The 42895-nt window shown below is 48.5% G+C and carries 43 protein-coding genes (1 of these 43 cut by a window edge); 23 read left to right on the top strand and 20 right to left on the bottom strand.

The genetic code is table 11. The features are described 5' to 3' along the window. Window positions 1-593: 593 nt before the first annotated feature. The 10 genes from gspK to ACO0LI_RS12475 all read left to right on the top strand — a co-directional run bounded on the left by gspK (window position 594) and on the right by ACO0LI_RS12475 (window position 14763). Entirely contained in the window at window positions 594-1673 is a 1080-nt protein-coding gene (gene gspK, locus ACO0LI_RS12520; RefSeq protein WP_423032818.1) for a type II secretion system minor pseudopilin GspK, read from the top strand. A 149-nt stretch (window positions 1674-1822) separates the two neighbouring features. Next, on the top strand, window positions 1823-2671 hold the full coding sequence (locus ACO0LI_RS12515) for a hypothetical protein (protein WP_422949937.1): 849 nt from the start codon (window positions 1823-1825) through the stop codon (window positions 2669-2671). Between the two features lie 295 nt (window positions 2672-2966). After that, window positions 2967-3953, top strand: a complete 987-nt coding sequence (locus ACO0LI_RS12510) for a LacI family DNA-binding transcriptional regulator (RefSeq protein ID WP_422949936.1) — start codon at window positions 2967-2969, stop codon at window positions 3951-3953. 54 nt (window positions 3954-4007) lie between these two features. Further along, entirely contained in the window at window positions 4008-6365 is a 2358-nt protein-coding gene (locus ACO0LI_RS12505; protein WP_422949935.1) for a GH92 family glycosyl hydrolase, read from the top strand. 62 nt (window positions 6366-6427) lie between these two features. Continuing rightward, window positions 6428-8755 carry a GH92 family glycosyl hydrolase gene (locus ACO0LI_RS12500; RefSeq protein WP_423032817.1) on the top strand — a complete coding sequence of 776 codons (2328 nt, stop codon included), beginning with the start codon at window positions 6428-6430 and terminating at the stop codon, window positions 8753-8755. Between the two features lie 8 nt (window positions 8756-8763). After that, window positions 8764-10197: an MFS transporter gene (locus ACO0LI_RS12495; protein ID WP_423032816.1), complete on the top strand. Its 1434-nt coding sequence runs from the start codon at window positions 8764-8766 to the stop codon at window positions 10195-10197. Between the two features lie 21 nt (window positions 10198-10218). Next, complete coding sequence (locus ACO0LI_RS12490; RefSeq protein ID WP_423032815.1) at window positions 10219-11451, top strand: AGE family epimerase/isomerase; 1233 nt, start codon at window positions 10219-10221, stop codon at window positions 11449-11451. Beyond that, window positions 11444-12361 (top strand): carbohydrate kinase family protein, encoded by a 918-nt coding sequence (locus ACO0LI_RS12485; protein WP_423032814.1) that lies wholly within the window; start codon window positions 11444-11446, stop codon window positions 12359-12361. The genes ACO0LI_RS12490 and ACO0LI_RS12485 overlap by 8 nt, the downstream gene beginning before the upstream one ends. A 93-nt stretch (window positions 12362-12454) precedes the next feature. Beyond that, window positions 12455-13738 carry a glycoside hydrolase family 47 protein gene (locus ACO0LI_RS12480; RefSeq protein WP_423032813.1) on the top strand — a complete coding sequence of 428 codons (1284 nt, stop codon included), beginning with the start codon at window positions 12455-12457 and terminating at the stop codon, window positions 13736-13738. A 542-nt stretch (window positions 13739-14280) separates the two neighbouring features. Further along, complete coding sequence (locus tag ACO0LI_RS12475; protein ID WP_423032812.1) at window positions 14281-14763, top strand: Fur family transcriptional regulator; 483 nt, start codon at window positions 14281-14283, stop codon at window positions 14761-14763. Between the two features lie 28 nt (window positions 14764-14791). Here the strand turns inward: ACO0LI_RS12475 and ACO0LI_RS12470 are convergent, their stop codons facing one another. Both ACO0LI_RS12470 and ACO0LI_RS12465 read right to left on the bottom strand, forming a co-directional pair. Further along, the gene (locus ACO0LI_RS12470) at window positions 14792-15382 is read right to left on the bottom strand and encodes a DUF2726 domain-containing protein (RefSeq protein ID WP_423032811.1); all 591 of its coding nucleotides are present in this window, start codon (window positions 15380-15382) and stop codon (window positions 14792-14794) included. Window positions 15383-15422: 40 nt separating this feature from the next. Then, window positions 15423-16403, bottom strand: a complete 981-nt coding sequence (locus ACO0LI_RS12465; protein ID WP_423032810.1) for a site-specific integrase — start codon at window positions 16401-16403, stop codon at window positions 15423-15425. A 207-nt stretch (window positions 16404-16610) separates the two neighbouring features. Between ACO0LI_RS12465 and ACO0LI_RS12460 the strand changes: the two genes are divergently transcribed. From ACO0LI_RS12460 to ACO0LI_RS12435, 6 genes are all read left to right on the top strand, one after another. Next, window positions 16611-17657 carry a DNA-binding protein gene (locus ACO0LI_RS12460; protein ID WP_423032809.1) on the top strand — a complete coding sequence of 349 codons (1047 nt, stop codon included), beginning with the start codon at window positions 16611-16613 and terminating at the stop codon, window positions 17655-17657. Between the two features lie 219 nt (window positions 17658-17876). Next, on the top strand, window positions 17877-18269 hold the full coding sequence (locus tag ACO0LI_RS12455; RefSeq protein ID WP_423032808.1) for a hypothetical protein: 393 nt from the start codon (window positions 17877-17879) through the stop codon (window positions 18267-18269). Window positions 18270-18377: 108 nt separating this feature from the next. Next, complete coding sequence (locus ACO0LI_RS12450) at window positions 18378-18740, top strand: hypothetical protein (protein WP_423032807.1); 363 nt, start codon at window positions 18378-18380, stop codon at window positions 18738-18740. A gap of 384 nt (window positions 18741-19124) precedes the next feature. Beyond that, window positions 19125-19472, top strand: a complete 348-nt coding sequence (locus tag ACO0LI_RS12445; protein WP_423032822.1) for a hypothetical protein — start codon at window positions 19125-19127, stop codon at window positions 19470-19472. A 114-nt stretch (window positions 19473-19586) separates the two neighbouring features. Continuing rightward, on the top strand, window positions 19587-19964 hold the full coding sequence (locus ACO0LI_RS12440; RefSeq protein WP_423032806.1) for a hypothetical protein: 378 nt from the start codon (window positions 19587-19589) through the stop codon (window positions 19962-19964). Then, window positions 19961-20275 (top strand): hypothetical protein, encoded by a 315-nt coding sequence (locus ACO0LI_RS12435; protein ID WP_423032805.1) that lies wholly within the window; start codon window positions 19961-19963, stop codon window positions 20273-20275. The genes ACO0LI_RS12440 and ACO0LI_RS12435 overlap by 4 nt, the downstream gene beginning before the upstream one ends. A gap of 168 nt (window positions 20276-20443) precedes the next feature. On the opposite strand, the gene ACO0LI_RS12430 is transcribed toward ACO0LI_RS12435, so the two are convergent. From ACO0LI_RS12430 to ACO0LI_RS12365, 14 genes are all read right to left on the bottom strand, one after another. Then, window positions 20444-20617 carry a hypothetical protein gene (locus tag ACO0LI_RS12430; RefSeq protein WP_423032804.1) on the bottom strand — a complete coding sequence of 58 codons (174 nt, stop codon included), beginning with the start codon at window positions 20615-20617 and terminating at the stop codon, window positions 20444-20446. A gap of 554 nt (window positions 20618-21171) precedes the next feature. Beyond that, on the bottom strand, window positions 21172-21387 hold the full coding sequence (locus ACO0LI_RS12425; protein ID WP_423032803.1) for a hypothetical protein: 216 nt from the start codon (window positions 21385-21387) through the stop codon (window positions 21172-21174). A gap of 180 nt (window positions 21388-21567) precedes the next feature. Beyond that, complete coding sequence (locus ACO0LI_RS12420; protein ID WP_423032802.1) at window positions 21568-22827, bottom strand: type II secretion system protein GspD; 1260 nt, start codon at window positions 22825-22827, stop codon at window positions 21568-21570. Beyond that, the gene (locus ACO0LI_RS12415) at window positions 22824-23870 is read right to left on the bottom strand and encodes a zonular occludens toxin domain-containing protein (protein ID WP_423032801.1); all 1047 of its coding nucleotides are present in this window, start codon (window positions 23868-23870) and stop codon (window positions 22824-22826) included. Before ACO0LI_RS12415 ends, ACO0LI_RS12420 begins: the two co-directional genes overlap by 4 nt. A 2-nt stretch (window positions 23871-23872) precedes the next feature. Beyond that, window positions 23873-24166, bottom strand: a complete 294-nt coding sequence (locus ACO0LI_RS12410; protein ID WP_423032800.1) for a DUF2523 family protein — start codon at window positions 24164-24166, stop codon at window positions 23873-23875. A 202-nt stretch (window positions 24167-24368) separates the two neighbouring features. Continuing rightward, window positions 24369-25520 carry a hypothetical protein gene (locus ACO0LI_RS12405; protein WP_423032799.1) on the bottom strand — a complete coding sequence of 384 codons (1152 nt, stop codon included), beginning with the start codon at window positions 25518-25520 and terminating at the stop codon, window positions 24369-24371. A 162-nt stretch (window positions 25521-25682) separates the two neighbouring features. Next, on the bottom strand, window positions 25683-25910 hold the full coding sequence (locus tag ACO0LI_RS12400) for a hypothetical protein (protein WP_423032798.1): 228 nt from the start codon (window positions 25908-25910) through the stop codon (window positions 25683-25685). Window positions 25911-25960: 50 nt separating this feature from the next. Beyond that, window positions 25961-26158 carry a hypothetical protein gene (locus tag ACO0LI_RS12395; RefSeq protein ID WP_423032797.1) on the bottom strand — a complete coding sequence of 66 codons (198 nt, stop codon included), beginning with the start codon at window positions 26156-26158 and terminating at the stop codon, window positions 25961-25963. A gap of 53 nt (window positions 26159-26211) precedes the next feature. Beyond that, window positions 26212-26334, bottom strand: coding sequence for a hypothetical protein (locus tag ACO0LI_RS12390; protein ID WP_423032796.1), 123 nt, complete (start codon window positions 26332-26334; stop codon window positions 26212-26214). Between the two features lie 125 nt (window positions 26335-26459). After that, the gene (locus ACO0LI_RS12385; protein ID WP_423032795.1) at window positions 26460-26795 is read right to left on the bottom strand and encodes a single-stranded DNA-binding protein; all 336 of its coding nucleotides are present in this window, start codon (window positions 26793-26795) and stop codon (window positions 26460-26462) included. A gap of 10 nt (window positions 26796-26805) precedes the next feature. Continuing rightward, a complete protein-coding gene (locus tag ACO0LI_RS12380) occupies window positions 26806-27996 on the bottom strand; it encodes a phage/plasmid replication protein, II/X family (protein ID WP_423032794.1) in 1191 nt (396 codons plus the stop codon). Beyond that, a complete protein-coding gene (locus ACO0LI_RS12375) occupies window positions 27996-28499 on the bottom strand; it encodes a hypothetical protein (RefSeq protein WP_423032793.1) in 504 nt (167 codons plus the stop codon). Before ACO0LI_RS12375 ends, ACO0LI_RS12380 begins: the two co-directional genes overlap by 1 nt. Then, entirely contained in the window at window positions 28496-28627 is a 132-nt protein-coding gene (locus ACO0LI_RS12370) for a hypothetical protein (RefSeq protein WP_423032792.1), read from the bottom strand. The genes ACO0LI_RS12375 and ACO0LI_RS12370 overlap by 4 nt, the downstream gene beginning before the upstream one ends. 110 nt (window positions 28628-28737) lie before the next feature. Then, the gene (locus tag ACO0LI_RS12365) at window positions 28738-29001 is read right to left on the bottom strand and encodes a hypothetical protein (protein WP_423032791.1); all 264 of its coding nucleotides are present in this window, start codon (window positions 28999-29001) and stop codon (window positions 28738-28740) included. Between the two features lie 86 nt (window positions 29002-29087). Here ACO0LI_RS12365 and ACO0LI_RS12360 point away from each other — a divergent pair, with 86 nt between their 5' ends. Next, on the top strand, window positions 29088-29492 hold the full coding sequence (locus tag ACO0LI_RS12360) for a helix-turn-helix domain-containing protein (protein ID WP_423032790.1): 405 nt from the start codon (window positions 29088-29090) through the stop codon (window positions 29490-29492). Between the two features lie 58 nt (window positions 29493-29550). On the opposite strand, the gene ACO0LI_RS12355 is transcribed toward ACO0LI_RS12360, so the two are convergent. Both ACO0LI_RS12355 and ACO0LI_RS12350 read right to left on the bottom strand, forming a co-directional pair. Continuing rightward, window positions 29551-31176 carry a serine hydrolase gene (locus ACO0LI_RS12355; RefSeq protein ID WP_423032789.1) on the bottom strand — a complete coding sequence of 542 codons (1626 nt, stop codon included), beginning with the start codon at window positions 31174-31176 and terminating at the stop codon, window positions 29551-29553. Window positions 31177-31556: 380 nt separating this feature from the next. Beyond that, window positions 31557-31733: a hypothetical protein gene (locus tag ACO0LI_RS12350; RefSeq protein WP_423032788.1), complete on the bottom strand. Its 177-nt coding sequence runs from the start codon at window positions 31731-31733 to the stop codon at window positions 31557-31559. A gap of 407 nt (window positions 31734-32140) precedes the next feature. Here ACO0LI_RS12350 and ACO0LI_RS12345 point away from each other — a divergent pair, with 407 nt between their 5' ends. Continuing rightward, window positions 32141-36190, top strand: a complete 4050-nt coding sequence (locus ACO0LI_RS12345; protein ID WP_423032787.1) for a Pls/PosA family non-ribosomal peptide synthetase — start codon at window positions 32141-32143, stop codon at window positions 36188-36190. Window positions 36191-36453: 263 nt separating this feature from the next. Then, window positions 36454-37710 carry an AI-2E family transporter gene (locus ACO0LI_RS12340; protein ID WP_423032786.1) on the top strand — a complete coding sequence of 419 codons (1257 nt, stop codon included), beginning with the start codon at window positions 36454-36456 and terminating at the stop codon, window positions 37708-37710. A gap of 45 nt (window positions 37711-37755) precedes the next feature. On the opposite strand, the gene ACO0LI_RS12335 is transcribed toward ACO0LI_RS12340, so the two are convergent. Further along, window positions 37756-38271, bottom strand: a complete 516-nt coding sequence (locus ACO0LI_RS12335) for a winged helix-turn-helix transcriptional regulator (protein ID WP_423032785.1) — start codon at window positions 38269-38271, stop codon at window positions 37756-37758. Between the two features lie 65 nt (window positions 38272-38336). Between ACO0LI_RS12335 and ACO0LI_RS12330 the strand changes: the two genes are divergently transcribed. Next, complete coding sequence (locus ACO0LI_RS12330; protein WP_423032784.1) at window positions 38337-38825, top strand: nuclear transport factor 2 family protein; 489 nt, start codon at window positions 38337-38339, stop codon at window positions 38823-38825. 148 nt (window positions 38826-38973) lie between these two features. Here the strand turns inward: ACO0LI_RS12330 and ACO0LI_RS12325 are convergent, their stop codons facing one another. Further along, entirely contained in the window at window positions 38974-39201 is a 228-nt protein-coding gene (locus ACO0LI_RS12325; protein WP_422949892.1) for a hypothetical protein, read from the bottom strand. Window positions 39202-39439: 238 nt separating this feature from the next. Here ACO0LI_RS12325 and imuA point away from each other — a divergent pair, with 238 nt between their 5' ends. The 3 genes in view from imuA to ACO0LI_RS12310 are tightly spaced (at most 18 nt apart) and all read left to right on the top strand, a layout consistent with a single transcriptional unit that may run on beyond the window. Next, the gene (imuA, locus tag ACO0LI_RS12320; RefSeq protein ID WP_423032783.1) at window positions 39440-40168 is read left to right on the top strand and encodes a translesion DNA synthesis-associated protein ImuA; all 729 of its coding nucleotides are present in this window, start codon (window positions 39440-39442) and stop codon (window positions 40166-40168) included. Continuing rightward, the gene (locus ACO0LI_RS12315; protein WP_423032782.1) at window positions 40101-41624 is read left to right on the top strand and encodes a Y-family DNA polymerase; all 1524 of its coding nucleotides are present in this window, start codon (window positions 40101-40103) and stop codon (window positions 41622-41624) included. Before imuA ends, ACO0LI_RS12315 begins: the two co-directional genes overlap by 68 nt. Before the next feature lie 18 nt (window positions 41625-41642). Beyond that, window positions 41643-42895: the 5' portion of an error-prone DNA polymerase gene (locus ACO0LI_RS12310; RefSeq protein WP_423032781.1), read on the top strand. It continues 1912 nt past the right edge of the window; the window shows 1253 of its 3165 coding nt (coding positions 1-1253); the start codon lies at window positions 41643-41645; its stop codon lies beyond the right edge, outside the window.

Below are 42895 nucleotides of genomic sequence, written 5' to 3'. Positions count from 1 at the left end.
AAACTTTGATACTCTTTCATCTTGAAACTCCTTCTTTTGGTAGAGATAGAAGTTTCAAACCGACCGCCGTATAGGTCAAACCTTGAGGAGTCCCCCGGCAGAGCCGGGGGATTACCTTATTTATTTAAACCAACGAAACGCAATTCAAGGGAATTCATTGGACCTCTCAATACAAGATAGTTTCGGAAATTCTACCTATATTGAGGATGTTTGCAAATAGATAATTTTGAGTATATTGAGGTTATAAGAGAGCGTGGTTAAGGGGGAGATTTGCTACCGCACCTATATGCACCAAAGATACGATTACCCCTTTATCGCCTGCCTTACCTGTTTGCGGCAACAAATGACGTTGTATATTTAATATTATAAATGCAATTCAGATCAAATTAGCAGAATCAAAACTAGCTGGATTGGCCCCGCGAAATGCTTTACCAAGCACTGTTACTTAACTACGGCTTAACTGCTAATTTCGCAATAATGGAAAAGTAGTTGACATAGCCTCAAAGGTAGCGCTACCATTAATTCCATGTTTGGTAGCGCTACCATTGGTTTAAGCGACTACCTGGACAATAAATGAACTCATGAGACCTGGGATGGAAATGCCAACTATGTGTACGCACAAAGAAATCGCAGCCCATACCCGTACGACCATTCACATCAGGTATGGTCTGCACCAGCAAGGAGTTGCCGTCGTACTTGCACTATTGTTTTCGGCGCTTGCAGTTACTGTGGTCAGCGGGATGTTCTGGCCACAACATATTCAGTTCAAGTCGCTTGAAAATCAACTCGAACAACAACGGATGCGTGCGTTGCAAAGAGATGTGCTGGACAAGACCCGCCAGATATTAAGGCTGGATGCGATGGAAAATGATGGCGTCACCAGCCTGGATGGGGCTTGGGCTAAATCTGACGCCACAATAAAGTTAGATGAATTATTACAGCAGGCAGAATCTAGCATTGCCGCACTGACCATCCGGGTTGTGGATGCTCAATCCCGCTACAACCTTATGAATCTGGCGACTGGTGGCAAGATCAATGAGGGCCAGGTGAGCAATTACCGGCGATTGCTTCAGATATTGAAAATAGATACCGCCCTGGCGGAACTGACAGCAACTGCTATCGCCGCTACCCAATCGACGGGGACAGCAGGTGAAAATATATTCGCCCTCGTTCACATTGATGATCTCGTCACTATCCCCGGATATACCTCTCAGATACTGTCCAGGCTCAGGGAGTTTGTCGTGCTGTTGCCTGAACCTACTGCCTTGAATGTCAATACAGCCTCGTTAGTGTTGCTATTCGCCGTTACCGGATCACAGCAAAACACGATGATGCTGTCACAAGCGCGGCAGCAGCAGGTAATACGCAAGCGCGCCGAAATAACGCAACGATCGCAACAACCCCAACAACCCCAACAACCCCAACAACCCCAACAACCCCAACAACCCCAACAACCCCAACAACCCCAACAATCGGACGAAGCATTGCTGGTGAAGGACACTTTCCTGGATGTAAAAAGTGACTATTTTCTAGTGGAACAGCAGATCAGGCTGGGTCGCATGAGCTTGTCTTCAGAAGCCCTTATCCGGCGCAAGACAGGGGGGCGTTTTCCTGACACCCAGGCGCGCGATGACGTTTTACCTACCGCTGTTATCTGGATGCGTAAAAGCTGAGGCGAATTGATTTCAACACTCACGACCAGTCAGCTTTGCTCTGGTGCCAGCGGCGTACGCGGGCCACCGCCGATATTTGCCGTGGAATACCCCATGCATCAAATTCGTGCATTATCAAATTCAATCAGCATAAAAAAATGGAGACAACAATGATTAAGACAAGAAACTCGAATCCCGCAAAAGTTAAACTGCTTATAGCCGGATTGCTGCTGGGGCTTACCTTCTGCCATCAGGCGCAGGCAGCATCCGCCTCGGCCAACCCTGCCGATGCAAGCAACAAGCACATTTATGTAGATCAGTATGATCTCTCTACAAATCTGTGGGGTATCAGCGGGGCAGGTACGAACTGGTCTGAAACCATCTTTACCAATTCAACCAGTACCATGGACGGGGCGGGTTATAAATGGACGGGATTTGGCGGTGATACAAGTACAGTCAAGTCATACCCAAGCATACGCCGGGGTGCCAGCAATAGTCAGAATAATCCGGCCACGTCTGGCTTGCCTTATCAGTTCGGCGCCAATACAAAAAACGTCGATGTGCTATGGAGCTTTGCCACAGCGGGCTACGATGGAACGGGCAATATTGTTGGCACCTACAACCATGCCATCGACGTCTTCTTCCATTCATCCAACATCTGGAATACGAGTTACCTCAAAGGAGAAATCATGGTCATACCTGACTCCTCTGCTAACTCGCAGACCGCAGGCTGGGGTGTTAAAGACGCTGCCAGCTTTGTGCTTGATGGCGAAACCTGGGATGTCTGGCAAGCGACCATGACGTCCAACGGCAATAGCTGGCCTGTCATGCAATTCCGAAAACGGGTGAATGCCCGTTACTTCAATAAAAACCTGAAATATTTTTTTGCAGAAGCAGCGCGAAGGAGGGTCGATGTATTCAAGAGCGCCTACTATGTGATGATGGTAGAGGCAGGAACTGAAGTGAAATCTGGTTCAGGGCACTTCTATAATAAAAATTACCAGGTGAGCGTGTACTGAAAAAACGCTAAAGCATCTGACCAGGCAGCAGGTTTTCCTGCAACCAGACTAAGCGCTTCATGTCGTTGTACACGGCATGAAGCGCTGCAACTACACGACTCCACAGGCTCTTGGTAACAACAAAGCGTTGTTGAAAACCATCATTTTTGTTTAGTAAACTAACTAAACTAAAAGTCGCATTCAGACATTGATTGACCGATTTTTCAAGACAAAGCTACCATCAGATACCGTTTTTACAGCAATTTCTTAAATTTGTTTAGCAGATTATGATGACTTTGTTTTTTTCTCTATCAGCATGGGCATAACCATACGCGACCTGGCCGAAGCCACTGGTTTTTCAGTGGGCACGATTTCCCGTGCGCTCAAAAACCAGACTGGTTTGACAGAAACCACGCGCGCCCTGGTTTTTAATGCTGCGCAAGAAATGGGTTACGACCTGTCAAAGTTAAAGCATGGGCGCATTCGACGTATCGCTTTTCTGTTGCACAGGCAGCACAATAATTTGTCGAGCAGCCCATTTTATTCCATCGTTTTGCACGGGGCAGAAGCTGCCTGCAGGCGAGCCGGCATTGCATTGTCATTTGTCGCCGTGGGCCCGGCTGAGCCAGTGATGGAGCAAATCAGGGTGCATCAGCCGGATGCGATTGTGTGTGCGGGTTTTTTCGAAGCAGAATTATTGCAGGCGATACGCACTTCAGGAAAACCCTTGGTGCTGATTGATATGCATCTGGCCGGTTATACCTCAATTAACCCGAATAATCGTCTGGGCGGTTATTTAGCTACGCAACATTTGATCAACACCGGACGCAAACGCATAGCCATGTTAAGCGGCCCGCATGCGCATTACAGCATACAAGAACGTGTTCATGGTTTTCGCAAGGCCTTGTTTGACGCAAAAATGCTGGCTAATCCAGAATATGAAATTGCGATTCCGCATCAGGCTGAAGAAGAAAAAATAGTCAGGCAGGCAGTGACAGATTTGTTGTCCATGTCTGAGCCACCAGATGCTCTTTTTTGCTACAACGATAATACTGCCCTGACTGCGATGACTGCTTGTCTGGATATGGGATTGAAGGTCCCTGAAGATATCGCCATTGTTGGTTTTGACGATATCCGGGCAGCAGCGAGAGCCCACCCAACTTTAAGCAGTATTGCCGTAGATAAGGAAGGACTGGGCGCAGAAGGCGTGGCTATGCTACTGCGCAATGCACAACCAGAGAGCCTGGAGACCACACTTGCAGTGCAATTGATTGTACGGGGCAGCAGTGTGCAATCTGTTTGAAGATTGAAACTCATCGGACTAAGTCATTAACGCCATATAATTTTTGGAAAAATCATGCGTCGTTCTACCATTTTATTTGCTTCGATTACGTTAATTTGTGTGCCACAACTTTATGCAAAGGCAGGTACTGATCTTGCGGCAGAGGTCAATCCGTTGATAGGGACGACAAATCTGGGCAATACTTTTCCAGGGGCAGTTATGCCTTTTGGTATGTTCAGCTTTAGCCCAGAGACCAGTAGAGGCGAAAAAAACAAGGCAGCGGCTCCGGGGGGCTACTTATACGAAGCCAGAAAAATACGTGGCTTCAGTCTGACGCATTTATCAGGTACAGGTTGTCGTGGTGCCAGTGGTGACATACCTTTCATGCCAGTGACGACAGAGCTCAGTACTTCACCCTCGCTGGACAGCAAGGACGAGCATTATGCCAGTCGCTATTCCCATTTAAATGAAACCGTGCAACCTGGTTACTACAAAGTGCGCATGGAAAATGGCGTACAAAGTGAATTAAGTGCCAGCCTGCGTGCAGGTATTGCGCGCTTTGTCTATCCTTCACAGGGTAAGGCAGCGATTTTGATACGCAATTCTGATTCGCAGTTAGGCAGTTTTGCGGCTAATTTAAAAATTGACACTGCGACGAATACCGTCAGCGGTTCGGTCAGCAGCGGTAACTTTTGCGGATATCTGCACCCTGTGACACGCAGGCCTTATTACACAATTCATTTCGTCGCCCGCTTTAACCAGAAATTCGCGGCAACCGCAACCTGGCAAAACGAGAAAATCATTCCCAATGGTATAGCCGCAGAAGGTGCGACAGAGCTGGATGACAAAGGCTTCCCGCAACTCAACAAAGGTTCCGGTGCCTGGATAGATTTTGGTAATGCCAGAAATGTTGAAGCACGGATTGGTATTTCTTATGTCAGCGTAGCAAATGCCACAGAAAATCTGAATGCAGAAATATCTGCAGAAAAATCTCTGGAGACGGTTGTAAAAGAAACCCGCCAGGCCTGGAATCAGCAATTGGCTAAAATTGATGTGACTGGTGGAGACAAAGACCAGCGCACGATTTTCTATACTGCCTTGTATCACTCCTTGCTGCACCCTAATCTTTTTAGTGACATCAATGGTGAGTATGCAGGTTTTGATCAAAAGACACATAAGGTAAAGGCTCCCCAATTGGCGCAATATGCCAATTTTTCAGGCTGGGATATCTACCGCTCACAAGTGCAATTGATCGCCCTGATCGAACCAAAAATCGCCAGTGATATAGCACAGTCTTTATTGAACCAGGCCCAGCAAAACAATGGTGTGTGGGACCGCTGGACGCATAATAATGGTGCCACTGGCGTCATGAACGGTGATCCTGCTACTGCGTCGGTTGCCAGCATGTACGCATTTGGTGCACGTGATTTTGATGTGGCTACGGCTTTTACCTCGCTCGCTAAAGCGGCGCGCACCCCGACCAAACTGGATTTGTCCAGGGATGGCTGTCCTGTCATGTGTGTAGGGCAAAGACCGGGATTGGATCAATGGATCAAATATGGCTATATGCCACAATCAGCGCCAGGCTGGGGCATGGTATCTGATGCACTGGAATATGCAAGTGCCGACTTTGCGCTGGCCTCATTCGCTGGAAAATTGGGCGATCAGGCTGCGAAGAAAGAATTTCTGGCCCGGGCGCAAAACTGGAAAAATCACTTCAATCCCGCCACTGGTTATCTGCAGGAACGCAAACAGGATGGCCAGTTCGTCGCCGCGTTTGACCCGGCCTCAGACGAGGGCATGGTAGAGGGAAGTGGTGCTCAGTATCTTTGGATGGTGCCATTCAATGCTGATGGCTTGATCAAGACCCTGGGCGGCGTTGAAAAATCCACGCAGCGGCTGGATAAATTTTTCAAAAGTGATTTTGGCGCATGGACACTGACTGTCTCTGGTGCACATCATTCGGAAATGGATAATGAACCCTCGATTGGCGCAGCCTGGCTATATTCTTATGCCGCACAACCCTGGAAAACCCAGGAAGTAGTACGCGAAGTGTTAGGGCAGCTTTGGCACAATCGCCCGGATGGCATACCTGGCAACGATGACCTGGGTCAGATGTCTGCATGGTATGTATGGGCAGCGATGGGCTTGTATCCACAATACCCAGGCCGGGCAGAATTACTGATTGCCAGCCCAACTTTCAAGAAAATCGTGGTTCAACGAAAACAAGGACCATTGACCATCAATACAGATCAGACTGGCACGCAATTTAAATACGTGCAAAGCCTGACCTTGAATGGCAAATCATTGACGAAATCCTGGCTCAATGAAAGTGCTTTGGACGGTAAGCTGAACCTGGATTTTAAACTTGGCAGGGAAGCCAATAAAAAATGGGCGATAAAACCAGGTGAGTTACCACCATCATTTGAATAAATTTAATTCAGGCAGTTGTTGTATTCGTCGCTTTAAAAGAATCCACTGAAAAGGTACATATGATGTTTCGTATTTGCGGGCTAATTTTCCTTGGCGCGGTCATCGCCAACAGTGTTGATGCTGCGCCAGCCAGTAGTTCACGTCCGGTTGATGCCGTCAATGTATTCATAGGCACCGGCGGTGATGGTCATACATTCCCTGGCGCGACACGTCCTTTTGGCATGGTGCAATTAAGTCCCGATACGCAGGTACGACATTTCCGCCAGAGTTATCCCTGGGCGGCTGGCTATCGTTATGAAGATGATTCCATACTTGGCTTCTCGCATACACATTTTTCAGGTACTGGCCATTCTGATCTGGGTGACGTATTGTTGATGCCCTATAGCGGCGACACCAAACTGGAGCCAGGCTATCCAGAACGCCCTTTCAGCGGTTATCGTTCACGTTTTAGCCACAAGGAAGAGCGTGCCGAGCCTGGCTATTATGCAGTCAAGTTGCTGGATCATGAGATTGATGTCGAATTGACGGCGAGTGATAGGGTAGGCATGCACCGCTATCGTTTTGCCAAAGGTGAGGCGGCCAAGTTAATCGTCGATTTGCGTAGCAGTATTTACGATTACAAAACAAAAAATCTTTGGTCCAGCATTCGCGTACGCAAGGACGGTATTATCACCGGCATGCGTGAAACCCGTGGCTGGGCGGCAGGTCGCCAGGTTTATTTTGCCATGCAATTTTCACGGCCATTATCGACGCGTGAAATCCATAACCGTGAAGATGCAGTCGAATACCGAGGCTTTGCCGGGCCGGGCAGCGGCCCGCAGGATAAAGCCAAAGTCGAAGGCAAGGCGCTGGTTGCCGCGCTGGATTTTGGTGTTCCCGACGACCAGACTCTGATGGTCAAAGTGGCGATTTCAGCTGTCAGTGAAGATGGCGCCATTGCAAACTTGGCTGAAATTCAGGATTGGGACTTTACAGCGCAGCGCGCCAAGTCGAAGCAGGCCTGGGACGATGCCCTGTCAGCAGTCAGTATTGAAGCAAAACCAGAGATGCGCACCAAGGCTTACACCGCCTTGTACCACAGCATGATGGGTCCCAGCCTGTTTATGGATGTGGATGGCCGTTACCGTGGGCCGGATAATCAGGTCCATCAGGCCGATGGCTTCCGTTTTCATTCCACCTTTTCCTTATGGGACACTTACCGTGCTCTCCATCCTTTATTGACCTTGATACAGCCAGCCCAGCGCAATGCTGATTTTGTGCGCTCGTTGCTGGCATCCCAGCAATATAGTCCTGAGGGCATACTGCCGGTATGGCAATTCCATGGCCTGGAAACCTGGTGCATGATAGGCTATCACGCGGTACCCGTGATAGCTGATGCCTACATGAAGGGTATTCCAGGTTTTGATGCAGATAGCGCATTGAATGCAATGATGGCCAGCGCTGAATATGGCCCTTATGGCGGCTTAAAGCATTATATGAAACTGGGTTATGTGCCAACCGATCTGGAACCAGAAGCCGCATCCAAAACCGTAGAATATGCTTTTGATGACTGGACAATCGCGCGTATGGCCGAGAAGATGGGCAAGGCTGATATCGCGAAAAAATATTATGCCCGTGCCCAGAATTTCCGCAATGTGTTTGATACCAAGACCGGCTTTATCCGTGCGCGTAAATCGAATGGTGAATTCCGTGTCCCTTTTGACCCGACCGTATCCAATTTTGGCAGTGATTATACCGAAGGCAGTGCATGGCAATATTCATGGTATATGCCGCATGATAATGCCGGCCTGATCAGCATGCTGGGAGGTGATGCTGCTGCCATCTCGAAAATTGATCAGGTATTCGATGCAAAAGTGGATCACAAAGTCTATGCGCACATGGAAGATATTTCCGGCCTGATAGGGCATTACGCTCATGGTAATGAACCTTCACATCATGTCGCTTATTTATATAATTACTTCGGCGCCCCATGGAAAACGCAGCAACGCTTGCAGCAAATCATGCAAAGCCAGTATCAGGCCAAACCTGATGGATTGTCTGGCAATGATGATCTTGGCCAGATGTCTGCCTGGTTTGTTTTCACAAGTCTTGGTTTTTACCCGGTTGCTCCCGGTAGTAATGAATACATACTTGGTCGCCCGTTTCTGGATAAAACGACACTGCAATTACCGAATGGCAAACAGTTCACCATACGCGCCCAGAATCTGAGTGATGCTCACCCTTATGTGGCAAGCGTCAGTTTGAATGGGAAAGTGCTGGATCAAAACTATCTGCGTCATGAACAAATCATGGCAGGTGGCGAGCTGGTGTTTGTCATGCAGGCTGAGCCAAACAAGAAGTGGGGCAATCTCAAGGATGCGCGACCCTATACACAAACACCATATCAATGAGGCCGATGATGAATAAATCAGCACACACGTATTGGGGACAATTCATACCACTGGTGACGGTATTCTTTTTCTGGGGCTTTGTCGCAGCCAGCAATGATATTTTAATCCCTGTGTTCAAGGCAGCGTTCCATCTGTCGCAAACACAAAGCCAGTTTGTATCGCTTGCTTTTTATGTTGCCTATACGGTTGGCTCCTTGCTATACCTGCTGGTTTCTGCCGTGCTTAAACAGGATCTGATACAGAAGATAGGTTACAAAAACGGATTGGCACTAGGGCTTTGCATATCTGCGCTGGGTACTTTGTTATTTTATCCGGCAGCTAATTCAAGTTCGTTTGCATTAATGCTATCTGGTCTGTTTATCGTGGGCCTGGGGTTTTCATTGCAGCAAACGGCGGCTAATCCACTGGCGATTGCCTTGGGTTCGCGCGAAACCGGCTCACAACGACTGACCCTTGCTGGTGGGATTAATAATTTTGGTACCACCATAGGCCCGTTGATAGTGAGCTTTGCCATATTTGGTACACCATCTTCAAACAATACGGTCGCCAGTATAGAAAGCGTCAAAATACCTTACCTGGTTTTGGGGCTGGTATTTTTCCTGGTTGCTGTTTTCCTCAAATTTTCATCTTTGCCTGACCGCCCGGCACTGGAAGAAGAAGCGCAAGACAGCCATACACATGGCCCTAGCTCTGCATTGCAGTTCCCGCAATTGGTCTTGGGCATGCTTGCGATTTTTGTCTATGTGGGTGTCGAGGTATCCACTGCCAGTAATCTACCTGCCTATATGGAACTGACTCAGGGCTATCTGACCAAGGATATCGCACCATTCATTTCGCTGTATTGGGGCAGTTTAATGATAGGCCGCTGGACGGGCGCGGTCGAGGCTTTTCAGTTGAGTGACGGCGCAGCAAAGCTGGCGAAATTTCTTGCCCCGTATCTGGCCTTCAGCGTGTTTCTTGCTGTGAACGCGATAGCGCAACATGAGTTAAACCGTTTTTATGTATATGGTGCTGTTGTCCTGGTGTTGATTTTTGCTGACCTTGCCAGCAAGGGAAATCCTGCAAACATGCTGGGCATTTTCTCTGCACTGGGTATTTCTGCTTTGATACTTGGTATGTGCACCAGCGGCATGGTAAGCATTTATGCATTCACCAGCATAGGTTTGTTTTGTAGCACTTTGTGGCCTTGCATTTTCTCTTTGGCTATCAGCGGTCTCGGCAAGCATACGGGGCAGGGTAGCAATTTCCTGATCATGATGATCATGGGCGGCGGTGTTGTGAGCTGGCTGCAAGGCTTTGTTGCCGATAAAGTCGGTATACAAATGAGCTATATCGTCGGCGTAGGCTGTTTTTCTTATCTGGCTTTTTATTCCTGGAAGGTAAAAACCATCTTGGCCAGACAGGGAATAGATTTACAAAGAAAAGCAACTACCGCGCATTAATTACCCCAGCAACTCCAGATCATGACAATGACTTTTCCAGATTTTCGTGCTGCCAGTATCTTGACTGAGCACATAGCGCACACCATGCGTTTTTATCATCCACGCTGCATAGATATCAGCGGTGGCTTTTATCATTATTTTAAAGATGACGGCCAGGTTTATGATGCGACCTCGCGTCATTTGGTCAGCAGTACTCGTTTCATCTTTGATTATGCAATGGCCTACCGGCAGTTTTCTGATCCACGTTATTTGCAGATGGTGCAACACGGTGTCACATTCTTGCGCGAAGTGCACCGTGATGCCGTCAATGGCGGCTATGCCTGGCAACTGAGTTGGGACAATGGCAAGAAACATATCATTGACGATAATAATCATTGCTATGGCCTGGCCTTTGTTTTGCTCGCCTATTCCCACGCAGTAATGGCAGGCATGGATGAGGCACGTGCTTATATCGATGAAACCGTGGCTCTCATGGAAGAAAAGTTCTGGCTACCAGAATTTGAACTCTATGCAGACCAGGCCAGTGCGGACTGGACGCACCTCGACACTTATCGCGGTCAGAATGCCAATATGCATAGCTGTGAAGCGATGCTGGCAGCCTATCAGGCGACTGGTGAAGTCAAGCATCTGCATCGCGCGGAAGTGATAGCCAAATCCATCACCCAGCGACAAGCCTCTCAAGCCGGCGGCATGATATGGGAACATTACGATAATGCCTGGCAGATAGACTGGAAATACAATCTTGAGGACAAGGCAAATCTATTCCGTCCTTGGGGGTTTCAACCAGGGCATTTCACTGAATGGTCTAAACTTCTGGTACTGCTGGATGCAGAGGCTGCAAATTTACAAGGCGATTCAGCGTGGATTTTACCAGCAGCCGAGCGCCTGTTTGACATAGCACTGGATCTCGCCTGGGATCAGAAGTATGGTGGCATTTGCTATGGCTTTGCTCCAGATCACAGTATTTGCGATGGCGATAAATACTTTTGGGTGCAGGCTGAGTCAATCGCTGCTGCAGCTTGCCTGGCACAACGCACAGGTAAGCAAAAATACTGGGACTGGTACGACAAAATCTGGCAATACAGCTGGACGCATTTTGTTGATCACCAGTACGGTGCCTGGTACCGCATCCTGGATAACAGTAACCATAAAATCAGCGATGAAAAAAGCCCAGCCGGAAAGACTGATTACCATACCATGGGTGCATGTTATGAAGTGTTGAATGTATTGAAACTGGGCAAACATCATGACTGACTTTCCTCAATTTGTCTGTGCTGGTGAAGCTTTGACCGACATGCTGCGTACTGGCCCAAATGACTGGAAAAGCCTGGTCGGCGGCTCCACCTGGAATGTCGCCCGTAATCTGGCAAAACTAGGCTTGCGCACAGGTTTTGCCGGGGCTATCAGTGAAGATGTGTTTGGCGATGCATTGTATGCAGCCAATAAGCAGGCTGGCCTGGACATGCGTTTGCTACAACGCTTTCAAAAATCACCCTTGCTCGCGATTGTTGCTGAGACCGCGCCACCAAAGTACTTCTTCATTGGCGAAGACAGTGCTGATCTATATTTTGCACCTGCGGCTTTACCAGATGGATGGAACCGCGATTTGCAATGGGTACATTTTGGTGGCATCAGCTTGGCGCGCGAGCCATTGGCAACAACATTGATTTCATTGGCAAGGCAATGCAAAAAGGATGGGGTAAAGATCAGTTATGACCCCAATTTCCGTAATCTGATGGACGACAGATACGACGCTACTTTGCGCACAATGACGCAATTGGCTGACGTAATAAAAATATCTGATGATGATTTACGTGGGCTTTTTCGCCAGGAAAACGCCGACATGGCCTTGGCACAATTACGTGAATTCAATCCCGAAGCGGTTTATCTGTATACCCGAGGTGCAGCAGGAGCTTCTTTGCATCTAGGCGATCAGACCTGGCAAGCATTGCCACCCCAGATCAATGTCATCGACACGATAGGCGCTGGCGATGCCAGTATCGCGGGCTTGCTTTATAGCTTGCACAAGACACCAGAGAAAACCTGGCAAGAACACCTGGATTTCTCTGTCGCCAGCGGTGCAGCAGCATGTTTGGCGGCTGGTGCGCAAGCGCCTAGTCTTGAGCAAGTGTCGGCCCTGTACGAAAAAATCAAGAAAAATTAACCCGGAGAATTTTCTATGTTGAAGACCTTACGCATCAGTTGTGCCTTACTCTTTTTTACGCTTGGCAGTACCTTAGCTCATGCAGAAAACAGCATGACTGAAGCGCAATCGCAGCTCATGGCCAACAAGGTAAAGCGCGAAACCCAACATGCCTGGCAAGCATATAAGCAATTTGCCTGGGGTCATGACGCAGTAAAACCATTGAGCCGCACGCCACATGACTGGTATGGCACTTCACTGTTGATGACACCGGTGGATGCCTTGGATACTTTCCTGATCATGGGCTTGAAAAAAGAAGCAAAAGAAGCGCAAGACCTGATCGTCTCCAAGCTCAATTTTGACCAGGATATTTATGTACAGAATTTTGAAATCACGATTCGCTTGCTGGGTGGCCTGCTATCCGCTTACCAAATAACAAAAGACCAGCGTTTGCTGAATCTCGCAGAAGACCTGGGGCAGCGATTATTGCCGGTATTTGAAACACCTACAGGCTTGCCCTATACCCATGTGAATCTCAAGACCGGCCAAGTGCGTGGCAATGTCAGCAACCCGGCAGAGACAGGTACGCTGCTATTAGAATTTGGTATGCTGAGCAAACTCAGCAACAAGCCTATCTATTTCCAAAAGGCGAAAAAGGCATTGGTGGCAACCTATGAGCGCCGCTCGTCCATCGGCCTGGTTGGTGCGCGCATAAATGTAGAAACAGGGGAGTGGGCCGACCAGAACTCTCACATCGGTGGTGGTATCGACTCTTACTACGAGTACATCTATAAATGCTGGCGCTTGTTTGGCGATGCCGATTGCAAGGCCATGTGGGATACCAGTATAGACAGCGTTAACCGTTATCTCGGAGATGAGGTCGATAGCGGATTCTGGTACGGGCGTGCAAACATGCAAAGTGGGGCACGCACGGCAAGCCGCTATGGCGCACTTGATGCGTTCATGCCCGCGCTGCTGGTATTGAGTGGCGATGTGGAACGCGCTAAGCGATTACAGGATTCTGGTTTGAAGATGTGGCGAATACATGGTATTGAACCAGAGTCGCTTGACTATAAGACTATGACCGTCACTTCTGGCAGTTATCATTTGCGGCCAGAAATTATTGAGTCAGCCTATTACCTGTATCGCACTACTGGTGACGCAAAATACCGCCTCATGGGTAAGGAATTTTTTGAAGACTTCGTGAAATATTGCCGCAGCGAGTCTGGTTATGCAGCCTTGAAAGATGTGCGTAGCAAAGAAAAAGACGATTCCATGGAAAGCTTCTTGTTTGCCGAAACCTTCAAATATTATTACCTTTTGTTTGCGCCAAAATCTGCCCTGGATTTCGATAAAGTTACTTTTAATACTGAGGCGCACCCGTTACAGATAAAGTAAATTTTTCTGTGAATTTAAATTTGTAAAAGTATAAAAGGCTTGATGACTGCATTCTTGCTCTCGTTTTCACCAAGTTATGACGTCACATCAATTTTATACTTTTCAATTAATGGTCAGCATAAGGTTTATTAGGACTTACGCAAAACCGCCCCAAGTTTGCAGTCTACCGAACTTCCAAATTCGTCATACCCGCGCAGGCGGGTATCCATGCCTGATCGGCCCCATCGGTCTACGGTTGAACAACGATGGATTCCCGCTAAAAGCATGCGGGAATGACGGTTTGGGGTTCGCTGTATTTATTGTGCTCATTGAGATCTGTGCATGGCCGAAGCAAAAATCGTCGAGGCCAATTTTGCGTAAGTCCTATTTATATCCAGAACCAAAGCATGGAACGTAAAAACGCACATTAAAGTATAAAAATATAAACATGCCTCTTGCAAACATGAATGAGAATCATTATTATTTGTTTTTTGCATTTGTTTATGCCATTCTGGTCGCGCATAGCCAATTGCACTCCCTACAGGCATGTTTGAATGGTAAAAATGGAAAAGAAAATTAGACTCAACTCGATGAATTCGGGAGAAATACCGGGTCTGGCCGAACAGTTGCAGCGAGCAGGATTGCGCCCGACTGTTGGCCGCGTAGGAATGCTGGCGGCAATTATACAAATTGGCGAAGGCTACCATTATCCAGAAGACATTTTAAGGGAACTGTTAAGACAGGGCAGGTTAGGTAGTATCACAACAATTTACAGGGTACTCGCCGATCTGACGTCGATCAATTTTTTGCAGCGCTCTTTTGATGTAGAAGGTAAGGCCAAATACCGATTAGCTCATGCAAGCATCGCTGCCGAAGAAATATGTCTGGTCTGTGAGCAATCAGGGCGCAGTATCACTGTCCATGAAAGTGAACTCCGGGGGAAATTAGATCAGCTGGTGCGTCAGCATGGTATGGAAACATCATCATCACCTTTATTAATACGAGTCAATGCAGCAACAAAACTAGAAAATGCCGGGCATAAGTAGCAGCAATCCAGAATGACATCGGCATTTGTTATGTCTGTTCTGCCAGAGATGCCGGCAACATGGGGCTAGTAAATTTCAAAGCTTCCGGCGTAATATCCTGCCTCAATTTCTGCAGATCTGGAATAGTCCTGTATCTGAAAACAGGGTAGCCAGCGGCTATCAAGAAAGATTCTCGTATTGCATCTTCCTTTTCCCGTCCATTGTGGCTGGAGTCATCATATTCGACGATGGCAATTGCCCCAAATGCCCTGGTGCAGATAACGAAATCTGCATATTTTCTGCAGTATCTATTCCTGACTGCCTTATCATTCGTTTCAAGCAAAGCACTGAACGATACCTGCGCCAACACCACATAGTCAGGGAAGGCTTTCACCAGTTGCCCATACATAGGCTGCTCCCGCATGGAGAGCACCGGCCTTTTTCGTGTTGATATCCCAACAGCGCACAATGACGCAAACACTTCTGCAGTTCTGTACTTGTCTGGATTTTTTCTTTGTTTAAGTATTTGCCAGTAAGTAACGGCCATCGCCACAAATAGCAGCCCGATGATCAGGATCATCACCGCGTTGAAAAGTGACAAGGGTAGTGCTTCCAGGATTTGTTTGCTTGTGCCCGGCATAATATGAATTAAATATTTGGCAATATTTAATTATAAACAATTAACTTGCCGTAATGCGTGATTTTGGACTTGATACGTTGCCTTGTAGTGACAGGCTTGATTCGAATCTATGTTGCGAGAATGGATCAACCGCATCTACATAGCGCATCGCACTTTGTACGCTTTTCCAGCCCACGTACTCCATCAGCGTTTTTAAATCCCAGCCATTGCTGCTCGCCCAATTCGCAAATCCACGCCTGAGTGAGTGTGCCGAGTAATCATCTGCATTAATTACACCTGCATCTTCGAAGATGGTGCGTAGCAGAGGGATCAGGCTATCCATATGCAAGCCTTCATCTCCAATATGCCCCCAGCGATTGATAGACCTGAATACTGGCCCTGATGTGAGTCCCGCTAATTCTTTCCAGGCCGTATAAGCGGCAACAGGGCAAAGCTGCTTTAGCGCAGGTGCTTTAAAAGTGCTCCCCTTATTTTGGCGATCACTTTTTGTATGCGGCAAGAACAAACTCATACCTTGGCCTGGAACGATATCTATGTATTCAATCTGTAGCCGCGTCAGTTCATCGCCACGAAACCCTCTCCAAAACCCAAGCAGCAATAAAGCACGGTTTCTGGTGTGCCTTAATTCTGCGGCAAGGTCGCCAGATGCGTTTGCAGCGGCAATTGCATTCTCCAGCCAACGGTCAACCGGAGCAAGCTGCTCAAGCTGGAACGGCTTGGCTTGTTTTTCCTGGGCAGGATTTTCTCGTTGTATGCCGCGAAGTATTTTTTTTATCAGCGGTGCTTTGGTTGGATCAGCAAAGCCCTGGTCTATATGCCACTGAGCTAATGCAGCAAGCCGCTGACGCAATGTATTCATCGCCAGTGATTCTGCATGATCAACCAGGTATTGAGCGATATTTTCGCTCGTCGCGGGCAAAAATCCACCCCATTCGATTTCGTAATGCCTGACCGCTGCCTGATAGGCAGCGCGCGTATTGTCGCGCGTGCCAGCGTGTAAGTAGTGATCGATTTTGCTCATAAGCCTGCCGATGCCGTTTTCGCCATAGTCCTTCCAAATTGGATGTGCAGTGGTTGTCGGGGTAATTTTAACGGATTTCCACCTTAACACTGGATAATATTGATTTATCCAGTGTTAATTAAGTAGATTTTATCTATAAATTAAAGTAATATTTTAGTATGTAATTACATGGTACGTAATACATTATGATATTTCATGGGAAAAGTCATGGCGAGAACTGGGTTATACAAGTCAGAAGTAGAAAAAGCGCGCAATACTCTGATAGCGCAGGGGCGCCATCCATCAGTCGATGCGGTAAGAATTGTCCTTGGCAACACCGGCTCCAAGACGACAATTCACAAATACCTCAAAGAGCTGGAAGAGGAGGGCGGCGGCAATGCAGGCAGCAAAGTCCCCATTAGTGAAGCCCTGCAAAACCTGGTGGCACAATTAGCCACTCAACTGGAATCTGAAGCAGATAATCGCATTGCGGAAATGGCAGCTCAATGCACTGAAAAGGATCATCTGCATGCAGCAGAAATTGCCGAGCTCAGAGCCAGCAATGCGCAGACAAAAGAAAAACTCGATCTGACAATTGCCGCAATCAAGCAAGAGATAGCATCACACGAGCAAACCAGGGAAGCCCTGCAAACCGAGTCCATGGCCCACCATACCCTGGCCCAGCAAGTCATTGATCTGCGGGAACGCCTGGCAGAAAATGAGGTTCACCGGCAGTCACTGGAAGAAAAGCACCAACATGCCCGCGATGCGCTTGAACACTATCGCATGTCCGTGAAAGAGCAACGTGATCAGGATATCCGGCGCCATGAGCAGCAGGTGCAGCAACTGCAGGCAGAGCAACGTCAGTTGCAGCAAAGCCTGATCAATAAACAGAATGAAATAACGCGACTCAACCAGGATGGTGCCCGCTGGGTGGCAGAAATAGCGCAAGCACAAAAAAACATCTATGAAGAGCAAACCAGTTACCGCAAACTCAATAGCCAAGTAGAAGCATTACGCGTAATCGAACAACGCGCCAAATTGCTGGAGCCACAACTGAATGAGAAGGACGTTTTAATCGAAGAATTAAAAACCCGCCTGACAGATTTTTCTTCCAGAAATACCGAGCATCAGCAACACCTGCGCCAAATAGAATTGGAGTTGAATGCCGCGAAAGCCAAGATCGATGCGCAGGAGATGATGATGGTGGAATTAAAAAACTTGCTCCGCGAAAGAATGAAGCCCGAAGACACAGAGCCTCATCTGGGCAAGTAAAAGTAGTGCAGCCTTGGATCCTCGCCTGTGCAAGGAAATTTTCTAGCCTGGCTGAGGGCAGGGTGGTAGTTACCAAAGCAGGTGCCGTAAGGTTCGACAGTCCCTCTCATTGACCTGAGGTACTGTTCAGTAGTAGCGCAAAGAAAGTCGCAACGTTGCAGAAACTCTTGGCTTGGATTGACGACAGTAAAGGGCAAGTCATGCTCAGGGGTGTTGCCTATGAAGTCTCCAGTTGTTCGACAACCGCGTCTCTACAGTAGGTGGCGCGGCCTCCAGGCAGTCCAGGACGTGCAATACCGAAACAGCGGCGTTTCTTTTGAGGCCAAGCCAAGTGTTAGAGGCGAGGTAGTCGATTTGAAGGTAAGGCAGCAGATCAGCGACTTTGTGACGACAACTACAGGTGTCAATAACAGTCCAACATTGAACAAGCGTGAAGTGGAAACCAGCCTGAGTTTGCAGGATGGCGATGTGATGATACTTGGTGGATTGAGCCAGGATAAGCAGACCGGTTCTCATTCCGGCCGGCCGCTTTTGCCAGCATTCCTGCACTCAAAAGGCGGTGAAAATACCAAGTCTGAAATAATGCTTGCATTACAATTGCAGGAAATATAATTTTATTGTTTGGTGTTAACGTCTGATCATCTATGCAATTTTCGACTTTCAATTGGTGCCCAAATGCGTAGTTTATTCTCTGGACTAATGTTTGCATTGACAATGTTAATGAATATAGCGAATGCAGGAGAAACAAAATGGCTTGCGCTAAATCGCGAGGAAGGTTGTGTTCCACTTACGGAAATGTATGAGCAGTTTCCTCAGTTAAGCGGCAACGTGACTCCAACTGAGATATTAAACGTGCTTAAGAAGTCGCATCCGCATGCAAGCAAAAAAACATTTCTTGATGTTATAACTGCAGAATATAGATCTAGTAATACTAAACCAACTACCGAAGATAGATTCATGCATAAATTGATTACACGTGACAACGCATATGTAATTTTTTTCAAAGAAGATAGTCCGGAAATCATTCTCTTTTCAGAGCAACTTTGCTCTGCGCTTATGAAAAGACCCTCAACAAATCGGTAAAGGCCCGTTACGAGCTTAGGTATGACTTTCTCTTTTATACCTTCTGGTGCAATTAACAGGTATCTCCCATAACAAGTTGCGGGGTATGGGTTCGCTTTAGATCCCATGAATGCTGCGGTTGCTAGTCGATCATGGTTGGCCGATATCATCTGCAATTTACCTGTCCCTGATGCAACGACATGCAGTCTGATAGTCAGGGTAGGGTGCGTGCTGAGTCGCCTTCTGTATTCAGTAGTAATGATGCGACTGCAATCGGTATGGTTGACGGTCGCAGGGTAACGATGTGGACAGGTGCGCTTACTGGAGAAAAGAAATGAAAGTGATTGCCTATGCAATGCTTGTGATCGGCCTGACTGTGCAGGCATCCCCGGTTAATCCGGTGACATAGGCAGATTCAACAGCGGCCAAGAAGTGCTGGTTCTCGGAGCGGTGTCCTATCCGTCCGGAGCTGGGCAAGACGTGCAGTACAGAAACAGCGGCGTAACATTTGAGGATAAGCCCAATATCAGAGATGAAGTTGTCGATTTGAAGGTGCGCCAGCAGATCAGCGACTTTGTGACGACGACTACAGGTGTGAATAACAGCCCGACATTGAACAAGCGTGAAGTTGAAACCAGCCTGAGCTTGCAAGATGGCGATGTCGTGGTACTCGGTGGACTCAGCCAGGACAAGCAAAGCGGCTCACATTCTGGCTTGTCGTTTTTGCCAGCGTTCCTGCAATCCAAAAGGTAGTGACAGCAAAAAAGTGAGATACTCTTAGTATTGCAATTACAAAAATTGTGAAAATTCTACTTAGTTATGTGAAACCTGTGCGTTGGGTGTAATACTTGATTGTTGGAGATTATGTTGAAAATAAGAGACCAGATTATAACGTCGGTTGTTGAGGCTGGTGGCCAGCTGAAAGTTAAGAGTGCGTTGAATCCTGTGCTATGGCTTTGTGCCATTATCACAGCTCCGGGAAGTTACTTTATGAGTAAGGACTGGCCTCTTTTTGCGCAAATCATTACCTTTTGTCCCGTAGTCACAGCAATGATTGGCTTTTTTTATCTTCTCTTCTTTGATCGAGATAAGTTGCAATCTGAAGACTTTCAGTTACGAAAAAGGACTCTTGAGATTGCTCAGGAGAAAGGTGATGATTTTCCTCAAATTGCAAATACTCTAACAATGATAAGTAATCCTACAGCTAAATTATTGGAAAGCAGAAGGCAAGAGGATACAGAATGAGAAAATCTTATGTCTTTCTTTACTCTGATGCTCTTGGCACATATGAAGAAGTAAAGAATTTTTTAGATACGTGTGACGATATTCAAAGTTGGAGGAATGATCTTCCGCACTCGTTTTTCTTTGTATCTAATGCTACTGCAGGACAGTTGGTAGTTAAGGTAGTTGAACATTTTGGCAATGAACATTTTTCTGGCCCTAAAGGCATGTTCTTGATCATGCCTTATGATTCTCTATCTACAAATGGATATCTTAGTAATAGATCATGGTCTCTTTTAAATGAAATGCAACTTCCTCCCAAAGAGATTACTTAGTTAAGTCTCTACATCACGTAGCATTATTCTATAAGGTTGCAGGGTATGGGGTCGCTTTAGATCCCATGATTGCTGTGGTGGCTGGTCGATCATAGTTAGCCGCGTCCGCAGTTTGATGTACGCCAACTGATGGCCATTGGACACTCAGGAACACGCGTACATGGCGTTTTAGCGATGCTCGCCGCAGAAAAGCATATCGGGAAATTGAGGTTGAAAAAAAACGCCTGATGTTGTCAGACGTTTCAAAAAGGGAGGTTCTGGATTACTTAGCTTGCTGCCGTTTGAAATGCAAACGGGGAAAAGATTGCCCGCATTGTCGCCGAAATTTTTGATGAAATCCATGCCTTCATTCTGGAAGCTATTTTACATAATATAAATTATGCGAAATTGAGGGCGCTATTAAGAAGGCTGCAAAACATGCTGAAGTCGTTGGTAAATCGGTCGATACTCGCCCTTACAAAATGGACAGATTTTAGCCTTTCCACAGGTCAAGCGGCAGCAAGCTAAGTAATCCAATATTTCACGCTTTGAGACGCCTGCCATGAGCAGGCGTTTTTTTTCGGCCTCAATCAAACGATAATATTTGCGCCGCCTAGCATCGTGCATTCTCGTTTTTCGGCTGTTCCGAATGTACCAATAATGCGCAGAAATATTTTCGTAAATATGTTGTTTTTCGGCTACGGATAAAGGTTCAAATGGGAAAAGCTCTAACTGCATGTCGTTGTATCAGGAGCAAGTAACTTACTGATGATACAAGATATTGGCGGCTGAGTTTGGCTTGCATGGCGCACAGTCGGCCATCAGTTGGCGTACATCAAACTGCGGACACGGCCAACTATGATCGACCAGCCACCACAGCAATCATGGGGTCTAAAGCGACCCCATACCCTGCAACTTTAGAGAAAGTTCCCGCGTGACGAAATGCTGCCTGTGATGAACGTGTATGAATCAAAGTCGCATCGTTCGTACTTCTGCCCAGCAAAATAAATAGCAGCATTTTCTTCATTCATGCGCCAGCGTGTGCGCACCATTTTCTTTTTACCTGGCACTTCGTAGTACCAAAAATAGCCGGTCTGCTCGTCGCCTTCCTTGTATTTGTCTGTATATGGCATGATATTAATCACTGTACGTTTAAACAGTAATCATCTTGGGCGAAAATCTGGGGAAATGCAATTTGGCAGAGAAGCAACAAGCACTGAATTTGTCTGTAGACAAAACTTTATTCAGTGCCGGCTTTCAAAATTTGCTTAAAAAGGCTCTCCAGGAGCTGCACCTGGTCAAATTAAATTTGGTCACAACTTCTGCAACTGAAGGACAAGCAGAATTTCGGACTTGGTATTCTCGCTGCCTTTTGAATGCAGGAATGCAGGCAGAAACGACAGGCCGGAATGTGAACCGGTCTGCTTGTCTTGGCTCAGGCCACCGAGTACCACGACATCGCCATCCTGCAAACTAAGGCTGGTTTCGACTTCCCGCTTATTCAGTGTCGGACTGTTGTTGACACCTGTAGTTGTACTGACAAAGTCGCTGATCTGCTGCCTTACCTTCAGATCGACCACCTGATCACGGACGTTGGGCTTCACCTCAAATGTCACACCGCTGTTTCTATATTGGACGTCCTGCACTGCTTGGCCTGCTCCAGTTGGGTAGGATATAGCGCCTAGTACTGGCACTTCTTGGCCGCTGTTGAATCTGCCAGTGTCGCCGGACGCTACACGCACACTCGCCTTACTGATCACATTGAAGCGAGAGTCACTCGATAGCGCTGAAAACACGGCATCGATGCTACTGGTTTTCAGTCGTATAGCACTGTCAAGTGTCGCAGAGCCACCGTTCACGATGGAAAACTTGCCGCCGAGGATACTTAAAGCCAGAGCAAACGCTGACCCTTCCTTATCGCTACTGGCGACCTCATACACGACACCACGCACCATAACCTGACCCTTCGCATCGTCAATCTGAGGAAGCAGCCTTTGCAGCGTCGCTATCTCTTTGACGGTGCCTGTAAATATCAAAACATCCGCATTCTGATCAACCATAGCAGCCACAGAGCCTTCAGGGACTGGCCTGTTGACCTTTGCCGAATCTGGTGCGGCAATAGTACGGTTCACCGCAAAGGAGCCTTGAAACACTGGCGCAAGCACCCTGCTGATGTAGCCTACCTCACGATGCTTAGGCTTGTAGACGAAAGTTTCCATGTCAGCAGGTGGCAGCTCCTTTTTATCTTCCGGCAGCTTGCGAGTGATGTAGTCGACACCCTGCTTTGTCTCGATGGCGAAGCCTAACGTGTCCAGGAAGTTAGCGAGGAATGACCGCGAATCACCGTTCGCGGACTCGTAGCGGAAACTGACCAATCTGGCATCGGCCAGCACATCAGGGTGTATCACATACGGCTGCTTAAGTGCCTCGCCGTAGACGAGCTGCACGACCTGACCGACATTAATCAACCTGAAATCAAACTTCACAGGGACAGTGGCCACTGAGACTGGGGATGCTTGCACGATCTGAGCAGTCAAGCCGACCAATAGCATTACATAGGCAATCATCTTCATTTCTTTTCTCCGGTGAGCGCACCTGTCCACATGGTGACTTTGCGACTATCTACAGTGCCTATGGCAGTGATATCAGTGCTACTGAATACTGACGGTGACTCAGCACGCACCCTGCCCTGAGCATCAGACACTACAGCCATGTTTACGCCGTTCTTATCGACATAGCTACCGACATAGCGCCACCTGTCAGAAAACGTCTCAGAATCGCTGTTCTGAGGCTTGGCGGCGGCTTTGGCTGCTGCATCAGTAGGAGCAGCCGTTGCACCCGTAGTCTGCGGTTTCGCATTCTTGCTACTTGGGTTAAAGAATTTGTACAACTGATAAACAGAAAATGAGCCCATCACGATAGTAGCCACGATGAAGACATAGATCATCGGGTTATTCCAGATGTTCTGTCTGCTATCAACCTGTACTTCCTTGCCTTTACCGCCCTGATAACTGCTATACAGAGGAAAAATTTCCTTGCTGTAATGGCGGTAAAAGCTGCTCACATGTGACGCCTTAGTGAGCTTATAGGCTTCATACATATCGACACGATACTTGCTGCTGAATCCGAGCGATTTAAGCTTAGTCGTCTTAAACGTTGCCTCGACTACTACCTTCAATATCCTGTTCAGATCACCGATGTCCTGCACCATGAGCACAAGGTCACATGACACGCTTGTCTTCTCAGACACATAGTGCCTATGTTCACGAAAGAACACGGCGTGATTGTGGTGCACCTTAGACTTTGTACCCCAGAACTTCCACGCCTCATCAATGACGACCAGATCACCGGGCTTGCAGAATGTATCGATATCTTCACCATATGGAAAGAAGTCCTCCTTCACCACGTCACTATTCTGGCAGTGCCTGATCTGGCCTAGACGCTCGAAACTCGCGCCTTTCTTCTCGACACAGTAAGCAGCAATAGCGTCACCATCGATGCCATCAACATTAGTAACAACGTCACGACCAGCCAAAACAGCCGGGATGATGACATTCGAAACAGCTTCGTAACTCTTACCTGAACCCATCAGGCCGCAATAAACATTGATAGGCATGACTATCCAATCACAGGAATGCGACGAATCAGAAACGCAGTAGCAGCCGCTGAAACCATCATAGATATGCCAGTGTCAATAGCGAAAATCTGCATGAAGTACCACATACTGGAAGGTATCCCGCCAAAGGCACTATTCAGACTGCCGACACTCGGAAAAATGCCTGAAGCGACTAACACCTGCAGGAATTCAGTAGTAATCAGATACAGCGCAAAGAAGACAAAAAACTTGGCAATGATAGAGCGGACAACGAAGCTCAAAACCACGTTAAACGCTGACAGTAATATCCCGAACATGATTAAGCCCTCAACACAATAAACAGCGCTGTAATCGTGAAGCACAACACCATAGCCGCATGAATGATGTTTCGGTTCTGCTCTAACAGATCACAGTGCTTATCCATCGTGAAATTATGATTGAAGAAAGCCAGTGTAAATTTTGGACACTGAGCTGCACCGCCTCCAGGTGCGGTGTAATTCCTAAGATCAGGCAACAGATTCAGCACAGGTGCCAAAATCTGAGCGGCAGTAGGAATGCTCTCCAGATTAGGAGCCCCGATGCCGGGATCCACACCGAGATTAATAGCAGGCTGGCCGCAGCATTAGTGCCAGTGTTGACCTGCGTGTTATCAATGGTGCCGACTGGAGTAGTCGATAGAGGTAAGTCGAATGGATTGGTGCCTGTCAATGGCCGGGTGAACGAATCGACGGTAGGCGCGAAACCGGGGTTAGCATCAGTCCATCTGTTCACGTCATCAATGGTAATGGGCTTTGTGTAATCGTAAGGTATGCCAGCGTAGCCAGGCTGATTAGCCGCATCAATCCATGCCCTGTTAGCGATGCCAGCAGTGATAGCCGGATTCAATGGCTTAGTCAGATCGAGCCCGGGAATCCCCGCTACAGCATCACTGATGGGTATAGGTAAGCCGTTTGAACCAGTTTGAACAGGTGTCAGGGCAACGCACTTACCATCTTTATCAACGTAGCGACCACCACCGCAAGAAGTGGGCGCACCCGTGGCACTACCAGTGACAGAAAACGATGACTGAGTACCCCAACGGTTATTGGCAGCGTCCCAATAATATCCAGTGCACTGATAAGTTGTAGGGCCACCAGAACAAGGTTCACGCATGCGATACCCTGGACCCATCATACTGACGAACTGCTGTGCGGTAGCCTGAGGGTCTGTTGACTCTACAAGCACCTTACCAGCAGCAGAAGCAGAGTAATGCCCACCACCTTGAACCATGGGTGGAGTATCAACGGCAGCCGCTGGCGTGGATACGGTCACTGTCTTGGGATTGTTATAGTTCCACAGCCATGTAGCGGCAGCGCCCCCTAAGTACGCACCAAGCGCTACAGCACCGATACCAGCACCTATAGCTGCGCCAGCACCGACAATAAAGGCAGCACCAGCAAAGCCGACGTACGCAGATGTCAGGCCATATGCAGCAAGTCTGAGACCTACAGACCGCAAGGTGGCATACACGCGAGGGTCTGCCATAGCGAACCCACGGGAAGCCATGTTTCCGGTGATGACGCCTGACATGGCATTTGCAAAATTATTGACTGGCACAGTAGTAGCCCATGCGCACTGAACATTCAGGGCAAGAAACCACGCGCAGAATAATGTGATAAACAATTTTTTCATTTTATGCCCTCCACTACAGCCCACGCGCAAATCATGCCGAGACCAAACGTAAAGAGATACCAAAAGTGTGCGCCCATTTCATGCCCCTTAAATGATATAAACGATTTTGATCATAAAAAAAGGCGAAGCATCACTTCGCCCTTTTTCATCAGCCGACCTGAATTAAGGGGCGCGCTTAGCCATTTTCAGAATGAACAGGACACCCAAGGCAACGACTGAAATAGTCATCAAACCGCTACCCATGGACATGATGCCAGTCGTGACAGGAGCAGGGTCAAACTGCGATGTCAGAGGTGTCAAATCCACAGGAGTGGCACCAGCAGCAAAAGCTGCTTGAACGCCAGCTACAGACAACGCACCGAAAGTTGCTACTTTATTGATCAATTTCATTTTGAAACTCCATTTAAAATCTGCGAAATCCGCGCAGTCGGCACTACAAATTAACGCTTGCGCAGGAGCTGACTACGCAACAATTTTTCAATCACTTCAGCCTTGGTCTTATCCTTGAACTTCAGCCAGTCCTCAAATTCACGTACTAAACTGGATGGCAGTTTTACGCACATGCTGGTAAGGTCGTTGCGCTCCAGATATGCCTTTTGTCTCTCAGCATCGCTTTCATACTTCCTTGGCCTAGGCATGTGCCACCCTCATTTCGTAAGATTTGACGATTCGAATATGCGCAATAAAAACGTCAGTGACGCCGCACCATGTTGATGACAGTACCGACACCACGCGCCATGTAAAAGCAGAACAGCACAGGGATAAAACCAGCCGCAAAAGCTTGGGATAACAACGTTGGGTCTAATGGCGGCACGGTTTCCTCGATCTCGATGGAACGTAGATTCTTAGACTGACAGCCGATGTATATCTGACCCTCCCCACCATGAATAGGATAAGGATTCTGGTCTTGTTCACAGGCTGTAATCCAAGTAGTCACAATTAATTTTCGTCGATCAGGTCGAGGGTATGCTCTACAGGAACAACAGTGCGCATTTCGCCCGTCGCCTTGTCTTTCACCGTAAACGCCTTACGCTGATAACCACCAAGCTGACACTTGACCGTCACCATTTCGCCTTTCTCACCAATACGCGACTTGCTGCGTATTTCCAACAGTTGCGGCCGTGAGAACTCATCGACTGCAGGAGTCATGATTTTTGTCTCGCGTGTGCCTTCATGGACACTGCTGGACTCTATGCGGCCACGTACCAACACTTGCATTGGTGCCAGTGATGATTTGTCCTTGATACCCGTTACTACATTTTCTGCTGCTGCCATGGTGAACCCCTTACGCGGCTATCCGCATTTGTTCCCTGCTTACGTTGTACTCTTCACGATTGCGCGCAGGGAGGTAGCACAGTCGCTTATCCGAACGAATCGGAGCAAAATCAAATGGCAAGGCTGAATCATTCGCCACGATGACGAGATCAGTACCACGCCAACACACACCCGCTTCTTCCAGGTGTTTCCTGTGACGGTAGAAGCTCGCCTTGGGATACAGCGCACGCGTGTAGTCATCGCCTTCAGTCGCTAGCGTCGTCCAAAATCCATGGAGGCGATCACCGTTCAAATCGCCATACATCTGGCGCAGGCGCTGACGCACTGCCCTTGTGGTTCTGACCTTGTCCATACCCTGTTTTCCTTCCCTTAGGAGCTTTTCCACTTCCTTGTCATAAACGCCTTGCAGATAGGCGTCGGTCACTTCGCTGACCAGTGGATTTTTGCCGAAGTCGTACTGGAACTTGTCCGAGTGAATTTCAACTTCACCCCTGAGACGGTTATCTGCCAGTCGCTGCAATGCTTCAATTTTTCGTTTGACTCTCGATGCATTTTGCAAGTCGCCCTTACCGTAGATGTGGGCAAACAGGCTGCTAAAAAACTGCTTCAGGCGTGAGCGCTCATGTACGGCAAACTCACTGCCCTTGTGGTAAAACTTGACGGTCGTGGTCTTCCCTGCGAAATACACAGCCATGTCATACTTGGCCGCGCCTTTCTTCCGGCGTGGGAAGTTGATAAGCTGCATGCCTGCGAAAAATTCCTTGCAGGCCTCTTTCGAGAGTCGATAGACCAGCGCCACATCCACCCGGTGCACAGTCCAAAGGTTGGCAGGCGGCAGCTCAATCTCCAGCAGTTCTTCCAGAAGTACAACGAAATCACTACAGACCTTCTGAAAATCTGTTGGCCCACCATAGACGTTATGACCGTTGAATACCTTGTGTACTGATGCTTCAACCAAGATGTACGGCTCACAGCGCTGCAAGACTGGATGGCCTGCACCGTTTATCTGGTATTCCTCATCCTTTGGCACCACAGAGATGCGGGCATCCCATGAGCCGAGCAGCTCGCCCGTGAAAATCTCATAACGCACCTCACCAGATGCCATCTCGACGCCGGAGCGGAAGAAACACTGGTTTTCGATCATCTGAATCAGCTTGGAATTCAGAGCTGGTGAACGCAATTTAATGGTGTCGTAAGCCACTACTCAAGCCCTTTGAAATCAGTTGAACCGGAAACAGGAAAAGTCTCACCCGTGAGACCGTCAGGCGGTGCTACCACGCCCGCCTGACAAAAATCAACGTCAACACCAACGGCGCAAAACCCACTTCCAGACCCTGCAAAAGCGGCTGTCCTCGCTCCGCTCCGGGCAGGCGCTTTTGTAGGGCTGGAAGTGGAACGAACCGCCACAGCAGCCGATATCTTTTTGTCATTGAGAGCGCGTAGCGCCGCCTTGATGTCTTGTGCGGGAACGCGCTTGCGATTCGGGTAGAAAAACTGAACTCGCAGGGTTGAGCACGGGAGCAACTTCAGCCAGGCGCGTTTCGCCTCTTTGGCGGCAGCAACACAGACGAGGAAATCAGGGTCTGCACCATAGACGAGAATGCCGGAAGCACAGGCAAGCTGGAAGCGGATATGGAGACACCTTGGGCGGCGCGGCTGGTAGCTCATGCCCTGCCCCATCTGTCCGGTGTAAGTGGTGATCATTGGCGCTCTCTTTCCAAGACCACTTTATTGCGCATGTAGGTGATCAGCATGGAAGCAGTGACAAAATTCACTCCGACCACACAGGCGAGAGCCAACAGGAGCAGGCCGATATCGTAGTTATCGAACATCAGGGAGCCTCATGCAGGATGGAGGTGATCAACCAGCCAAAATAGCCAGAAGCTCCGGTAATGCAGGTGAAGGCGACGAATTCGAAAATAAGGTGCGTGGTCATGATTCGTTACTCAGTAGCGGCAAGAACAGCACGCATGGTGCGCAAGGAATTCAGGCACTCGATGGCTTGGCCGAGGTGACAAATCTCAGTAGCAAGCTCGTCTGAATATCCATCGTGAGCGAGAAATTCCTTGCCTACCTGAGTGTGATCAAGCTGGAGCTGGGATATAAGGTCAGCCAGTGCTTTATCGGTCATCTTCATTTGCAGGGCTCCTGAATGTGGCAATGTGTCAAAAACGTCACGGGTAAACTTGTCGTCGGGCTGTTTCATGCTAAAGTCGCGCTAGAAATAACAACCGTTACAGTAACAGCCGTTATAAAACCATAACGGCTGTTACAACGTCAAGGAGAAAAAATATGAAAAGCGCAAAATACTTAGAGAAATTGCAAGAAGAAAAGCGACTTAACAACACAGAATTAGCGAAATTGCTCGGACTAACTCAGCCAGCAATAAGCCAATACAAATCCGGAAAACGTGTGATGGATGAGGAAACTTGCCTTGCAATTGCGATGGCGTTAGAGATAGAGCCTTTGCAAATAATCGCAGCAGCCGGAATTGACCGGGCAGAAAGAAGCGGTCAGCATTCACTTTGGGAAGTTTTTATGTCGAGGATGGCGGCAACGGCTAGCGCCCTCCTCTTCGTGCTTTTTGTCAATTTTATTTTGACACCACAGGCCGCAAACGCAGCAACGGCGCAGCTTTCAGCAGAGCAGATTAACCCTGCTATAAATTATGCGAAATTCAGGGCATGGTATTGCTAACTTTTTACGCTGACGCCAGTATGAGGTCTACTTGCGTATTGGTTGCGGCCCGTTACCATCACTTTTCGCTACTGTGTCTGCCACTGGCTGATTTGACGGGAATGAACGCTAGATCGGAAAAGTCAAAGCTTGAGTCTGTTTCAGGTGATATAGGCGCCATCGACATTCGTTCGATGCTGCCATCACGCCGCGAGAACGTGACATAAGCATCAGCATTTAAGCTACGCTCTTTCCATCGCACGATGAAAGTGTCATTTTGGAAATGTGTTAGTTCGCCAGTAAGATCAGGCGTTTTGACAAAACTGAGCACAAGTTTGGCACCCACAGTTTTGACCGTAGCGCTGCCATACCAAGGATCGCGATATTCACCATCATAGGCCGCTAAAGCCAACGACGGTTTGGATGTCGTCATAGCCTTGTCTTCTTTCTTTTTTTGCTCATTCTGTTTAGATTCAGCTTCGGTCGCGAGCTCACTGTATGTTGCAATCCAGTCAATTCTCTGCGGCAGGCCCAAGTAACGGTCGAGTAATTGATACTTCAACGCGTTCAACGCGGGGCCGCTTTCGGCATTGGTCAAGATGGCGATGCCAAGTTTGGCCGATGGCACCATAGCTACCACCGAATAGAAGCCGAACTGCCAGCCTCGGTGCGATACCAACATCAAGCCTTGGTAATCTCGTAGCTCGAAGCCTAATCCAGAAGCCGCGAAGTTCGACCGTGTAGCGGCCAATTGCTGCTTTGGCTCACTGGTTCGGATCGGTGTCTGCGGCGTCCACATCTCTCGCGACTGCACTGCGCTGTACAGGCGGCGTTCTTTGCCATCCAGACCTGGAGCCTCCAACTTGCCGCCATCAAGCAATAGTGTCATCCACTTGGCAATATCTTCGGCGCTGGTGTTGATACCCATAGCGCCGGCGGCATTTGCCATCGGCATCGGTTTAACGACGGTGAGTTTGCCGTCGGTTTTGCCATGCGGTGCCGAAAGATTGGTCATACCCGCTGTTTCGGCCAAGTTGGTCGTCGTACGTGTCATGTTTAGCGGTACGAGGATTTTTTCGCGCACGACGTCCCCCCATGGCTTGCCCGTCTTCTGTGCGATTAGTTTGCCGGCAACGATGTAGGGTAAATATTCGTAGGTGTAGACGCTGCGGAAGCTCGTGGCTGGTGCCAACAAACGCAGATTATAGATAATCTCGTCAGTGCTGAAGGTTGATGTTGGCCACCACATCAAGTCACCTACGGCCTCTCCCAGCCCACTGCGATTGCTAAGCAGGTCGCGGATCGTCATCTCACGCGTCACATAGGGGTCATACATCTGGAATTGAGGCAGGTGTTTTATAACTGGGTCGTCCCACCCCACTTTACCCTCGTCTACCAGCATCGCTAGCGTGGCTGCAGTGAATGCCTTGGAATTGGCAGCAATCTCGAACAAGGTCTGGCCGTCGACTTGCGCCGCCTCACCTAGCTTACGCACGCCGAATCCGTGCGCGGTCAGCACTTTGCCGTCCTTAACGACAGCAACGGCGATGCCTGGTACGTTGAACAATTTAAGCACGCGGTTGACGTCGACTTCCATTTCATCGGCGTGAGTAAGTGTTGGTGCCAGCAATGCGGCCCCGCCGACGAAGAATAACCACTTGCATGCGTGGTGTTTGACCAAAGAGTTCAGGTTACTGTGGTACATGAAAAGTTATCCTTATGGGACGGCTATCCGCAAGCTCTACAGAATGGAAGCAAGCTAGCATATTTGGGTAATGATAATGAGAATCATACATATTAAACCAAATGTAGATTCGGCTCAGAAAGCGTTGCAGATTCCCACTCAGCATTCTTGACTGGAAGTTGCAGCATGCTATTTCACGCGATTGTCCAATGTCTGACTGAAGAAGTCAGTGAGTGCGAAAGGATAAATATAATGTAGGATATTGCTTCATTTCGAAGTGAATTGAATACCATTAATTATTCTCGTTAGTATTAATGGTATGACGAATTAATCGCTTTTACTAATCGCATTAGCACTCGCGTTTTCACCCATCCCAAAACTCAAGCTGCGACCAGCTTATCTCACTCTACCAACAGGTGGGCCAGAAGCACAGAAAATTTGTGTCCAAATAAATTACTCAGATTTTTGTTCAGGTCCTCAATGGCAATACGGCGGTGAATCTCTTGCAGGAACGCATGTGCACGGGCAAAGCTACATAACAAGGTAGCTGCTGCCTCCAGTTTGAGAACGGATTTCATAGAACGTCCTTCAGGTTTGAGTATAAAAAGAGCGAAACTTAGAATGATGAAATGATCGCCGTGACTAGCTCCTATCCGTCTGCGCAGGATGAATTGGGAAGCTGTCGCAAACAAGCACAAATATTAAAAATTAAATAATGTTGACGAATTGGCTTTTTGACATAAAAAAACGGGAGTTTACTGTTTCCCCTAGGATGTGGCCTCTAGTGTCGCGTAATCATCGCGTCACTTTTTGACCGTAGATATGCAATTGAAACAAAATAATTCGTTACGCATATTTCCCAAAGATGGATTTATCAAAATGGTAAACTGGCGCTTTAGTTGTGATTTCTCAACATGAGAAAGTATTTGGCTTTTGGTGCCAAAATTTAGCCTATATTAAGTGACCTTTCTCTTTCAGATTTTTTATGCAATCGTTTAGCAGCACAAATACAATAACAAACCCAGAAATTTTATACGGTGAGGAAAGGCTCGATTTTTTACGAGAGGAAGTACTGGCTGATTTGCTGGAGGCAAGCGCGGCTGCTTTTCCTGACAAGACCGCATTAATCTCAGGTGAACTGTCTGTCAGTTATGGGCAATTAAATGCTGATGCCGGTCGTGTCGCCTCTGTTCTGATCGCTGCCGGTGTGCGGCCCGGGCATATTGTCGGCTTGTGGTTGCCGCGCGGCATACATTTGTTGATCATGCAGGTAGCCATTGCCAAAACTGGTGCTGCCTGGCTGCCGTTTGACGCAGATACTCCCATAGACAGGATTGCTGTTTGCCTCAATGATGCAAATGCCTTTGGCATCTTGAGTTGCCAGGCTTTTGAAGCGCAACTGACTGCGCTAAATTGCCAGAAATGGCTGGCTGAAGATGCCTTGCTCGATGCAGGCCAAGCCATATTAAAGCGTGAAGCCATCAAAGGCAGTGACCCTGCTTATGTAATTTATACCTCGGGATCGACTGGCAAGCCCAAGGGTATATTGGTGAACCAGGCCAGTATCTGTCATTTTTTGCGTAGTGAAAACCATGTGCTTGGCATACGGCATGATGACCGTGTGTATCAGGGATTTTCATTGGCATTTGATATGTCATTTGAAGAAATCTGGATCAGTTACCTGGTTGGTGCGACCTTGTGGCTGGCGCCAAAGGAAATTACGGCTGATCCAGATGCCCTGCCGCTGGCCTTGAATGAAAACCATATCAGTGTTTTACACGCTGTCCCCACCCTGCTCGCTTTATTCAGCCATGAGGTTGACAGCCTGCGCCTGATCAATCTGGGTGGTGAGATGTGTCCTGAGGTGCTGGTCAAGCGCTGGTCGCGCGCTGGACGGCAGATGTTCAACACGTATGGGCCGACCGAAGCCAGTGTTTCTGCCAGCCTGGCGCAATTGCAGCCGGAACGGGCTGTGAACATAGGCAGGCCTTTACCTAATTATTCTTTACTTGTCATTGCTACCGATGTTGAAAACGGTTTGCGTCTTTTGCCTGCGGGTGAAACCGGGGAGCTTTGTATTTCTGGTCCCGGAGTAGCGATTGGTTATCTTGGGCGCCCGGATCTGACGGCTGAAAAATTCCTTGCCAATCCCTGGGCCAGAAATGCGCATGAGGCCAGACTATATCGCACTGGTGATCTGGCCTGTTTTAACCCAGATGGCAGTGTGCAATGCCTGGGACGGGCTGATGATCAGGTAAAAATCCGCGGATTCAGGGTTGAGTTGGGAGAAATTGAGTCTGTTTTGGCCAAGCAAGCTGGCGTGGGGGCGGTTGCGGTTGTCTTGCGCAAGGATGAAGACATTGATCAGATCGTGGCTTTCATCGTCAATGATCAGCTACCTGCCGATACTGATGCCAGCGTGTTTGCACAGCATTCTGTTGTCTTGCGCACCGAGTTAAGCAGGGTCTTGCCTATTTATATGGTACCTGCCCGCTTTGAATATCTGCCTGAAATGCCGAGGCTGACCTCCGGCAAAATTGACCGCAATACACTTAAAAAACTGACTCTGGCAAAGCAGGCTGCAAACAATGCATCTGATACGCCGGAAAACGAAACTGAGGCTGTGCTGTTTGAGGCCTTGGCCAGCCTGTTTCCTGGGCAGGCGATACAACGTGGGTCTGATTTTTTTATTGATCTGGGCGGCCATTCTCTGATGGCAGCAAAATTGGTGTCGATTTTGCGCAAACACCCACGTTTTGCGTATTTCAGGATCAGTGACATCTATACGCACCGGGTAATTGCCAGGATGCTGCAAGTCCTGGAAAGCACAGGGCAAACGCAAGATGGATCAGCCGCCGCAAGCAAGCAACAATGGGCCACTGCACCGGAATGGAAACGCTGGCTTTGCGGCATAGGGCAAGCAGCAGCCATACCCTGGTTAGTGGCCATGCGCATGGTGCAGTGGTTGGCACCATTTTTCGCTTATCACTTCTTTACGGGCGATCCTGAAGATTCCATTGCCAGGGCTGTGTTCTTGTCTGTTGGTGTTTTCTTGTTGTTGACACTGACTGAATTTGCTGTTGCCATTATAGGTAAATGGCTGATTGCTGGACGCCTGAAACCCGGACGCTATCCGCTATGGGGATGGACTTATTACCGTTGGTGGCTGGCAGACAGGCTGGTAGAAGCTGCGCCTACTTATATGTTGAGCGGCTCCTCTTTATACACTTGGTGGTTGCGAGCACTGGGTGCGAAAGTAGGGTCTGACGTCGTGATCGGCTCAATGACTTTGCGATCACCTGATTTGCTAAGCATCGGCGACCGTTGCAGCATAGGTAATGCCAGCAATTTTGAAAATGCCAGAGTGCAGCATGGCGAGTTAATCCTGGGGACAATTACGCTGGAAGACGATGCCTATGCCGGTTCGTATGCTGTGCTGGAAGGTAATGTACATATTGAAGCTGGTGGTCATCTTGAAGGGCAATCGGCTTTAAGTGAAGGGCAGCGCATACCAAAATCCCGAATCTGGAAGGGTTCTCCGGCAAGAGATGTGGGTGCATTTGATGCTTCGATTTTTCCACCCCGGCCACAGGCTTCACGTTTGCGCCTGATTGGTGAAACTGTGTTTTTTGTATTTGGTTCGCTATTGATCAGCGCTCTGTTTTTCATGCCGGTCTTCCCCAGCTTTGTGACGATAGACTGGTTTGATAATTCTGAGCTTTTCCCTGGTCTGCAAAGTAATTCCGTGATTTTCCAGCTCATGAAATATTTCTTGCTGGCTTTCCCTGCCACTGCGGTATTGATTGTATGTACGGCCTTGCTCTCTGCCGGCATACGCTGGAGTATTTTGCCAACCTTGAAGGAGGGGCAATATCCGGTTCATGGCAATACTTATTGCGGTAAATGGCTGGTCAATCAGATACAGGAATCCAGCCTGAATGTCTTGCACGGGGTATATGCAACGGTATATGCGCCCTTCTGGTATCGCTTGCTGGGTGCCAAAGTCGGGCGTGGTGCTGAGATTTCTACCGCTTTGGGTGTCGTGCCAGACATGCTGACCCTGGGTGATGAAACCTTTATTGCTGATGCAGTGTTGCTGGGTGATGAGCAAATTGATTGCGGCTGGATGAGCATGCATCCAACCGTCATTTCTCGCCGCAGTTTTGTGGGTAACGGTGCATACGTGCCTGATGGCACGATCTTGCCTGAGAATGTATTGATAGGCGTACATTCCAGCGCGCCAAATAATGAACAAATGCGTGAGGGCGATACCTGGCTGGGTTCGCCGGCTATCCATTTACCTGCCCGTGAGGAAACCAAGGGCTTTCCGGAGAACCTGACCTTCCGGCCATCGCTTATTCGCCGTCTGGGACGTGGTTTGATTGAGGCTTTCCGCATCATTGCGCCGCATGCGATGGTGATCGCTGTTGGCTATACCATCGTGCTGGATTTGATGCCTTTGGCCGGGGATGATCGCTGGAGTGAGGTTGTGTATTACCTGGTGGTTGCTGGCCTGCTGTATGGGATAGGTAGTTTTGCCTTTGTGCTGGTGTTGAAATGGATACTGATTTTCCGCTACAAGAAAAGCAGCGTGCCCATGTGGACACCTTTTGTGTGGATATCGGAAGGCATCACCAATCTGTATGAAGGTATTGCTGTGCCAAATTTCATGCGTTATCTGCGTGGTACACCCTGGCTGCCTCTGGTATTCAACTTGTTGGGCTGCAAAATTGGGCGCGGCGTTTATATGGATACCACTGATATTACAGAGTTTGACTGCGTCAGCATTGGTGACTATAGCGAAATCAATGCGCTGGCCTGCCCACAAACGCATTTGTTTGAAGACAGGGTCATGAAAATTGACCATGTCAGTATCGGTGAGCGTGTTTACATGGGCCCGCGCAGCTCGGTTTTATATAGTGCCGTGGTTGCAGATGGTGCCAGCCTTGGTGCAATGACACTGGTGATGAAAGGCGAATATATCCCTGCCAATTCCAGCTGGCACGGCTGCCCTGCTGCCATGACAGGTGCTTGATTGACGTACGTTAAACTGGCTTGTTCATTTTTAAAATGACAAGCCAGATTTGCGCTAATGTGCAGGTTCCCCAGTACTTATCAAGCCAGATAGCAGCCTGTTCGTGTTGTTTATAGTGTTGTCAGGTGTCGTCAGTTGGAACTGGATGCGGGATAACGCACAGATGCTGTCAGGAAAGACGGGCATGCTGTGCATGACTTTATCCGTATAACTTTAAGCAGGTTCACCGAACTTGCGCCAGATGACCGAGAACATAAGCGCTGATGAAACAATACCCAGAAAATTTTGCACAAAAACCGCCTTCTTCTCAACCGAAGAAAACGATACGCATAGAGTTGGCACGGTCTACTATCGTGGCAATTGTAGGTGTGGTGCTGGGCTTTGCACTACTCTCTCAGTTAGTCCCTGTCATTCTGGTTTTGATCACTGCGCTGATGCTGGTGGGTACTTTGAATCCGGCTGTTGACTGGCTTGAGCGCCGCAATATTCGCCGCTTTGCCGGCATCGCGATTGTATTTACAGTATTGATGGTGGTCTTGGTCGGTCTGGCGGTTTTTACTGTGCCGCCATTCATTGCCCAGGTCGCCAGTCTTGTTCAGCAAGAACCTGAATTGCGCGGTCATCTGATTAAATTTCTCGCCCAGTATCCGTTCACTGCTTCTCTCGCAGATGGATTACGGCATATTCAATACGCCGCACTGTTCAAGTCTTATAGTAGTGAAGCCATGGCTTTTTCCAGGGGCTTGTTTGAAATCATTGCGTATGGAGCTGGGGCATTTTTTCTTGCCTTGTACATTATGATAGACCGCGACCGTCTGCGCGGCGCATTGTTTGCTGTGATACCCCGTGCGCATCACATTAAACTGGCGCGCATCATGCTCAATCTTGAAACCATCGTTGGTGGTTACGTGCGTGGCCAAGTTCTCACTTGCGCCATGATGACGGTTTTTCTGTTTATTCTGCTTACCGCCTGTGGCGTACCAAATGCAATAGCGATTGCCGCTTTTGGCGGAATTGTGGATGTGCTCCCTTTCGTCGGCATTTTCCTCACCATGGTACCAGCTGTGCTCGCAGCATTTGCCGTCAGTGGCGTTGCCGCCACCGTGGTGGGCGTGTTGTTGCTGTGCTATGAAGAGTTTGAAAGTCGGGTATTGATCCCTGTCGTTTATGGACGCGCACTACGCTTGCCCTCTTCTATAGTTTTATTTGCATTGATTGCCGGCGGTACTTTGTATGGCATTGGTGGTGCCCTGTTGGCATTGCCAGTCGCAGCAACGCTGCTTATGCTGATCGATGAGCTGAAAGTTGAATTGCCTGGCGAAAGCTTGCAAGCCAAGGACCTGGCAGTACAAAGAGATGATATCGTGGGTGAGGCAGAATATTTGCGCCGTACAGATGGTATGCCGGCTGAAGCTGCAGCAGGCATTGCCCTAGAAATTTCTGGAGACAGAAAACATAACGAGGGAGAAAGAGCGGCGAAAGATTTTATCCCGCCTGAAGATGCGGTTCAGAGTACTTGAGTTAGCAAGAACGCTCAGCGCTGGTTTGACGCAGTGCTATTTTTGTCAACTTGGCTTATCCTGTTTTGGTCGGCCCAGCACTTGCCCCATTAAGGCTGTACCTGGTGTTTCCCTGCCGCCAGGCCCAGCCTCAAATCGTATATCGTCAAGCTGCAATTCTTCTTTGCAAGCAGAGCAAGCCGGTACGGCAGTCGTGACGTGACCACAATGTTGATGGCGTACCAGTAAGGGTTGTAGTCCTTCTGCGGTGCGCCATTTATCTCCCCAGACAGTCAATGCCAGTAATACTGGATATAAATCCCGCCCTTGCTGCGTCAGGCTATAACGCCAGACACGTTTATCCTGCGTATCGGTATGTCGCTCGACTATGCCCTGCTCCATCATTTTTTTCAACCGGGCGGTCAGAATATTGGATGCCACGCCAAGATTGCGCTGGATATCATCAAAACGCTCAAACCCCAGAAACAGATCGCGCAAGATCAACAATGACCACCACTCACCAATGACTTCCAATGTGCGGGCTATAGAACAGGAAAAATCAGAAAACGAACTGCGTTCCATAATTTAGCTTGCTTGATGCAAGTTAACTGTTTACATTACTTGCATTATGCCAGTGAAAGTTCACCATGTATGCTTATATCGTTGAGAACAAACTTCGTAAAACCTTTGCTGCTATCAACACAGGCGATGTCAGCCTGATGCTGGATACCCTGGCTACTGATTTTGCATATCGCTTTGAAGGAGATTCGCCGATTTCTGGTTTGCGTAATTCACGCGCATCCATGGCTTTATGGTGGGAACGCTTATACCGTTTGTTCCCTGGCTTGCAATTTGAGGTAAAAGAAGTTGCTGTCATCGGGCCGCCGTGGGATACCCGTATCCATGCGGTGCTGGATTTCATCGTGCCGCATCAGCCAGATGGCCCCTACAAGAATGTAGTGATGCAATTCATGCGCATGCGCTGGGGCAAAATCACCTACGTCCATACACTGGAGGATACGCAGCGCTGCAGCCGCTATCTGGCGTGGAGTGCAACACAGGGATGTGACGAAGCATTGGCAGCCCCTATTACCGATCAAACCTGGCCAGGCCCCGGGCCATTCTTGCGGGCTTAGATTTAAATATTCAGATCTTATTCTGATCTATACCAGCTAAACATTTATCTGATGGAAGCAAACTGCTGCAAACACTCCCGCAATATCTGGGGCGTGTTTGCAGTAGAGAGTTGTTCACTCCATTGACAAATAAATTGATAGCCTGAACTTACCAGTTTGCTTTGGACAAAATAACCAACCACTTGCGCAGTACCAGCATTTCCAGATGCCCGGCCTGTATGCCTGTACTGCAATCGAGTACAGGATTGACATAGTAAGAACGCTGCCGGAAGTCGCGGCAAACAAAAATTTCGCGACGTCCCAGGCGCATTACAAAAGAGCTTGGGGCAAATTGCAGGCTGAAGCGTGTATCAAAAGACTGTTCGAGGTTTGCCATAATTTCAATCTCCATATCGGTTGGTATGTGATAGAGGAACTTCATCAAAACAGCCATGCGTTCATCCATGGACGAACTTTAACACAAACTACTGTATGCAAAATCAGTATTTTAAAAACTGTGGTTTTCTCACCTCTCTGTAATTTCTTGCTCCAGTCACATAACACGGGCACATAAAATAAACTTTGAAGTCTGCCGCCATATTACATATACTGTATATTTAATCAGTATATGTAATATGACCCACGTTTCCTCACTTCCTCCTGAACGCATACACCCCGCATTGTGGCGTGCATCGCAACTGGCGCGTGGTCAGGGTGGCTATTTGCCCAGTGGCTATGCAGAACTCAATAATGAACTACCCGGTAATGGCTGGCCACAGGGGCAATTAACCGAGATTTTGCTGCCGCAGCTTGCCACTGCCGAACTCAGCTTGCTCAAACCCGCCTTAAGCCAGCTTGATGGGCGTCCCATTGTTTTATTGACGCCGCCTTATATACCGCAAGCATTGGCTTTTGCATGCACAGGCTTGCAATCATCGCAGTTGATATGGATACGCTGCCAGAAACATGTTGATGCTTTGTGGGCGGCTGAACAGGTATTGCGCAATAGCAGTTGTGGTGCGCTACTGTTCTGGACATCCAGCATCCGCAGTGAAGCTTTGCGTCGTTTGCACCTGGCAGCACAAAGCTCGGAGACTTTATTCTTTTTGATGCGTGACATGCGGGCGGCACAGCAAGCCTCTCCCGCTCCCTTGCGATTGAGTGTCCAGACCAGCCAATATGGTCTGGAGCTGGGCATACTCAAACGCCGTGGCAGCCAGCGCGATGCTCCGCTGGCATTGCATGTGCCCGATCATCCTTATTTGTATGCCTATGCTCATCCAGGCAAAGAAAAACTTGCGACAAACTATGGCAACTTGCCCACCACTGTGGATAGCCGTTCACCTGCCTTTACTCCAGCTTGAGGTGTTTGTCACTCCCTTGTTTGCTCAGCAAGAGACACAAGTCAGTGTGATACTCCATCAAGGCCGGGTAACGTCCATGTCTGAATCTGCCGATCAGGCTGGCATACGCTTGAATATGCGCGCAGGTGGTGTGCAAATGCTGTCTGCCGATGCTGATTATTATCAGCGTGATCACAATAAAGAGAAGCTGGCATTACAGGCGGTAGCAACAGCCTTGCTGCAATACTCGCCACAAGTCTGCCTGGCAGAAGATGATTGCATACTGGTTGATATCAGTGCCAGTCTGAGTTTGTTTGGGGGTATACGCGCTTTGCGTAAACGCGTGCTGGAAAGCATGCGCATTCTCGGTTATACAGCAACGACAGGCATTGCTCCCGTTGCCAGGGCTGCCTGGTTATTGGCCAAACAGGCATCGCGCAAACTACCCAGAGGGCAGCATGTTTTTAAACTGCAAAGATTGAGCCAGCGTCTGGACAGGCTACCGGTCAGATTGCTCACCGCAGCTGAGCCTTTGACTGAGTTATTGCAGGGCATAGCCTGCTATAGCCTCAGAGATTTACGACAATTACCCCGCCCGGGCTTGCAGAGGCGTTGCGGCAAAGCTTTACTCATGGAGCTGGATCAGGTCTATGGTGAGCAAGCTGAAGTACACGAATGGTATCTGGCAGCACCAGAATTCAAAGTCAAAATCGAATTACCAGACCGTATAGAGCTTGCAGAATCACTACTTATTTTTGCCCGCAGCCTGCTGGCCCAATTGCTAGGATGGCTGGCAGCGCAGCAACTCGCAGTTACGCATATACATATGGAGTTATTGCATGAACGCGGTCGCCAGGCCATCCCGCCGACTATGTTTGATCTGCAACTGGCACAAGCATGCTGGCAAGAGTCGCATCTGCTGAGTTTGTTTAAAGAAAAACTCAGCCAGCTCAAGCTGGATAGTGCCGTCATCGGCATGCTGCTGGAAGTAAAGCAGACTATCTTGCGCGAAGCACAAAGCTACACCTTGTTCCCTGAACCTGGTGGGCAGGCAAATGAACATAAGCGCTTGCTTGAACTTCTTGTCGCTCGTCTGGGCGAAGATAATGTCTTGCAGCCAGCGCCACAAGCAGACCATAGGGCCGATATTGCCAATCACTGGATTTCTGTCATCAAGAAAGCTCCGTCACCCTGCCCTGCATCCGCTTTGGCAGGCTATGCCCTGCGCCCTAACTGGTTATTGCCGCAGCCGCTGGCGCTGGACATTTACGAACATCGTCCTTATTACGGCTCAGAACTCAAACTTGTTTCTCCGGCTGAACGCATAGAAGCAGGCTGGTGGCATGAGCAGATACAAACCCGGGATTACTACATCGCTGTCGATAAGCGCCATGTGCGTTACTGGATTTATCGCGAGCGCGCCAATGATCCCGACAGTGAAGAACCTGTCTGGTTCTTGCATGGCATTTTTGGATAGTATTTTGGATATATCAACATGAGTGCCTTCCTGCCCGAATATGCCGAATTATTTTGCATGAGCAATTTCAGCTTCCTGCATGGAGCATCACATTCAGAAGAACTGGTGGCGCGTGCGATTAAACTGGATTATCGCGCCCTGGCCATTACCGACGAGTGTTCCTTTGCTGGCTTGGCAAGAGCATATACAGCGGCAAAAAATACCGGCTTGCATCTCATCATCGGTGCTCACTTTAAACTGGAAGATATAGAAGCGCCTGAAAATAATGTGCATCTGATTGCCCTTGCACAAAACCGTGAAGGCTATGGCAATTTATCTGAAATGATCACTCTTGGCAGATGCCGGGCAACCAAGGGTAGTTACTTATTGACGCCCAAAGATTTCGTCACGCCACCGCTGGGTTTGGAACACTTGTCTGGCTTGCCAGATTGCCTGCTGATACTGGTACCAGCCTACCCCGCAGAAAGTAATGTACTACTGAAACAAGCCAAATGGTTGAAGCAAAACTTCCCTGGTCGCGCCTGGATAGGTTTGAATTTGTTGATGCAAATTGCAGATGAATATCAAAAACAGCTGGTTGATGAGGTCGCTGAATCTGTACAATTACCAGTCGTTGCCATTGGCCAGGTCACCATGCATGTGCGTTCACGCAAGCCCTTGCAAGATACTATGACTGCCATACGCTTATGCCAGCCTATCACTGAGTGTGGTTACACCCTGGCGATGAATGCAGAACAGCATCTGCGCTCACGCCTGCGGTTGGCGACGATCTATCCGCTGCATACCCTGGCCGAAACTGTGAAAATCGCAGATCTGTGCAGCTTTTCATTGGATGAATTACGCTATGAGTATCCGCACGAGCTGGTGCCTAAAGGATATACGCCTGCCAGTTATTTAAAGCTTCAGGTCTATAAGGGAGCTGATCTGCGCTATCCGCAAGGTTTGCCCTCATCAGTAAAAAACAAAATAGAACATGAGCTGCACCTGATTAATGATCTGGCTTATGAACCTTATTTTTTGACAGTGTTTGATATCGTTAATTTCGCCAGACAAAAGGAAATACTCTGCCAGGGACGTGGCTCGGCCGCAAACAGTGTGGTCTGTTATTGCCTGCATATCACCGAAGTCAACCCAGAGACACATACCTTGTTGTTTGAACGTTTCCTGTCCAAGGAAAGAGGCGAGCCGCCGGACATCGATGTCGATTTTGAGCATCAGCGTCGCGAACAAGTCATGCAGTATATCTATGATAAATACGGACGTGACCGCGC

Source organism: Undibacterium sp. Tian12W (genome assembly GCF_049339405.1).
Classification (GTDB): domain Bacteria; phylum Pseudomonadota; class Gammaproteobacteria; order Burkholderiales; family Burkholderiaceae_D; genus Undibacterium.
This window is presented reverse-complemented; position numbering and strand designations above follow the sequence as displayed.

Coding starts and splice junctions, on each gene's coding strand:
- ACO0LI_RS12350 (WP_423032788.1), bottom strand. CDS start 31,733: ATGAAATCCGTTCTCAAACTGGAGGCAGCAGCTACCTTGTTATGTAGC.
- ACO0LI_RS12355 (WP_423032789.1), bottom strand. CDS start 31,176: ATGTACCACAGTAACCTGAACTCTTTGGTCAAACACCACGCATGCAAG.
- ACO0LI_RS12485 (WP_423032814.1), top strand. CDS start 11,444: ATGACTGACTTTCCTCAATTTGTCTGTGCTGGTGAAGCTTTGACCGAC.
- ACO0LI_RS12515 (WP_422949937.1), top strand. CDS start 1,823: ATGATTAAGACAAGAAACTCGAATCCCGCAAAAGTTAAACTGCTTATA.
- ACO0LI_RS12325 (WP_422949892.1), bottom strand. CDS start 39,201: ATGGCAAACCTCGAACAGTCTTTTGATACACGCTTCAGCCTGCAATTT.
- ACO0LI_RS12340 (WP_423032786.1), top strand. CDS start 36,454: ATGAAACAATACCCAGAAAATTTTGCACAAAAACCGCCTTCTTCTCAA.
- ACO0LI_RS12430 (WP_423032804.1), bottom strand. CDS start 20,617: ATGGATTTCATCAAAAATTTCGGCGACAATGCGGGCAATCTTTTCCCC.
- ACO0LI_RS12510 (WP_422949936.1), top strand. CDS start 2,967: ATGGGCATAACCATACGCGACCTGGCCGAAGCCACTGGTTTTTCAGTG.
- ACO0LI_RS12405 (WP_423032799.1), bottom strand. CDS start 25,520: ATGAAAAAATTGTTTATCACATTATTCTGCGCGTGGTTTCTTGCCCTG.
- ACO0LI_RS12460 (WP_423032809.1), top strand. CDS start 16,611: ATGGCGAGAACTGGGTTATACAAGTCAGAAGTAGAAAAAGCGCGCAAT.
- ACO0LI_RS12415 (WP_423032801.1), bottom strand. CDS start 23,870: ATGCCTATCAATGTTTATTGCGGCCTGATGGGTTCAGGTAAGAGTTAC.
- ACO0LI_RS12335 (WP_423032785.1), bottom strand. CDS start 38,271: ATGGAACGCAGTTCGTTTTCTGATTTTTCCTGTTCTATAGCCCGCACA.
- ACO0LI_RS12385 (WP_423032795.1), bottom strand. CDS start 26,795: ATGGCAGCAGCAGAAAATGTAGTAACGGGTATCAAGGACAAATCATCA.
- ACO0LI_RS12495 (WP_423032816.1), top strand. CDS start 8,764: ATGAATAAATCAGCACACACGTATTGGGGACAATTCATACCACTGGTG.
- ACO0LI_RS12425 (WP_423032803.1), bottom strand. CDS start 21,387: ATGCCATATACAGACAAATACAAGGAAGGCGACGAGCAGACCGGCTAT.
- ACO0LI_RS12345 (WP_423032787.1), top strand. CDS start 32,141: ATGCAATCGTTTAGCAGCACAAATACAATAACAAACCCAGAAATTTTA.
- ACO0LI_RS12490 (WP_423032815.1), top strand. CDS start 10,219: ATGACAATGACTTTTCCAGATTTTCGTGCTGCCAGTATCTTGACTGAG.
- ACO0LI_RS12475 (WP_423032812.1), top strand. CDS start 14,281: ATGGAAAAGAAAATTAGACTCAACTCGATGAATTCGGGAGAAATACCG.
- ACO0LI_RS12400 (WP_423032798.1), bottom strand. CDS start 25,910: ATGAAATTGATCAATAAAGTAGCAACTTTCGGTGCGTTGTCTGTAGCT.
- ACO0LI_RS12330 (WP_423032784.1), top strand. CDS start 38,337: ATGTATGCTTATATCGTTGAGAACAAACTTCGTAAAACCTTTGCTGCT.
- ACO0LI_RS12480 (WP_423032813.1), top strand. CDS start 12,455: ATGACTGAAGCGCAATCGCAGCTCATGGCCAACAAGGTAAAGCGCGAA.
- ACO0LI_RS12470 (WP_423032811.1), bottom strand. CDS start 15,382: ATGCCGGGCACAAGCAAACAAATCCTGGAAGCACTACCCTTGTCACTT.
- ACO0LI_RS12450 (WP_423032807.1), top strand. CDS start 18,378: ATGAATATAGCGAATGCAGGAGAAACAAAATGGCTTGCGCTAAATCGC.
- ACO0LI_RS12375 (WP_423032793.1), bottom strand. CDS start 28,499: ATGATCACCACTTACACCGGACAGATGGGGCAGGGCATGAGCTACCAG.
- ACO0LI_RS12370 (WP_423032792.1), bottom strand. CDS start 28,627: ATGTTCGATAACTACGATATCGGCCTGCTCCTGTTGGCTCTCGCCTGT.
- ACO0LI_RS12365 (WP_423032791.1), bottom strand. CDS start 29,001: ATGAAACAGCCCGACGACAAGTTTACCCGTGACGTTTTTGACACATTG.
- ACO0LI_RS12505 (WP_422949935.1), top strand. CDS start 4,008: ATGCGTCGTTCTACCATTTTATTTGCTTCGATTACGTTAATTTGTGTG.
- ACO0LI_RS12410 (WP_423032800.1), bottom strand. CDS start 24,166: ATGTTCGGGATATTACTGTCAGCGTTTAACGTGGTTTTGAGCTTCGTT.
- ACO0LI_RS12465 (WP_423032810.1), bottom strand. CDS start 16,403: ATGAGCAAAATCGATCACTACTTACACGCTGGCACGCGCGACAATACG.
- ACO0LI_RS12420 (WP_423032802.1), bottom strand. CDS start 22,827: ATGAAGATGATTGCCTATGTAATGCTATTGGTCGGCTTGACTGCTCAG.
- ACO0LI_RS12395 (WP_423032797.1), bottom strand. CDS start 26,158: ATGCCTAGGCCAAGGAAGTATGAAAGCGATGCTGAGAGACAAAAGGCA.
- ACO0LI_RS12360 (WP_423032790.1), top strand. CDS start 29,088: ATGAAAAGCGCAAAATACTTAGAGAAATTGCAAGAAGAAAAGCGACTT.
- ACO0LI_RS12500 (WP_423032817.1), top strand. CDS start 6,428: ATGTTTCGTATTTGCGGGCTAATTTTCCTTGGCGCGGTCATCGCCAAC.
- ACO0LI_RS12455 (WP_423032808.1), top strand. CDS start 17,877: ATGAAGTCTCCAGTTGTTCGACAACCGCGTCTCTACAGTAGGTGGCGC.
- imuA (WP_423032783.1), top strand. CDS start 39,440: ATGACCCACGTTTCCTCACTTCCTCCTGAACGCATACACCCCGCATTG.
- gspK (WP_423032818.1), top strand. CDS start 594: ATGGAAATGCCAACTATGTGTACGCACAAAGAAATCGCAGCCCATACC.
- ACO0LI_RS12435 (WP_423032805.1), top strand. CDS start 19,961: ATGAGAAAATCTTATGTCTTTCTTTACTCTGATGCTCTTGGCACATAT.